Genomic DNA, 57671 nt, shown 5'->3' with positions numbered 1-57671 from the left:
CGCGGTCTTCTGTGACCAACTTCGGCGGTACTCATGAAACATCCAATCTAACGTTCCGATTACGACGCCGACACCTTTAGAAATGGCATCATCGCCACCGGTGCGCCAACTATCGAACGCGGGCAATAGGACCTTCTCAGCGCGTAGCACGGCTACGTCGTAATCGGTCCCAAGCGGTTCGTTCTCCAGAGGGCACCCCTGTTTGCGAGCCCAACTTGGCACGTTGAAAAAATAGCCCCAGCCGGTCTTAAGACGCTTGTGGAGCGTATAGCGGGGCAGGGGGAGTGCCGAACGTCTCCGTATCAAAGCAGCCTCCTTGAGACCTCCGGATCATCTTCTGGGTCTATCAAACTGCTCTCTTCCTTCTTAACTGTGACGGATATGCGCCCATCGGGCCAGATATCAACGCTCGTGACCGTACCTCCACCCTCCATGACGCCCTTCACGGCACGTTTGATGTCAGCTTCGGTGAACTTGGCTCTTGGCATGTTTGGCACGCAGTATCGCTCGGACTGAGAACGTGCCGATATGAAAGATGGAAACACCGACTATTGGAAGAAGTTATGGACAAATATGCGAGTTTCGGCGGGACTGGCGAATAGATGGCGGGATCGGTTCGGCCAACGCTGGGTTTGTCCCCAAGATGTACAGGGAGCGGGTCCCCTGGCGGCGGCAACGTCACGATCGACGGAGGGCCGCAAAAGGCGCCGCCGTTCTGGTCGAGTGGTACTCGTCGGTCAGTGATGGATCGGGTTAGAAAGCTATTGAATGTCAAATGGTTAGACGGGGGTCGTGTGTGCACTATAGCGACGACCTCTGCATCCTCGCGCTTCGCAATTCGCTCCCGAGGCGCGTGCCGGATCTGGAATTGCCCGCCGGCAACTTGGACGGTGGCGACAATTTCGAAATAGGCGAGGGGAACGAAATTACTGATTTCCAGTTCGCGCCCGCACTCGATCGCCAAAGTCGGCGCCTTCACCCGTCCGACGCCGATCAGCCTGCGCCACTGGCGGTGGGCAACCGACCGGCGCGATCCGCACGACAGCCTTTCGATTAGCGCGTCTGACATCCGCCGCGGCGACGGCATCAAGCAGGATGCCAATCGTGGTGCCGTTGTGCAGCAACGACGACAGCACCGGCGGTAACCATCCGAACGACGCGCCGGCCATGATCGCGGTGTTGACGCCGATCGCGGTCTTGAAGCCGCGCTGGATCCGCGCCACCGCGCTGCGCGACGCGGCGACTGCGTCGGGCAGCGCGTCGAGCCGATCGTCGAGCAGCACCACGTCGGCGGTGGCGCGGGCGATGTCGGCGGCCTGCGGCATCGCGATGCCGATGTCGGCGGTCATCAGCGCCGGCCCGTCATTGACGCCGTCGCCGACAAAGGCGACGCGGTGGCCGCCCTGTTTGAGATCGCGCAGCACCGCTGCCTTGCGCTCCGGATCGGCCTCGTAGATCACCTCGTCGAGGTCGAGCCCGTTGGCGACGCGTAGCGCCGCCTGCCGCTGATCGCCGGTCACCATCACCAGCCGGCGAATGCCGAGCCCGCGCAGCTTGCGTAAGGTTGCCGCGGCTTCGTCGCGCGGCCGGTCGCGCAGCGCGATGACACCGAGCGGTTTGCCGTCGAGCGCAACGTGCAGCAGCGTCTTGCCGTCCTGTTCCAATGCGGCCAGCGCGGAGTCGTAAGGCTCCAGCTGCACCTGCTCATGGTCGACCAGATAGTGCCGGCTGCCGATCCGCAGCAGTCCATCGTCGATTCGGGTGGAGAGGCCATGGCCGATGAAGAAGTCGACCTCCTCGTGGCCGATATGAGCCATGGCCTCGGCGCGGGCGAGCTTGACCACCGCCTTGGCGACCGGATGGGTGGAGTGCTCCTCGACCGAGGCGATGGTGGCGAGGAAGCGCGCGCGGGGCCAAAGCTGCGGATCGAAGGTCAGCGTATCGGTGACTTCCAGCTCGCCATGCGACAGCGTGCCAGTTTTGTCGAACACCATGGTGTCGATGTCAGCCAGCGTCTCCAGCGCGCCGCCGCCTTTGACCAGGATTCCGCGGCGCGCGCAGCCGTATAGCGCGGCTTTCACTGTGACCGCAGAGCCGAGCTTGATGGCGCAAGAATAGTCGACCAGGAACATGGATTCCAGCCGGCGGGCGTCGCGGGTCAGCGCGTAGACCGCGGCGCCGGAGCCGAGGCTGATCCAGACCCGGCGGTCGGCGAGGGTTTCCGCCAGCCGCTGCGTGGTGCCGCGCCGTGCCAGCGCCTCGCGGATGAAATGCGAAATCCGCGCCGTGGTGGTGGCGTCGCCGACGCGTTCGGCGATGAACACCAGCCGGCCTTCTTCCAGTACCGTGCCGGACAGCACCGGATCGCCGGCCTCCTTGGGGATCGGCAGGCTCTCGCCGGTGACCGAGGACTGGTTCACCGTGGCGCCGCCATCGGCGACGGTGCCGTCCGCCGGCACCAATTCGCCGGCATTGACGTGGACGCGGTCGCCGGCGAGCAATTCGGCGAACGGGATCGCGGCGACGACGCCGTTGCGTTCGACCATTGCCGATGTCGGATTCGGCCGCAGCAATTTGCCGATCAATTCGTCGGAGCGCCGCCCCGTGGAGGCTTCGATGTACTCCGAGAGTTCGATCAGGAATTGCGCGGCGCTGGCGGTAAAATACTCTCGGCGTAGCACCGCGACGCCGATCGACACCGCGTCGAGCACCTGCACCTTGACGCCGCGCGTCGCCAGCGTCCAGCCGCCCTTGGCCAGCGTCGGCGCGGTGCTGGCGAGTGTGAGGATCAGCCGCAGCGGCGCCGGCAAAACGATGGCGCCGAGCGCAGCCAGAGCGGCCAACGCGAGGCGGCCGCTCGATGGTGCATCGTCGGCGTCATGCTCGGCCGGCGGCGCCGCAGCGTCGCGGGGCTGCCATGAGGTCAGACCGTCGAGAATTTGCGCGCGCGTTGCGGCGCGCCCGTCGTAGCTCACCACCGCGCAACGGGCGCGGGTATTGATCCGTACTGAACGGACGCCCGGAAGCGCGCCGAGATCGGCGGCGAGCTGGCCGCCACCACCGTTGAGCGCGTGCGCGGAGGTTCGAAGGCGCAGACGGCGCGGCAATTCGTGAACGACCACGAATTGCCTCTGCGCCGCGTTACTCCGGCTTTGCACCGGCGCCGTCTTCCGCAGCGGCCTTTGCCGCGGTCACCTCGGCTTCCGCGTCGCGGATCCGCTCTTTGACTTCCTCAAGGCCGCCCTGGACCGTGGCCCAGAGCGAAACAGCAGTACGGATCACGGTGCTTTGTATTTTTTCGTTGCTCAGCAGATAGGCAGCGGCGGCGCCCACCACCACGCCGGCGATCAGGTCGTGATGTTGGGCGTGATGCTGATTGCTGGCCGGCCCGACCTTCAACTCGGGCGCGGCTGCCGCCGGAGGCGGCACCCACCACGGTCCAGCCACGTAGCCGGGGTGCGGGTGGCCGTAGCCGCCATGGAAATGCTGCGGATGAGGATAGGGCGGATACGGCGCGGCGCCGGCCCAGGGCGGCGGCGCCCAGGCGCCGGGGGCCGGGCCAGGCTGCGGATATCCCGTGGGCGGGTAGGGCCAGGCGGGAGCGAAGCCTGGTTGCGGCTGGCCTTGCGCCGCCGCGGCGTGTTCATTGTGGTCCGACATGGTGCGATGTCCTGATTGTCGTGGAATTGTTAGTCCTCGGCCGCCGGCTTGCGGCGCGCGGGCTTGGCACTGGCGGGCTGCGAGTTCAGCAGCAGCACCGCCCCGGCGCCGATCGCCGCGCCGACCCAGAAGCTGCGATTGCCGAGATTTGGCATGCGTAGCAGCGAGGTCTGGTCGACATTGCCGGACAGCAGGCCGCGCAGCATTGCGTCGAACGGCGGAGGAAGCACGTGATCGTCGGACATTGACTATCTCCGGGATTGCGAAAGGTTGAACGGGTCAATCGGATGCGAGGAGCTGCGCCAAAAGCGCGGCGGATGCGGGCGAGCCCTCCAGCAGCCGGTCCCAGCTGGCGGGTGGCAACGTCTTTGTGGCGTAATGCACGATCAGGCTGCAGGCCGCGAGATTGATCTCGGTGCCGGTGATGCCGCGCACCCGACGCAGCGCCGTCTCGAGCGTCGCTGTGCGGTCGTGCAGCAACGTTGCCAGAGCAGATAGATCGAAGCGTAGCCGGATCCGGCCAGGGACATGATGGACGATCCAACAATGCCGCGCAGCGGCCAGGATCAGGGCGCTATCGGGGGCAGGGATGTCGGCGCGGGCTCGATCGGCGGCGATGGGGTCAGCTGGCATGATGCAAAGTATCTACGCCGACGTGCTCATCACGCCCGCGCGCGATGCAGGTTGGCTGGAATTGCCACGCCGGAACGGCAGCCATTGAGCCTATCGCGCCGGCGGGGTCTCGATCGGCGATCGCGCCAACCGCGCGACGCTCACGTCCTGGCATTGCTAACTCCAAGCCTCTCACATGATCTCCTAGATGATCGCGTCGACCGATCCTGATCGCTGATATCAGCGCGCCGATCCCTCAATTGAGGACCAGCGATATCGCTCTGGCGCGACGCGATCAACCGAGTGCGGAGCTTCATTTGAGTTATTCTAACTCGAATTCAATCGGCTAGCCGGATGCGGATTGGTGTGTGCGGCAATGCGTCATCTGCCGCCGGCATTCTATGCGCCGGCGGCGCAAGCTGAAATGCCCGGTGCGCAGCTCGACGAGGTCAGGCGCGGCCGACAGGATGCATTGATACGAGGTCTTCTTCGCAGACCACCGCATAGGCAAGGGCAGAGCGCAGCGAATCGACATCCAACACCGGCGACGGCTGCCATCCGCAGCTGCACCGCCCCTGCTGGTGGGTGGCGGCAACATCGGCATATGTCTTGCCGAGCGCGCCGGCGATCATGCGCAACACCGCGACCGGCGGCAGGCGGGTGCTGTTCAGCGTGCGGCAGAAAGTAGCCATCACCACTCGGTTCACCTGATCTTGAGCGCTCTGCTCGATCAATCCGGTTGAATCAATTTGCTGTGCGAGCATTGACGACGCCTCTCCTAGATCGGTGGGTTGGCTGACAATCTATCAGTTATCTCTTGCTACTCAATGTGGAGAGGTCGACGACGGCTTAGAAGCTCTCGAAGCGTCGACGGGAGCTCAGAACGTGCAGCCGAAGGGAGGCGACAAGTACAAGCTGCGTGTCTGGCGCGATCCGCGTGGACTACGGGATCATGTCGCCCCTATCGGCGTCGAACAGCTCAATATCGTTGAAATCGTCCGAGGGCTTGCTTGCCCGCGGTCCGAAGAACTTCGATCGACCGTTCACCGTTGCCGGCACATTCAAGAAGTTTGGCGGCGACGTGAGTCCGGACGTTGGTCTCAGATCGTGGAATCTCTGCGCAAACGTCGTCCAGGACGGCTCGCAGCAAGTTTGTCGTTGCACTATCGAACATGCCACCTCCAAGCGACCGTCACCGCGATGCCTGCAGCCAATTGGAGAGAGAAATATGTCATAATAGGCTGGAATCAAGCGCCTTCGCACCCGATGAAAAGGTGGTTTATATCGATTATAAAAGAGTAATCGCGGCACCCGCCGCGGTTAGCGAATGCTAGTAACATCATCCGATCTATCAAGTTGCATGGTGCTGTCCGAGAGGCCCTAACAGGCAGCGAAAACTCAGCATTGAGGAATATTCCCCGATCGCAATCAATACCCGAGTTGGCGTTGCGCTCGCCGTCGAAGTGCGGTGTCCACGAGCGGCGAGGGGCGCGGCTCGGCTCATGCAAGTCACGCGTCCGGCTGGCGGTGTACAGCGAACGGTGTGTCTCGCTGCTGTTCGAGCCGATGTCGTGATCCGATTGAGCGACATCACTTCGATCGTGGCGTGAGGCGGCAACGGGCGCTTTTGGAACGAATGTAGTCTAGATCGGGCGGCGCGGCTTGCCGGGCTGCATCGGCAAAGTTAGGCTGGTCGCCGCATCGAGAGGGTCGATCGTCCCCGATGTCTCAATCTCGAGCCGGCAACGTCGAGGCTTTCGGGTCCGCCCCTGGCCAGTGCAGGAGTGGATGACAAGTCGCGCCAGCACAACGATACGGTCATCCTTGCAACGAGAGGGCGAAAGGTTTCCGCTGTTCTCCGGTGCGATGGTCGTATCGGCCGGCATCACCCAGTTCGATCAGCCGAAACGGGTGAATGCCGAATTGGTCGCCGGCGTGAAGACCGTGATGCTGCTCAGCGGGCGGTTGCGGATCCGGATCGGCGATGGCGGCGAGCGCGAGATCTGCGGCCCCGCGGTGCTGATGATCAGAAGCTGCGGCGGCGGCCAGCGCGACCAGGTGTTCGCGGCCGATGTGCCGGTGCGCTATGTCATCGTGCAGCTCGACGAGAAGCTGCTCGGCACCGAGATCGCGGCGGCGTTCGATCGCTCGCCGCTGCGGGCGACCTGCCGTGGCGCGGCCGGCGCGGTGCTGCTGTCCAGTTCGGCGGGCAACGAATTGCAGGCGCTGGCGACCCAGATCATGAATTGCCCGATTCGCGGCGTCGAGCGCGAGTTGTATATCGGCGGTAAGGCGATGCAACTGGTTGCGCTGGCGCTGTCGTCCTGCATCTCCGAAGCCGACGACGGCGACGGCCACCAGTTCTCCTCGAAGGATGTCGATCGCATCCGCCAGGCGCGGGACCTGCTGGTCGCCTCGATGCGGAATCCGCCCAGCCTCGAACTGCTGGCGCAAAAGACCGGCCTCAATGTGCGCAAGCTCAATCTCGGCTTCCGGCGGATGTATCGCGCCACCGCCTACGGCTTCCTGCAGGAATATCGACTCGAGCAAGCCTACAAGCTGATTTCGTCCGGCGAGATGAGCGTCTCGCAAGCCGCTTATCACGTCGGCTATGGCGCCGCGCATTTTGCCACCGTGTTCCGCAAGCGATTCGGCGTGTCGCCGAGCCGCCTGCGTTAGCCGGTGAATTCATCGCCCCAGTTTTTAACGCCACTAAACTGCGTCGAAAGCCAGAGTTCGGCAAACGAAAGCCTTCGCCATTGTCTTCGCGAGGCCGGTGTCACACCAAGAGACGTGGCGTTGCGAACGGTTCGCGCGACTGCGGGGAACGATTTGGTGGGGCGTGCTGACATGATGACATCCTTTCACCGGGGCCGGCTGCCCCTTCTGTCGGCGCTGTTCGTGGCGGTCGAACTGATCGATCCGACATCGATCGCAGCGGCACAGCAGCCGCCGGGCGGCTCCGATCTCCCGGCGGTGGTGATCGAGGGACGCAACGTAAAGCCGCGCGCTGCGGCGAAACGCGTGGCGCGCGCGCCAGCGGTTCGCCAGGCGCCTGTGGAGCCGGCGCCAGTCGCCGACGCGACGCCGAGGGAAACCGCGCGCGGCCCGGTTCGCGGCATCGTCGCGCAGCGCAGCAGCACCGGGTCGAAGACCGACGCCGCGATCCTGGAGACGCCGCAATCGATTTCGGTGGTGACCAAGGATCAGATCGCCGCGCAGGGCGCCCGCAGCGTCGCCGAGGCGCTGCGCTATGAGCCCGGCGTGGTGTCGGAAAGCCGGGTCGGCGATCGGTTCGACAACGTGTTCATCCGCGGCTTCGGCGGGTTCGGCGCCAACGCCAACTACCTGCATTTCTGGGATGGACTGCGACTGCCGCGCGGCGTCTCCTACGCGATGCCCTCGGTCGATCCTTATCTGCTGGAGCGGGTCGAGATTCTGCGCGGACCGGCTTCGGTGCTTTACGGTCAGAACAATCTCGGCGGCATGGTCAATCTGATCAGCAAGAACCCCACCGCCACGCCGCAGGGCGAGGTGATGGCAAGGTTTGGCGATCACAACCGCTACGAAGGCGGCTTCGACGTCTCCGGTCCGCTCACCAAGGATGGCGATTTGCTGTATCGGCTGATCGGGCTCGGCCGCAAGGCCGACACCGAGGTCAACGACACCACCACCGAACGCCAGCTGATCGCGCCGACCATCACTTGGAGGCCGTCGGTCGACACCACCTGGACGATCCGTGGCAGTTACGACCACGATCCTTCCGCCTATCAGCCGAACTGGTTGCCGGCGCTCGGCACGCTGCAGAGCAATCCCAACGGGCAGATCCCGAAGAACTTCTTCTCCGGCCATCCCGCTTATAATGAATACGACCGCACCCAGACTTCGGTCGGTTACGAGTTCGAGCATCATTTCGACGAGATGTGGAGCGTTCGACAGAATCTGCGATACATGGAGGTCTCCAGCGACTTCAAGGCGCTGTCGGTGACCGGATTCGGCACCGGTTCGAGCTGCGGCGCCGGCAGCAAGGCCAATCTCTGCCTGGCCCGCACCACCACGCATTACATCGAGCAATTGAAAGCCGCCTCGCTCGACAATCAGGTCGAGGCGAAATTCGACACTGGCTGGCTGCACCACACCGTGCTCGCCGGGCTCGACTATCAGACCTCGAGCGCCAATGCGCAGTTCGGCAGCGGTACCGCGACCAACATCAACTATCTCAATCCCAACTACGGCACACTGGCCGGGCCGGCGCTGACCAGCCGAACCGATCAGGAGCGCAACCAGCTCGGCGTCTATGCCCAGGACCAGGTTCGGCTCGGCAAGCTTGCCGTGGTGCTCGGCGTCCGCAACGACTGGGCCGACGCCAGCTCGGAAACGCGAACGCTGGCGAACGGCAAAATCACCAGCAGCGCCCGGCCGGACGATTCCGCGGCGACCTGGCGCGCTGGCGCGACCTATCTGTTCGACAACGGCTTTGCGCCCTATGCCAGCTATTCGACCTCATTCGAGCCGACCATCGGCACCGATTACACCGGCGCCGCATTCGTGCCGACCACCGGCGAGCAATACGAAGTCGGCGTGAAATATCAGCCGGTCGGCCTCAACGGCTTCTTCATGCTGTCGTATTTCGACATCACCCAGAACAACGTGCTGACGCTGGACACCGCGCATCTGGTCTCCGCCAATCCGCTGTGCACGGCGTCTGGAACCAGTTGCCAGATCCAGCAGGGCCAAGTCCGCTCCAAGGGCGTCGAACTCAGCGGCAAGGCGACGCTATCGCCCGGCCTCGACCTGGTCGCAGCCTATTCGCACACCGACATCGAGATCTCCAAGAGCACCCAGGTGGTCGGCGGCATCGCGGTGCAGGGCAAGACCCCGGTCGGCGCGCCGGCGAATACGGCCTCGCTGTGGCTGGATTATACGCTGCAGAGCGGCCCGCTGGCCGGCTTCGGCGGCGGCGGCGGCGTCCGCTATGTCGGTTCGTCATTCGGCGACAACATCAACTCGGCGGCGATGGTGGTGCCGGCCTACACATTGGCCGATCTGCAGCTGCACTACGATCTTGCCGGGCTGTCGGTGCAGCTGAAGGGCTGGAAGCTCGCCGTCAACATGAGCAACGTGTTCGACAAGACCTATGTGTCGGCCTGCGCCTCGGCGACGCAATGCTTCTATGGCAACGGCCGCACCACGCTCGGCACGGTCAAGTACCAATGGTAGCGCCGTCGGCGGTGCTGAAGCATCCGGGCATTGCGGCCGCATCGGATCACCACCCCAAGGCCCCCACGATGGCAGATGCGGTGATTCCGGGAGCGTCGGTCCGCGACATCCGCTCGCGCGCCGGGCGGGAGTATCGGATCTTTGTCTGGCAGCCCGAGCATGGGTCTGCGGCAGGGCCGCTGCCGGTGCTGTACCTGCTCGACGGCAATGGCAGCTTTCCGATCGCCGCGGCGGCCGCGGCGCTGCAGTCGCGGCGGCCGGAGCGCACCGGCGTGCATCCGGCGACCGTGGTCGGGATCGGATATCCGACGGCGTCGTGGCTCGACGCCGAACGTCGGACCTTTGACTACACTCCGTCATTGCCGCCGCGCGAGATGCCGCCGCGCCCCAACGAGCAATCCTGGCCGGCGACCGGCGGCGCCGAGGATTTTCTGGATTTCGTTGAGCACGAGCTGTGTCCGCAGATCGAGCATGAATTTTCGATCGATCGCGCCCGCAGCGCACTGTTCGGCCATTCCTTCGGCGGGCTGCTGGTGCTGCACGCGTTGTTCTCCCGCCCCGCGTTGTTTCGCAGCTCCATCGCCGCCAGCCCGTCGATCTGGTTTGCCCGCGAGCGGCTGATCGCGCAGCGCGACGCCTTGCTGGCGAGCGCGCCGCTGCCCCTGCCGCGGCGCTTGCTGCTGACGGTGGGCAGCCTTGAACAGATGGGTACGGGGCAGGGTGGCGAGCCGCACGACGCCTGGGTTCGGCGCAACAGGATGGTGGAGAACGCCGCCGAACTGGCGCGCGCGCTCGGCGCCGCCGATCCGGCGCTGCTCGCGGTGTCGTTCACCGAATTCGCCGACGAGGACCACGGCTCGGTGCTGCCGGCGGCGATCAGCCGGGCGCTGCGCTTTGCATTGGGGGCGGCATGATGCGTGTTCGCGGGCGCGATGCGGCGGCAAGATCGATCGCGGCGCTGCTGCTGGCCTTCGCCTTGGCGCTCGGCGGGCTGATCGCGCCGGCCCGCGCCGATCAGCCGATCGAGGTCACCGACGTTACCGGCCGCAGCGTGACCTTGGCTGGCCCCGCGCGAAAAATCCTGCTCGCCGAGGGTCGCCAGATCATCGCGCTGTCGCTGATCCATGCAGCGCCGGTCAGCGTGCTGGCCGGCTGGCTCGGGGATTTTCGCAAGAATGACCCGGAGACCTACGCGTTGTATCGCGAGACATTCCCGCAGATCGACGCGGTGCCGGTGCTCGGGCTCGGCAATGACGGGACGTTTTCGGTCGAGCAGGCGATCGCGATGCAGCCGGATCTCGCGGTGCTCGGCGTCAGCTTTGCGCCGGGCGGGCGCGCCAACGACGTGGCGCGGCAGTTGGAAGCGGCGGGCATCCCAGTGGTGTTCACCGATTTCTTCGTCGCGCCGTTCGAGAACACGCTGCGCAGTCTGCGGATTCTCGGCCGCGTCACCGGCCGGGGCGCGCAGGCCGAATCCTACGCCGCGTTCTATCAGGCCCATATGGATCGGATCGCCGCGCTATTGGCGCACAGCGCCGCGCCGCGGCCGAGCATTCTAGTGGAAACCCACGCCGGGATTTCCGATTGCTGCCACGCGCCGGGAGCCGGCAATATTGGGCGGTTCATTGCGTTTGCCGGCGGCGACAGCATCTCGGCCAGCGTGTCGTCGGCGCCGAGCGCGCAATTGGGACTGGAATATGTGATCGCGCAAAATCCGCAGATCTATGTCGGCACCGGCGGCGCCCATCTGAAATCCTCTGGCGGGCTGGTGATCGGTCCGGGCTTTGACGCCGCCACGATCCGCGAACGGCTGGCCGCGGTGGTGGCGCGGCCGGGCTTTGCCGAACTGCGCGCGGTGCGTGAGCGCCGGGTCCACGGGCTGTTTCACAACATGCTGTCGACGCCGCTCAATCTGCTGGTCACCGAGGCGCTCGCCAAATGGATCAATCCGGAGCTGATGCAGGAGATCGATCCCGATGCGACGATGGCGGAGATCAATGCGCGCTTTCTGGCGGTGCCGATGCGCGGAACCTATTGGATCGATCTGAAGTGAAGCATTCTCTGGATTTGCACCGGTGATGATGACCTCGCCGCTCAGCGCTGCGCCGGCGCCCCGCGAGGCCAGCAAGGCGGTGGCCCTGGCCTATCAGCGCGTCATTCGCCGCCGGATCGGCTTGCTGCTGGTGCTGGCGGTGATCAGCGTCGCCGCCTTCGCGATCGATCTCGGCACCGGCCCCTCCAGCCTCGGATGGGTCGACGTGATCCGCGGGCTGTGGCAGTCGGGGGCGTTGTCGGGCGCGCACGCCGCGATCCTGTGGGAAGTGCGGCTGCCGCAGGCGCTGCTCGCGGTGCTGGTCGGGCTCGGGCTCGCCACCGCCGGCGCCGAGATGCAGACCATCCTCGGCAATCCCTTGGCCAGCCCGTTCACGCTCGGCGTGTCCTCGGCGGCGTCGTTCGGCGCGGCATTGGCGATCGTGCTGGGGATCGGGATTCCCGGGGTGCCGCAGAACTGGGTCATCTCGGCCAATGCCTTTGCCTTCGCCTTCGTCTCTGTGCTCGTGCTGCAATCGGTGGTGCGGATGCGCGGACCCGGCACCGACATCCTGGTGCTGTGCGGCATCGCTTTGTTCTTCACTTTCAATGCCCTGGTGGCGCTGACGCAATTCCTCGCTAGCCAGCAGGCGCTGCAGCAATTGGTGTTCTGGATCATGGGCAGCCTGTCGCGGGCCTCCTGGGACAAGGTGCGGCTGCTCGCGGTTGTTCTGCTGGTGACGCTGCCGTTCTCGCAGCGCGCCGCCTGGCCGATGATGGCGCTGCGGCTCGGCGAGGATCGCGCCCGCAGCCTTGGCATCAATGTCGGCCGGCTGCGCTTCATGTCGCTGCTGCGGATAAGCCTGATGACCGCAACCGCGATGGCGTTCGTCGGCACCATCGGTTTCGTCGGTCTGGCCGGGCCGCATATCGCACGGATGCTGATCGGCGAGGACCATCGCTTCTTCCTCCCGGCAAGCGCGCTAACCGGCGCCATCATCATGTCGCTAGCGTCGGTGGCGTCCAAGAGCATCATCCCCGGCGTGCTGGTGCCGATCGGGATAGTCACCGCGCTGATCGGACTCCCGGTGTTCTTCTCGCTGATCTTCAGCCGGCGAGGCGCGCTATGACGGCTGCGCCCGATCTGCGGATCGCCAATCTCGGCGTGGGCTATGGCAAACGCCAGATCATCGCCGGGCTGTCGCTGCCGCCGATCGCGGCGGGGCAGATCACCGCGCTGGTCGGCCCGAACGGCGCCGGCAAGACCACGCTGCTGCGCGCGCTCGCGGGACTGGTGCCGGCCGGCGGCACGGCGCGTCTCGGTGCCGAGGACGTGTTGGCGATGGACGCGGTGGAGCGCTCGCGGCTGATGGCGTTCATGCCGCAATTCGTGCCGCAGCGCCTCGCGCTGACGGTGCTGGAATCGGTGATCAGTGCGTTGCGGGCGTCGCCGGCGCAATCGGCCGATCCAAGTCCCGCCGGATATCGCGACGCGGCGTTGGCGGCGCTGCAACGGCTCGGCATCGTCGAATTGGCGATGCAGCCGTTCGACCAATTGTCCGGTGGCCAGCGCCAGCTCGCCAGCCTCGCGCAGGCGTTGGTGCGGGCGCCGAAGCTGTTGTTGCTGGACGAGCCGACCAGCGCGCTGGATCTGCGGCATCAGCTGCAGGTGATGCAGATCGTACGCGAGGCCGCGGCGGCCGGCACCATCGTGATCGCGGTGCTGCACGACTTGCAGGCCGCGGCGCGCTGGTCCGACCAGATCGTCGTGCTGCGCGGCGGCGCGCTGTACTCGGCCGGCGCTCCCGCCGTCACCGTCAGCGCGCAAATGTTACGCGACGTCTACGGCGTCAACGCAACGGTCGAGACCACCAAGCTGGGCGATATTCATATTTGCGCTGAGCAACTGATACAGTGATCTCCTAAACATCAATGGCCCCGGGGATGCCAACCGCAGCTTCGGGCGGGGAGCGGCGAGACGGAGCGGCACCGGCAAGGTCGGCAAGAGATTCCAGTTGGTCGGATTCTGCGCTAGCTTTGGCGGCGATCCTGGTTGCGGAGCCGCTGCTACTCAACATGGCGATAGCGTCTTCAGATTGGAAATTTCGAGGCCGGGGAGGTCAGTGATCCTCAACGTCGTCGAGCATTATCGTGCCGACAAATCGTCCGAGCGTCGTTCAGGAGTTGCGCGGGAGTGGACCGTCCGGCCTCACCATTTGCGGCAGCAGGAAAAGCAGCCTATCATCGGCAGTCTGCACGCTCAGTTGAATGTCGAACACGCGCGTGATGAGCGCGTCGCGGATCACTTGCTCCGGCGTGCCGTCCGCGGCGAGGGTGCCTTGATGCAAGACGACGATACGGCTGGCGAAACGGGCGGCGAGGTTGAGATCATGCAGGATCGCGATCACGGTGGTGCCGTTGCGCGCACAGGCGAACCTGGAGCCCGTGCATCGCTATGCGCTCAGTCTGGCTCCGGTCGAATTGTCGGATTGCTCCGCGCAGGCGTTGAACCTCGCCCGAGGCCTCGGCATCTTTCAGCAAACACGCGTGGTGGTGTTGCATGTGTTCGACGCCGCGGCGGCGGGCATGTTGAACTATGCCGGCGTCGATCATGGAAAGGTCGATGACTACCTAGTGGACAGCCGAATTGATGCCGCGCGCAATCTGATCAGATTCCTTGATCCGCTCGAATTGCAGGAGGTCGACTACTCCACCTTGGTCAAAGAGGGCCTGGCGCCGACGACGATCGTGGAGGTTGCCTCCGAAATTCGTCCCGATCTGGTGGTGATCGGCACCCATGCCCGGCGTGGTGCGGCGAGGCTGCTGCTCGGCAGTGTCACCGAGGAGATTTTACGCCGGTTGCAGCAGGACATTCTTGTTCTGCCATTCCGCGCCGTACCGCTCGCATAGCCACGACGCCGGCCGCTCGCGCGGGGGCAGCCCCCGGGGCGTCTCTGGGGCGGGCGTGCTAATCAGGGAAGAAGCCGTGGACGCAAGCTCGAAGCTGGGGTGAGCACGAGCTTCGAAGTCGAATTAGGCCAGGGATTGGTCAGGCGATGTGTCTTCGACGGCGGCTCTCGCAGGGAACCACCCTGCGAGTCGTCGTGACGCCGCCTCCTATCCAACGAACGGATTGCAGGCAATTGTCCAGGAGACGGAGCTCTCTGAAACCGTCTTTATCGCGCCGCCGAGCAAGGGCTGCCCGCATCGTTCTGCATCGCGGTCCAGATCGCGAGGAGGCGAGAACCCGGCGCTGCTTCGAAAGTCACATGGCGTGGGCGCAATGGATGACATCGTGCGGCTGCCGCCGAACGAGCGGGGCGCTCCCGATCCTGATCGCAGTAATTTCATGCCCGCCGATTTCCACGCCCCCCTATCCGGCGGCGCGACGGCGGGACGTATCATCATGAAAGTGCGAGAGCGATTGCGCAAGATGGTCTCGAACGGCATAATGTGAGGGCAAGTGAGGCCCAAGAAGCCCGCTGCGAGGAAACATGGGTGGAGTGCCGCGCTTGGATCTGGTCGGGCCCAATTGATCTATAGACGTTCATCGTCCGGGACTTGACCTCTCTCGATCGTGCTCCGCCAGAACCAACCCCGCGCGAGCAAGACGCGGCGATCCGATGGGAGGAAGGAGCGTGGAACAACGCACGATCCGCATCGCGTGGGAGAAGTTTGTCGCCCATGGCCGGCTGTCCACGGGCGTTCCTGCGGCTGTGCTGGCGTCATGGGCGCGATCCAAGAGCTTTGGCGTCGGCGCCGGCGTCGCCGCGGCGCCACTCGCCGGCGAGCCCGAATTGTTCCGGCGCCGGACCACCAGTTCGGACCTGCTCGGCGCGGCCCGCCCAGCGCTGGAGCGATCCGCCCGTCTTCTCGCCGACGCTGGATCGATGATGATCTTGACTGACGCCAGCGGCTTTATCGTCGAGACCGGGGGGGATCCGCGGGTGGTCGATGCCGGACGCAGCAACCACCTGGAGCCGGGCGGTCGCTGGGAGGAGAATGCGATCGGTACCAATGCGATCGGCACCGCGCTCGCCGATGGGCGCCCGACGCTGATCCGTGGATCGGAACATTTCTGCGAAGACGTTCAGCGTTGGACCTGCGCCGCGGTGCCGGTGCGACATCCGATCGGCGGCGATCTGCTCGGTGTCGTCGATATCTCCGGTCCGGCGGGGACGTTCAGCGCCCAGGATTTCGCGCTGGCGGCGGCGATCGGCCAGGAAATCGAAGCTTCCTTGGGCAGCGCCGCCCGGCAGGAGCACGAGGCACTGCTCAAGCGCTTCTTGTCGAAACGCTCGATCTGGCTGAGCGAGGAGATCCTGGTCATCGACCGGCGCGGCGTGCTGGTGCATGCGACCGACCCGGCGACGAACAAACTCGATGCGGCGAACCCGAATACGCTCGCGCAGGATATTCGCCAGATGATCGCGGGGGCTTCGCAGGACGCCTGGCAGGAGAATTGCCGGCGGCGCTTTCCGAATGCCCGCCTTGAAATCGTCAGCAATGCCGACACCGCCGTTGGTTGCTTGATCGTCATGCACCGCAGCCGCCGCGCGGCGCCGGCGCCGGCGGCCGGCAAACCGAGCCAAGAATCCAATGTGGATTTCGACCAGATTATTGGCGACAGCGTCGCCATGCGGGACGCGCGCAGCCGGGCCCGCAAGCTGGCGATGAACGCCTTGCCGATCCTGGTCGAAGGCGAAACTGGGGTCGGCAAGGAGCTGTTCGCTCGCGCCATCAAGGGGGCAGGGCCGGGGGCCGACGGGCCCTTCGTGCCGCTGAATTGTGGCGGCATGCCGCGCGACCTGATCGCGAGCGAGTTGTTCGGATACGTCAAGGGCGCCTTCACGGGGGCGGACGAGGGCGGCCGGGCCGGCAAGATCGAGCGTGCTGATGGCGGCGTGCTTTGCCTTGATGAAATCGGCGAGATGCCGCTCGATCTGCAATCCTATCTGCTTCGGGTGCTGGAAGACGGCATCGTCTATCGCGTCGGCGATCATGTCGGCCGCCGGGTCAACGTCCGGATCATTTCGATGACGAACCGCGATCTCACCGCCGAGATCGAGGCCGGCCGATTCCGACGCGATCTCTACTATCGCATCGCGGCGGCGCGCATTCTGGTGCCGCCGCTGCGCGAGCGCGGCGACGACGTCATCGCTTTGGCGCAGCGCTTCGCGGCGGCCGCCGCCTTGCGGTTGCGGCAGCCCGCGCCAAGCTTTTCGCCGGAGCTACTCGCCCGTCTGCAAGCCCATGATTGGCCCGGCAACGTCCGCGAATTGCGCAATGTCATCGACGCCATGGTCGCGCTCGCGGAATCCGAGCGGCTCGACCTCGCAGACTGGCCGGCGGAGTTTCCACGCGATACGCGGCTTCGCGGGCAGGCGGCGGCTGCAATGAAGCCGACACAGCCGCCGCGCCCCAGCGAAAGCCTGCAATCGGCCGAGCGCGCGGCGATCCTGGCCCAGGTAGCGGCCTGCAACGGCAATCTGACCCAAGCGGCCAAGCGCTTGGGCATCGCGCGCTCCACGCTCTATCTGCGGCTGACTCAGTATCGCCGCGATGAGTCCTCGACCGACTGAGGCGTCCGACCGGCGTACGGACGCGTCGTCCGACTGTCCGAATCTCGGGCGCTCGCAGACGCCAGAGCCCGCTTTCGCAGATGCGGCAAGTGATTGAAATCTCCTGATCTCGACTCCGGCGTGAGGATTGGCACGCGGCCTGCTCTGGTTCGCTTCGTCCGGCCCGCAGAGGCCGGCCTCGAACCAGGAGGAAGCCCTCGTGAATATCCACGCCACCAATCACAGAAGTGTGCAGGTGCTCGGCATCGATGCCGGCGGCACCATGACGGACACCTTCTTCGTCGATTCCGACGGCGACTTCGTCGTCGGAAAGGCCCAGAGCACCCCGCAAAACGAAGCGCTCGGCCTGATCGCCTCCAGCGAAGACGGTCTTGGCAGCTGGGGACTATCGCTCGCCGAAGGTCTCAAGGGTCTGCAGACCGGGGTCTATTCGGGCACCGCCATGCTCAACCGCGTGGTGCAGCGCAAGGGCCTGAAATGCGGTCTGATCGTCAACAGCGGCATGGAAGACTTTCACCGCATGGGCCGGGCGATCCAGTGCTATCTCGGCTACGCCTACGAGGACCGCATCCACCTCAACACCCACCGCTACGATCCGCCGCTGGTGCCGCGCAATTTGACCCGCGGCGTCGTCGAGCGGATCGACATGTTCGGCACGGTGGTGATTCCGCTGCGCGAGGAAAGCGCCCGTCAGGCTGCGGCCGACCTGATCGCCGCCGACGTCGAAGGCATCGTGATCAGTCTGCTGCATTCCTACAAGAACCCGGATCATGAGCGCCGGGTGCGCGACATCGTCACCGAGGAAATCAAGAAGAGTGGCAAGAGCATTCCGATCTTCGCCTCCGCGGATTACTACCCGGTGCGCAAGGAGACCCACCGCACCAATACGACCATTCTTGAAGGTTACGCCGCCGAGCCGTCGCGGCAGACGTTGAAGAAGATCTCCGACGCCTTTAAGGAGCACGGCACCAAGTTCGACTTCCGCGTCATGGCGACCCATGGCGGCACCATTTCCTGGAAGGCCAAGGAACTGGCGCGCACCATCGTCTCCGGCCCGATCGGCGGGGTGATCGGGGCGAAATATCTTGGCGAAGTGTTGGGTTACGACAATATCGCCTGCTCCGACATCGGCGGCACCTCGTTCGACGTTGCGCTGATCACGCAAGGCGAACTGACCATCAAGAACGATCCGGACATGGCCCGGCTGGTGCTGTCGTTGCCGCTGGTGGCGATGGATTCGGTCGGCGCCGGCGCTGGTTCGTTCATCCGGCTCGATCCCTATACCAAGGCGATCAAGCTCGGGCCGGATTCGGCGGGCTACCGCGTCGGCGTATGCTGGAAAGAAAGCGGCATCGAGACCGTCACCGTTTCCGACTGCCATATGGTGCTCGGCTATCTCAACCCCGACAACTTCCTCGGCGGCGCCGTCAAGCTGGAGCGGCAGCGCTCGGTGGACGCCATCAAGACCCAGATCGCCGACCCGCTCGGCCTCTCGGTCGAGGATGCCGCGGCCGGCGTCATTGAACTGCTGGATTCCGATCTGCGCGACTACCTGCGCTCGATGATCTCGGCCAAGGGTTACAGCCCGCAGAGCTTCGTCTGCTTTTCCTATGGCGGCGCCGGGCCGGTGCATGCCTATGGTTACACCGAGGGGCTGGGATTCGAGGATGTCATCGTGCCGGCTTGGGCCGCGGGCTTCTCGGCGTTCGGCTGCGCGGCCGCGGATTTCGAATATCGCTACGACAAATCGCTCGACATCAACCTCGCCCCCGATGCCCCGAGCGGGCAGCAGCAACAGGCGGCGAACACGCTGCAGGCGGCTTGGGACGAACTGACCCGCAACGTGCTGGAAGAGTTCAAGCTGAATGGCTACGAGCCCGATCAGGTGACGCTGCAGCCGGGCTACCGCATGCAGTATCGCGGCCAGCTCAACGATCTCGAGATCGAATCGCCGCTGCCCTCGGCCGCCACCGCCGAAGATTGGGAACAGCTCGTCGCAGCGTTCAACGCCACCTATGGTCGCGTCTACGCAGCCTCGGCGCGCTCGCCCGAGCTCGGCTACTCGGTCACCGGCGCCATCATGCGCGGCTCGGTGCCGATCCAAAAGCCGAAGATCCCCAAGGAGCCGCTGGATGGCGAGGTCGCGCCGAAGGAGGCTTTCATCGGCACGCGCAAATTCTATCGCAAGAAGCGCTGGGTCGATGCCCAACTCTACCGAATGGAATCGCTGCGTCCCGGCAATCGCGTCGCCGGCCCCGCGATCATCGAATCCGATGCGACCACCTTCGTCGTCCCGGACGGTTTCGAAACCTTCCTGGACGGCCATCGCCTGTTTCATCTCAAGGAAGTCTGAGCAGCCGCTCCTCCCAACAACAACCGATGGGAACGATACCATGAACATCAATGTCTTGACCAAGGATATCGAGGGCGCAACACGCGGCATCGTGCGTGGCGGCGAAACCCTGAAGCAGCACCGCGACCGCCTGATGGAGGCGACCAAACGGACCGGGCATTACGCCGGGCTGGAGAAGATGGAGCTACGCGACAGCCAGCCGATCCATTACAACAAGCTGTTCTCGCGGCTGCGCGCCGGCGTGGTCGATGCCCGCGAGACCGCCAAGAAGATCGCCGCCTCGCCGATCGTCGAGCAGGAGGGGGAGCTTTGCTTCACCCTCTACAACGCGGCGGGCGATTCAATTCTGACCTCGACCGGCATCATCATTCACGTCGGCACGATGGGCGCGGCAATCAAATACATGATCGAGAATGGCTGGGAAACCAACCCCGGCGTTCGCGACAAGGACATTTTCTGCAATAACGACTGCCTGATAGGCAACGTCCACCCGTGCGATATTCACACCATCGTCCCGATTTTCTGGGAGGGCGAGTTGATCGGTTGGGTCGGCGGCGTCACCCATGTGATCGACACCGGCTCGGTCGGGCCGGGCTCGATGTCCACGGGCCAGGTGCAGCGCTTCGGCGACGGCTACCAGATCACCTGCCGCAAGGTCGGTGCCGACGACACCCTGTTCCGCGACTGGCTGCACGAGAGCCAGCGGATGGTGCGCACCACGCGCTACTGGATGCTCGACGAGCGCACCCGCATCGCCGGCTGCCACATGATCCGCAAACTGGTCGAGGAGGTGATTTCCGAGGAGGGCATCGAGGCGTATTGGAAGTTCGCCTACGAGGCGGTCGAGCATGGCCGGCTCGGTCTGCAGAACCGCATCAAGGCGATGACCATCCCCGGCAAGTATCGCCAGGTCGGTTTTGTCGATGTGCCCTATGACAGCCCTGATGTGCGGGTGCCGTCCGACTTCGCCAAGGTCGATACGATCATGCATGCGCCGTCGGAAATCACCATCCGCGGCGACGGCACTTGGCGGCTCGATTTCGAGGGCGCGAGCCGCTGGGGCTGGCACACTTACAATGCCCATCAGGTGAGCTTCACCTCGGGCATCTGGGTGATGATGACGCAGACGCTGATCCCCTCGGAAATGATCAATGACGGCGCCGCCTACGGCACCGAATTCCGGTTGCCGAAGGGCACCTGGATGAACCCGGACGATCGCCGGGTCGCGTTCTCCTATTCCTGGCACTTCCTGGTGTCGGCCTGGACCGCACTGTGGCGCGGGCTGTCGCGCTCCTATTACGGACGCGGCTATCTGGAGGAGGTCAATGCCGGCAATGCCAATACCTCGAATTGGCTGCAGGGCGGCGGCTTCAATCAGTATGACGAGATCCACGCCGTGAACTCGTTCGAATGCGCCGCCAACGGCACCGGCGCCACAGCCGTACAAGACGGCCTGTCGCACGCTGCCGCGATCTGGAATCCGGAAGGCGATATGGGCGATATGGAGATCTGGGAATTGGCCGAGCCGCTGGTCTATCTCGGCCGCCAGATCAAGGCGTCGTCCGGGGGCGCCGGCAAGTATCGCGGCGGTTGCGGCTTCGAGAGCCTGCGCATGGTGTGGAACGCCAAGGACTGGACCATGTTCTTCATGGGCAACGGCCACATCTCGTCCGACTGGGGGCTGATGGGCGGCTATCCGGCGGCCTCCGGCTATCGCTTTGCCGCGCACCAGACCGGCTTGAAGGAGCTGATCGCCAGCGGCAAGCCGATTCCGCTCGGCGGCGATACCGACCCGGAAAACCCGACGTGGGACGGTCTCATCAAGGATGCCGTGATCAAGCGCGACAAACAGGCCATCACCACCGAGGAGATGTTCTCCGACTACGACCTCTACCTCAACTACATGCGCGGCGGGCCTGGCTTCGGCGATCCGCTCGATCGCGAGCCGCAAAGCGTGGTCGATGACCTCAATGGCGGCTACGTGCTGGAGCGCTTCGCGGCGCAAGTCTACGGCGTCGTCGTCTCCGGCGACAAGGGCGCCTTCGCGGTGGATCGGGCGGCTACCACGGCGCTCCGCGCGACGATCCGCAAGCAACGTCTTGCCAAATCGGTGCCGACCCGCGAGTGGATGAAGCAGGAGCGCGCCAAGATCCTGGCCAAGGATGCCGGCACCCAAGTCCAGCAGATGTTCGCGGCGTCGTTCAAGCTCGGCCCGCGCTTCCACGACGAGTTCAAGGCGTTCTGGGATCTGCCGGCTGACTGGACGTTGAACGAGGAGGATATCGGCGTGCCGCATTACGGTTCGCACTATTCCATGGACGTGTCCGAACTCCCCGACGTCAGGACGGTCCAGCTCGTCGAGCAATGACCGCCGCCATCATCGCTGCTGATATCATCAACAAGGAACATCCTCATGGCCTACACGCGCGCCAAGATCGCCGATCTCATCGACGGCAAGATCGACCACGACACGCTGCACCAGATGCTTTCGACGCCGAAGGATCCCGGGCGCTTCGCCACCTATCTCGAGATCTTGCAGGACCGGGTTTCGTGGCAGGACCGGATCGTGCTGCCACTCGGACCGAAGCTGTTTATCGTGCAGGTGAAGTCCAGCAAGCAATGGAAGATCCGCTGCGACTGCGGTCACGATTTTTGCGGTTGGAAGGAGAACTGGAAATTGCACGCCAACATCCATGTGCGGGATTCCGCGGAGAAGTTGGAGGAGATCTATCCCCGACTGATGGCGCCGACCTCGTCATGGCAGGTGCTGCGTGAGTATTACTGTCCCGAATGCGGTGCGCTTCACGACGTCGAAGCGCCAACGCCGTGGTATCCGGTGATTCACGATTTCGAGCCGGATATCGATACGTTCTACAGGGACTGGCTCGGCCTGCCGGTCCCGGAACGAACCGGTCACTGACCATCGCAGCGCCCGGTGCCGGCCCCGCCGGGCCGGGCGGCCTGCAGGCTGTGCCATGACCACGAACCAGCGGAAGTCATTCCGTACCCCGCGGCGGGCGGCGAACAAGCCGATCTCGATGACCTCACGTAGCTGTCCGGTCGGAAGTTGCGTCTTGGTCCTGCCTCCGATCGTCTTCGCGAAATTCAGCCTCACAGGAGCGGCAGTACCGTTCAAACGAGCAGTCGGCGTGAAAGCCTTCTCCTCGCCGCAGCAGAGGTGTTCTTCGAGCAGGGCGACGCCGCGACGAGCATCGTGCGATCATCGAGCAGGCCGGGGGATCCAAGCGGACAATTTACAATGAGTTCGGAAGCAAAGAGGGGCCGATGGCGGGATCGGTTCGGCCAAGGCGCGCCTGATGCAGGCGGTCAACGATCTCTCAAAGGGATTTGTCCTCGCGGTGCCGCATCCCGAGGCGACCCGGATTCGCGACGACGTCGGGTTCTTCCAGGCGGTCCGCGCCGTGCTCGCCAAGAACGAACCTGGCGAGCGCAAGAGCAACGAGGAGCTCGACCGCGCCATCCGCCAGATCATCTCCAAGGCGATGGTTTCCGATGAGGTCGTGGACATTTTTGCCGCCGCCGGTCTGAAGAAACCGGATATCTCGATTTTGTCTGACGAGTTTTTGGCCGAGGTCCGCGGCATGCCGCAGCGAAACCTGGCGGTCGAATTGTTGCAGAAGCTGCTGAAGGGCGAGATCAAGATGTTATTCGGCGTGCAATGTGGGGGACGATCGAGCCATGCGACGTAGTGGTCCGATCGCTTCGGCCGAACGATATAGACGATGCCTGCCGCCGTCCGGACAGGCACCTTTTCGCCGCGGCGGACTCCTCTCGCTGGGCGCCTCAAATGTCCCCTAACCAAAGCGCCTGCTCAAGTCGCGACCCATCATGCCGCAAACCGGCTCGCGAGTGTGGAGGCTGGAAGGCGTTTCGCCTTCCAGCCTATGGGTGATGATGGCCATGCCCCCGTGTCTCCAGCGGCGGGTTTGCTCTTCTTATCGTTGTCGGCCACCCATCACCTTCCGCTGCACCAGCGGCTTGTTGGCTCTTTTCTCATTCCGAGATTAGGTGAAACTCCTTGAGCAGTTCCGCGATCTCTGTCCCTTCGAGCTTCTTCATCAGCAGTTTGTGCAGGAAGGACGGCCCGGGAAGATCGATGCCCTTGCCGTCCCTGAGCGGTCCGATCGCCGCCAGCAGCGTGCGGATGTCGTACGTCGAGTTGAACACTTCCGGCACGCCGCGTTCGACATTCATGAGCGTGTAGACCGCCTCCATCGGCGTGCGCACCGAGTATTCCGTCGTGAAGATGCAGTCGCGTTGCTTCGACTCGGCGAACTGGCCGATGAAGGCGAAGTTGACGGCGCCCTCAGGAACCACGTCCGGCCGGTCGCCCGCCTGGCGCGGCATGAAGAAGGCGGTGATATAAGGCATCATCACCGGCACGGTGTTCGCGCCCGCCGCGGCGAGTTCAGGGATATCCTCGACCGGCACGCCGAGGTGATAGAGCCACTCCTGGGTGATCTCCTCTCCGGTGCAGTCCAGCATCGGCTTCTTAACATAGTCACCGGGCCGGTCGACGAATAGCGCATAGAGCCAGGCAATCATCTGGTCCTTCGGCTGCTTCTTAAAATGCGGCTGGCGATGGACCGCCCAACTCATGAGCCAGCTCGAGTCCTTCACCGTGACGATACCGCCGGTGACGATCTTGCCCGTAAACGGATTGCGTTTCGCAATTTTCTCGACGTACTGCGGAATGCGCTGGTCGAGTGCGGTGATGGTCGCAGACGCCCATTTGGTTTCGGTGACATGGGCGCCGAACACATCGGGGCGGCCGAAGGCGGGATCCTTGGCGGCGATGCGGCGCCACAGATCCCAGGCCGGCGCGGGGCCCTCCCTGAGTTTTGCCGGGGTATGGTGATCGCCATTGTCAGAATTCTCGGTCAGCGACCCGATGGTGATGAGGACGAGATCGTCGGGGCCAAGATCGACGCCGCCCTCGACGCCCTTTTCGGTCCAGTGAATCCGCGTCGCTTGTTTACCCTCCGCGTGGATGTCGAAATCGACATCGGTAACCTCGATGCCGTAGCGGAACCGGACGCCGTGATCCTGCAACCACTTCACCAGCGGCAGGACCATTGATTCATACTGGTTGTAGCGATTGAACTTGAGGGAGGAGAAGTCGGCGAGATTTCCGATATGATGGATGAAGCGGTGGAGATAGAGCTTCATCTCTAGCGCGGAGTGCCACTCCTCGAAGGCGAACATGGTTCGCCAGTAGAGCCAGAAATTGCTCTTGAGAAAGTCCTCGCTGAAGACCTCGTTGATCCGCTTGTTCTCCATCTCCTCACGAGTGGCAAGAAAGACGGAGAGAAGGTCCTTTTGCGCCCTGTCGTTCAGCGTCAACAGCGCCTTATCCGGTGTGTCCTGACCCTGGTTCTGGGTCGCGCGTTGCAGTGAGAAATTCGGATCGTCCTTGTTGAGCCGGTAGAATTCGTCCAGCACACTCGCATCCTCGACCTCGAGCGAGGGGATCGATCGATAGAGATCCCAGAGGCATTCGAAATGCTCCTCCATCTCGCGACCGCCGCGGATAACGAAACCCTTTTCGGGCACATCGAGGCCATCGAGCGCGCCGCCGGGAACGTCCAGCTCTTCGAGGATTGTGATGCGTTCACCGGCCACTCCACCGTCGCGGATGAGGAAGGCCGCGCCAGCCAGTCCCGCAAGACCCGAGCCGACGAGCCACGCAGTCTTCTTGTCCGCGCTCTCCGATTTTCGGGGGCGGACGAATGCTTCATAGTTTCCGCTGCTATAGTGCATGGCGAACTCTTTCATTGTTGAGTTGAGATGGGGCAGTCGATGTGCCTGTAGCTGTAGAAGCCTTCGCCGGAGGCGATGCCTGGCTAGCCATTGTCGCTGGAGCTTGCCTTCTGCCGGGCCGGGAGCGTGGCCAGTCGCGCCTTTGCGAGAGCTTCTCGTCGCTGATGTCGCACGCGATGACAGCGAAACCACTATAGGCGGTCTGGCTCGGAGGGCCTCGGACCTCACGGACTCTTTGACTGCCCAATCGCGGTGGCTTCGGCTCCGTGGTGCGTAGCTTCTGAGCGGTGACATCGGAGGCGAATTTCACGACCTTAATCGACTTGCCGCCGTGATCTAACATCGGATTATATGATGCCTGAAGCGGACCTCATTGCCTCCCTTACTGATCCTCCCATATTCGGCGGATTGAAACTCCCCCCAGTTCAGCGCAGCCCGGAACTCGCGGTAGCCGCGCCGTCTCAAACGGTCGGTTCGACAAACATGCTGTGTGGCGTTCCAACGATTTCGGAGAGGGGCGCGCCCGCGAGTCGAAAAGCGGCGGAGGTTGCCGCGATTATTTTGACTTCGGTTTATCCTCATCAAAGATCGCGCGGCAGGCGGGGGTGAGTTGTGGGATTCGTCTTTGCATGCATAGCGTGATCTTGTCTCGATCCGGAACGAACTCGGAGCAAAGCCTCATGGCGTCGTCTTTGCAGGCAATCTCTTTCTCCGCTTCGGTGGAGCCGGCGTGGGCCCAGGTCGGTACGATCAGACAGATCATCAGGATGCAGCGTGTCGCAATTGCCATCGCAATCTCCAATAAGAAACGGTACGGTATCGTATCAAAAATGCGCGAGGCGTTGAATCGTTCCTTTGGGAGTGAGCCCACCAGTTTGCTTCACGTGCATGGAGAGGAACGCGTCAAGCTGACGTCAGCTCGCGCGCTAATCGGGGGCTGGACTAGTCGGAGCGCGAGCGAACGCCGTTGAGAAATAGATCGATCGACTGTCGCAATCGCTTGAGCCGGCCGCCTGACAGGCGGCGGCCTTCTACGCCGAGCGCCACCATGCGCATCGGCCCGACGATCACCGCGTAGAGAAAATGCTCGGCTGCATGATGCGTATCGATCCGGTCGAGCGTGCCGTCCGCGCAGGCTTGATTGAGAATTTTCTCTATCGTGCCGACCGCGCGTGGCACCGCGAAATCATACAGAATGCGGCCAAGTTCCGGAAATCGCTCAACTTCGGCGGTGACGATCCGGTCGAGGGCGATGGCGTCCGGTTCGCAAGCGATCCGAAGTATCTCACAGGCGATCGCTTCGAGTTGATGCCGCAGCGGGCCCACCACGGCGGAAATGGCGTCCATCTTGGCCATGCGTTTTTCGACAAAGCGAACGACCACGGCCGTGAACAAATCTGGCTTGCCGCTGAACCGGGTATAAAACGTCCGCTTTGAAATCGCCGCTTCGGCTGCGATGGTGTCGATGCTGACCGCCTCGAAGCCGGCGCGAAGAAAAAGCGCGGTGGCCTTGTCGACGATGTGCTCGGTGAGACGGGCAGATGCTTGGAGGGAGGGGCGTCCACCGTGACTCTTCCGAACTGGAAGGGGCGATTTCGGCGGATGGCTCATTGAGGTCCTTCCATGGACAATTATTGATCTGGAACTTTCGATGACGCGACTTCGGGCGCGGGGGCGTCCGACCATCCCAATCCCAAGCTCTTTTGCAGCGCAATGTAGTCGTTCATGAGCTGCGCCTGAGCTTGAGCCAGACTTTGAACTGTCTGGAGCCGTTGCCGTTCGACGTCAAGCAGATCGATGACGCTGACGGTACCGGCTCGGTTCCGCTGTCGCATCAGCTCGGCGGCTTTGTCGGCCGACGCGCTGGCACGCGCCAGTTTTGCAACTTGGCTGCGCTGGTGACTAAACCGTGACAACGACGATTCAGCGTCCTGCAGCGCGGTGAGGACCGTGTTTTGATACTGCGCGATAGCAGCGTCGGAGCCAGCTTCGGCCTGCCGAATACGCGCGAGCGTCCGTCCGAAGTCGAGCACATTCCACTGCAGCGTCGGTCCGACATTGCCGATCAAGGAGCCCGCAGTCCCAAACACGGCGGTGGAGGTCGATACTGAGCCGACATTTCCGAGCAGCGTGACGCGAGGGAAATAGCCGGCTACCGCCTGTCCGATCTGGGCATTGGTGGCGGCAAGATTTCGTTCGGCTTCACGGATATCGGGTCGCCGCCGCAGCATCCCGGCGGGGTCGCCAATGCGGAGGGGCCGTGGCGGGACTGGAACGGGCCTGGGCTGGCGCAGCTGGGAGTCGAGCGTGCCTGGCTCCAGCCCAACCAGCACGGCTAGCTGCCCGCGGTTCCGGTCGATAGTTGCGCGCAGCGGGTCCGCCATCGCCTCCGTACTGGCCAACTGCGTGCGCAGGCGCTCCAGATCAAGGTCGGAGGTGGTGCCGCCGCCCAGGCGCTGAGCGGTCAGATCGATGGCTTCCTGTTGCAGCTTGACCGACTGCAAGGTCAGATCAAGCCGATGCTGCGCGTCGCGCAAACCGACATAGCTCTGGGCCACCTGCGCCGCGAGTTGGACTTGGGCATCGGCAAACCGCGCGACCGCGGCGTCGGCCTGCGCGACGGCCTGTTCGGCAGCCCGTTGGCGACCGCCGAAGATATCGATCTCCCAGCTTGCATCGAAATTCGTATCGTAGAGATCAAGGTTGGTGCCATCGGGAATCTGGCTGGCGATGGCTTGGCCACCGGCAACATTTTCGAGACCGCGGCGGGCGTCTCCGAGCGGAATCCGATTATGCAGATAGGCGCCCGCCACCGACCCGCTCGGCAGCAGATTGGCGTATTGTTCCCTGGCACTCGCCCGTGCCTGACGCACCCTGGCCTCGACGATCTGGATCGAGGGGCTGTCCGCAAGGGCGCGTTCGATCAGTTCGGTCAGCATGGGATCGCGGATCGCCCGCCACCAGTCCGCCGACGGCTCCAGGGCGCGGGCGCTGGAGCCGAGACGTCGAAAGCCCTGGCCGGTCTCGGCCAGAGGCGCAGCAAGCGGCGGCCCGGCATAGTCAGGACCGACCAGGCATCCGCCGAGCGAGGCGGCCAGCGGGAGAAACGCAATGCTGCGAACAAAAGCATTGACCATACTTACCTCACCCTACCGAAACGCCGGCATCCTTCGGCAACGGCCGCAGCAACACGACCAGCGGAATGGTCACAAGCAGGATGACGCCCAAGACGAAGAACTGATCGGAGAATGTGATGACCGTTGCCTGCAGGCGGATCGCCTGGCCGAGGGCCTGCATGCCGCGTTGCACGTCCTCGACGCGCGCGCCGAAGCCGGCGATCAGCTCCTGCACTCTGACGGAATTGCCGCTCAGCGCTTCGGAAATCCGATCGACATGCAGGGTGGTCCGGCGCTCCTGCAGGGTCGAGATCATCGCCAGCGCCATCGAACCGCCGAGGTTGCGCGCTGCATTGAACAGGCCCGACGCGTCTTCGACCTTGTCCTGGCTGACGGAGCTGGTCGCCGCTTGATTGAGGAAGACCAGCGTAAAGAACTGCGCAAAGCCGCGGAGGATCTGCGCAAACAGGAAGTCGATTCCCGAGGATTCAGGTGACAGGCCGGCGTTTAACAGGCAGCTGATGCCGTAGAGAAAAAGCCCGAATCCAATCGCGATCCGCACGTCCAGCCGCCGCACCAGAAATGGAAATAGCGGCATCATCAATAGCGTCGGAATGCCGCTGAGCAGCGCGACGTAGCCGGCCTGTTCGGCGTTGTACCCGGCGATTTTGCTAAGGAATTGCGGGATCAGATACAGGATGCCGTAGAGCGCTCCGCCGACCACGAGGCTCATCAGGAACACCCCGCCGAAGCTTCGCTGGAAAATGATGCGAAGGTCGATGACCGGCTTGCGACTCACCAATTGACCCGCCGTCAACAGACCGAAGCCGAGCAGGGAGGCCAGACTTAACAGTATGATGAAGTTCGATTCGAACCAACGCTCGCGCTGGCCTTCCTCGAGCACAACGGTGAGGCAGCCCAAGCCGATGGCCATGCCGATGATGCCAAGCCAATCCGCTTGCGCGACCTCGCGCCAATGCATGCGTTCGGAGGGAAGCCCCAACAACAGCAGTCCAACCAGTCCGATGCCGACCGGCAGGTTGAGGAAGAATGCGTAGTGCCAGCTGACGTTTTCCGTCAGCCAGCCGCCGATGATCGGACCTAGCACCGGACCGAGCACCGCGGTCAATCCGAACAAGGCGATGCCGATCGGGCGCTGGTCCGGCGGCAGACGTTTTGCCACGATGGTGAGCGCCGTGGGGATCATCGCGCCGCCGGCAAACCCCTGGCCGATGCGGCCGGTGATCATCGAAACGAGTGTTGTCGAGGTCCCGCACAGCATCGAGGACAGCACGAAACCCACCGTGACGACGAGCAGGAAGATCCGCAGCGAGAGCAGACGCTCGAACCAGCCCGCCAGCGGAATCATGATGATTTCGGCGACCAGATATGCGGTCGAGATCCAAGTGCCTTCGGATTCGCTGGCCCCGACCTCACCCTGGATTTGTGGTAGCGACGCGTTGACGATCGAGATGTCGAGCGTCGCCATCAGCGCGCCGATCGTCCCGGCTCCGACGGCCAGCCATGCGGTGAGATCGGCGCGCTGAGGCGTTGAACTGGCTTCGGCCGGATCGCTCATTGCCCGCTGATCCGGCTGTCTTGCTGTTCTCGTCTTTGGCGGTTGATCTCGGCCTTGGCGTTACGGGTATCGACATCCACCACGATCGACAGTCCGGGCACCAGCACCTTGCGCGCCTCCGGGCCGGCATCAATCCGGATTCGCACGGGAACGCGCTGCACTACCTTGGTGAAATTGCCGGTCGCATTCTGCGGCGGCAGCAACGAGAATTCCGAGCCGGTGCCGGGTGAGAAGCTCAGCACTTCGCCGTGCAGCTTCTCATTCGGCAGGGCGTCGACTTCGATGGTCGCCGGCTGGCCGACCCGCATCAGTCCGATCTGGGTCTCCTTATAATTTGCCTCCAGGTAAAGATCATGGACCGGGACGACGGTCATCATCCGCATGCCGGGCTGAACGAATTGGCCGACCCGCGCGGTCAGGTCGCCGACGCGGCCCGCGATCGGGCTGACCACCACCGTGTTGTCCAGATCGATTTGCGCTTGATGAAGTTGGGCCTCGGCCTGCTCAATCGCGGCTTGCGCTTCGGCAATTTGCGCTTCGATTGAGGGGACCATCCGACGCGCCGACTCGACCTGCGCGTTGTTTAGGGCGACCTGGGCGCGTGCCTGATCGCGCTGGTTTCGGATCTGGTCGTAACGCTCGGTCGCTTCGGCGCCGCTCGCTGCCAACGGCCGATAACGCGCGACCTGGTTCTCGGCAAAAGCCAGGCTCACCTCCGATTGCCCAAGCTGAGCATTCGCCTGTTCGATCTGGGCGTATTGTCGGTTCAACTCGGCTTCCGCGCGAGCTTTGCCGGCCCTTGCCTGATCGAGTTGGGCCTTGGCCTGCTCAACTCGAACCCGGTAGGAACGGTCGTCGATCTTCGCCAGTTGATCGCCAGCCGCGATCGTCTGGTTTTGGACCACCGGTACCCCAACTAGATAGCCCGAGACGTTCGGCGCAATCGAGACCTGATCCGCCTTGAGATACGCGTCATTGGTGCTTTGAAAATAGCTACCCGTGGTCCACCAATACCAGCCATAGCCGGTGCCACCAAGTAGCAGCAGGATCGCAGCGGTGATCAATCCCCAACGTAACCAGGGATTCGACAGCATCGAGGGGGCCAACTTACCCTGCGTATCGTCGTGGTCGGTTGGTGGGGGAGCCTGCTCCTGGTCGTGGGAGGCAGATTCCCTGGAGCGTTTGTTCCCGTCAGCCGGCTCCGACGCCATTTCCAACCTTTCATAAAAACGGTACTGTATCGTTTACATAATACCGCATCGATTTCAAGCGAGGCCTTTATGACGCGCTCGGCCGTTGATCGTTCCAATAATCGAACGGAGCCGACGTTGCCATTTGTCTGGGACACCGGACAAATTGCCGGGTGTTGTGATGCGGGGCTTGGTCCGAGCTATCGCCGTTTCCCAGCTTCGCGTTCGGTTAGCCTCGCCGCCGCGTTGGCCCAAATTTTCCGATTGCGCCTTGACTCGAATTCGTAGGGAACCATATTATTCAACGATGGTTGATTAACCGGCTGGGCCACGCTTTGGTGGCCCGCGGCGCCTGGCATCGGCCAAACCGTCGAGATCATGTCATGAAAACGACCGGCCAATTCCTGCTCATCTTGATGCTTGCGCTGGGACCAATTTCGGCGAACGCACATAGCGTCGGTGAGAATGCAAGCTCGCCATCGCAGCCCGAACAACGCCAGCCATTGTCGGTTCAGAGCGAACTCGAAACCTTCGGTCGGGCGATCGTTTCGGCACGGGAAGGGATTGCGGCGGTCGAACAGCAGCTGGCAGGTGCGAAGGTGGTCGATATCAGCTTCGATGGCCAGGTGGAGACACCCGTCTATCACGTCAAGGCCTATCGGAACGGAGAGATATGGAACGGTTCGATCGATGCCGCGACCCGGGCTATTGTCCGCGACAGCTGGATGCCAGCTTCGCAGCTGGACGCCGAGGATAAGAGCAACATCGCCGATCTAAAGCGCGCCGGGTTTGATTTGGCCGAGGCGGTGGCTGTTGCGGAAAAATACGGCGCGGGAAAAGCGGTTGGGGCTGGATTGAGCCGCGCCGACGGTCGGCTGATCTTCCTCGTGGTCGTCGTCTCCGACGGCGCTTTGAAGGAGATATCGGTCGATCCAGCTGAGAAAAGCCGGCGCTCGCCTCCCTCGTCGAGAGCTTTCTAGCCAAAGCGCAAGAGCGTCCTCGGAGCTCCTGCGTTTCGAAGCCAGCCAGCGTGCCAATATAGCATTGAACGCTCGGTCGTTTAGCCGAGCGTTTTCTCGTGCGCGTCAACTTCACATTGTGCCGCCGGGATCGATCAACTCAGCATCGGCGAGAGCTCGGGATCTCCCTTTGTCATCGCACGTTGATACGCCGGACGTCCACCGATGCGTGCAAGATAGCCGCGGATATTGGGATAATCGTCAAGACGGCGTCCGGTGAACGCACGCATCGTCGTCAAGGCAAACAACATGATGATGTCAGCCGCAGAGAAGTCCGCGCCAGCCAAATAGGGCACCTTGCCGAGCCGCTGTTCGATCATCGCAAAGCCGCGGTCGGTCCGCGCGGTGTAGACCGCGACAAACGGATGGTCCGAACCGATTCCGACTCCGAGCTGATCGGCGCCGCTGATACCGGCTCCCAGCATCTCGATCGACTCGCTGGGCATCAATGTGCCGTTGGCGAAATGGAACCAGAACAGATAGTCGGCAAATGCCGGATCGTCCGGGGCAACCTTCAGCCGCCCGTGTCCGTATTTGGCCAGGATGTATTCGATGATCGCGCCGGATTCCGCCAGCACGAGATCGCCGTCGGCGATGACCGGCGAGATCTGCATCGGATGCAGCGCCTTGTATTCGGGGGGCGCCATCCGGGTTTGCGGATCGCGTTGATAGACTTCAAGGCGATAGGGAATGTCCAGTTCTTCGCACAGCCAGACGATGCGCTCGGATTGCGATAGTCCGAGATGGTGGACGGTCAGCATCAGTCATTTCTCCAGGGAGGGCGGACGGTTTGCCAGCATTGCGATGATGTCCTGCAGGGTTTTCCGAAGCGTCTCGACAGCGCCGGGGTCGAAATCCAGGCCCTGGGCGAGCGCCTGCGGCACCACGCTGGCACGCTTGCGTAGCGCGCGGCCGGCATCGGTCAGTTCAACGAGAACCCGGCGTTCATCTTCCGCATCGCGCCGCCGGGTCAGCAGTCCGGCGGTTTCCATCCGCTTCAGCAACGGCGTCAACGTGCCGCTGTCGAGATACAGCTTCGCCCCGAGGTCACCGACGCTCTGCGACGGTGAGTCCCAGAGCACCAGCATGACGAGATATTGTGGATAGCTCAGGCCGAGTTTGGCGAGTACCCGTCGGTACAGGCGGGTCACCAGGTTGGATGAGGCATAGAGCAGAAAGCAGACCTGGCGGTCGAGGCGCAGCGGATGGTCCGACTGTTTTGCCATCGGTACTCCTTCAGAGGGCGGGTGAAGCGACGGGTTGCATTCAGCGTGTCGTCACCGCGATCACGACGTCGATATTGCCGCGCACCGCATTCGAATATGGGCACGTCGCATGCGCCGCCGCCACGATCGCTTCGGCGACCGATTGTTCGAGGCCTGCGATGGTGACGTTCAGCGCCACGGACAGCACGAATCCGCCGCTGCCGTTCGGCGCGAGGCCGACCTCGGCCACGACTTCGATATCGGCGTCGGCGACCTTGACGCTCTTGGCGCGTGCCACGTGGATGACGGCGTTTTCGAAACAGGCGGCGTAGCCGGCGGCGAACAGCTGCTCGGGGTTGGTCGCATCGCCCTTGCCGCCCAGCGCCTTCGGAAGAGCCAGTGAAAGCGACAGCAAACCATCGTCGCTGCGAACGCTGCCGGCGCGACCGCCGATCGCCGTGACCTTCGTGGAATAGAGTGCACTCATGATCGCCTCCCGTTTTTGAATTTCCGCTGTTAAATAGCGCACAATAAGATTGTGTGCAATATAATAAGTCGTGCCATTTGGTTGCCGCCGCATCCGGTGCGGCCGACGTCGCGGCAGCACCGGCACGGTTGCGGTTCAGCCGGTGATGGCGATCCTCTTGATCCGCTTGTTGAGGGCCTCGGCGAGACCGATTGCGCCGACGCCTGCCACAACGTGGAGCACGCGCAGCAACCAGGATGTTTCCCCGAGCGGCAGATGCACCTGCAACAAGCCGAGCACCGGAACGATAGCGGCCCATAGCGCGGCGATCAGCGCCAGCTGCGTGGCCTGTTCACGCGCGAGCACGGCAAGCCCCCACACCGCGATAACCAGCAGGACGCCGAGCCCCATATGCAATTCCAGCGGAACGTCGTAGCCCAGCCAATAGGCGATGCCGACGCATAGCGCGAGAATTCCAAATAGGCGGCTGGTGAAGATGAAGGCTTTGGTGGTGTTCATGGTCGTCCTTTCTCTAAAGCTTCAGATGTTGTCTATGTCGGCGTGTCGCAGATAGCCGTGGCCGTTGTGGTCCTCGGCCAGCATGTCGATTGCGGCCTGCCGCGGGGCTATGCCATTCGTGAAGGCCACGGCGTAGCGCCAGTCGGCGAAGTCGTTACGGGTCAGGCCGATGCCGCCGGTGATCTTGTCGAGCTCGATATCCAAGCGGCGGAGCCAGCGCGTGAAGTTGAATTGGTGGATGGCCACACTGTCAGCATCGAACATCTTGGGTTCTCCTGATTGACGGATTGAACGGTCCGCGTCGGTGATCACGTCGCGTCCTCCGCCAGCCATTGCCGCAACGACTTGGTTGCCCGGTTCTTGCGCGACAGCAGCGTGCCGATCGGTTCATTCCATTGCGCGGCGAGTTCGCGGAACGGCACGCCCTCGATCTCGACGGCGATCCAAACCGCCCGTTGCGCTGGCGGCAGCCGGTCCAGCGCGGCGCGCAGCCGGCGTCGAAGCTGCGTCTGTTCCAGCGTCTGTTCCGGCCCGAGCGCGGGATCTTCAACCTCTTCGGGCAACGGTGTCAGCTCGCGACGGCGGCGAATCCGGTCGATCACGCCATTCGCCAGCGCCCGGAACAGATAGGCCGTCACATTCTCCACCTCGGTGAGCAGATCGGCCCGCTCGATCAACCGCAGCACGGTGTCCGCAACGACATCCTCGGCATCCAGATCGGAGGCGCCAGACAGCTTCGCATGCACGAAGCGGAGCAGGCGGCCGCGATCGCGGCGCACGACGTCCGCGACCTGATGCCGAATCCTGGCGACGTCGGGCGCAGCGTCGGTGAGGCGATTGTCACTCGGCGTCACCCGCGCCCCCATCGCCGGCGAGGTGGCGAGCCGCGTGTGCTTCGAACGCGGGCTTACCCTCTTTTTCCCACCACGCGGCATACAGCGTCGCATCGGAAGCGGATGAAGACCGCGACGGCGCGCACGGTCGCGTCTTGTGGCCATGCGATCCATGGTTGAAGCTGCCGACCAGAACGCGGGTCAACACCAGCATCGCGAACGCTTGCCAGTAGGTGAGGGCAGGCATCGCCAGCAGGTCTGGAACGACGGCGTTCCACGCCACCATCACCACCCAGCCGAACAGCAGGCCGAATACGACGGCGACAGCCAGTCCCAACGCGACATGTTGGATGATCAGAAGAAGCCGGCCAAGCGACATCACGAAATCCCTTTCAAATGCGCGCCGCCGACGCAGCGGCGAGCGGTGCCGCATGCAGGCGGTTCGGCGCGCGATGCGCAACGCCGCTGTGTGGCAATGCAGTTGGTTGGATGACGCAAGGATCGGCGATTTATTGCATCCGCCGAATTCGGCTTCTGATGTCCCTAAGCTCCTGGTCTTTTTGGATCGTCGGGCTGCGCCCGCAGCGAGGACGAAAAAGCCCGCACAGCCGCGGTGACGTCATTGCGCATGTCGAACTCGGTCTCGCCGTTCAGCCATTGATTGATCAGGCCCATCACCATGCCGCAGAAGGCTAGCGCGGCGATCTCCGGCCGCCAGTGCGGCGCCAGCCGGCCGCGTTTCTCGGCCAAACGAAAAATGATGGTGACCGAGGATCTGAATTTGCGGTCGAAGTTGCGCTGGCGCTCCGGCGCTTCGACCGCTGCGAAATTGACCAGGTAGGTGGAGAGCCGCTTGCGTTTCGGATCCATCTCCAGCTCGCAGAGCCGCCCGGTCATGTCGCGGACCAGTTCGTCCATCGGGTCGAGGGTATCGTCGATCTCGAGCTGACCGGCGAGTTGTTCGAGCGGAAGGCCCATCCGGTCCAGCAACGCTAGCAGCAGCCCCTGCTTGTTCTGGAAATGCCAATGCACCGCCCCCCGGGTGAACCCGGCCGCCACGGCGATCTGCTCCAGCGACACCTCGGTGACGCCGCGTTCGAGGAACAGCCGCTCAGCCACCGCGAGTATGGTCTCGCGCGTTGTTTCTGCTTCCAGTTTCGTCCGCCGCATGGCGACTTTACCTCATCCATTGACATACATACTAAACGTATGTAAATCCCGTTCAAGTCATTTCCGCTGCCTGCAGCGGGGATCGAGAGGCCATATGAATATCGCATTGCGCCCGGCTCTGGTGTGGGCTGCTTTAGTTCTGGTTGTCGGGGCTGCCCCGATGGTTGCGTCGGCGCAAATGGGGCCATCCGGGCCGCCAGCGGTCGGCGTTGCGCCCGCAGCGTTACGCCCGGTGGCACAAAAGGAGCAGATCACGGGGCGGGTCGAAGCGGCTGAGCGCGTCGAGATCGTGGCTCGGGTCTCGGGCTTCCTTGAACAGCGACTGTTCACCGAAGGGGCCGAGGTCAAGGCCGGTCAGCTGTTGTACCGGCTCGAGCGCGGCTCCTACGAAGCCGCGGTTGAGACCGCCCACGCCGCGATCGATCAGGCCAAAGCCCAGCTGGAAAACGCCGGCATCACGCTGGCCCGTTCGCAGAAGCTGCTGGAGGGGCCGGCCGGGATGCAAAGCTCGGTCGATACCGCGCGGGCCAACAAGCTCACCGCCGCCGGGCAGTTACGCGCCGCCGAAGCGCAATTGCGCCAGGCCGAGATCAACCTCGACTACACCGAAATCCGCTCGCCGATCGACGGTCGGATCGGCCGCGCCGTGACCAAGGTCGGCAATCTGGTCGGCCCCACCAGCGGGCCGCTGACGACGATCGTCAGCCAGGATCCGATGTATGTCGTGTTTCCGGTTGCGACGCGGCGGGTGATGACGCTTCGCTCAAAGCTGATCAAGGACGGCTTCGCCGCCTTGAAGGTCCGGCTGAGGCTGCCGGACGGACGACTCTACGACCGCGACGGTGAAGTCACCTTCATCGACATCAATGTTGCGCAGGACACCGACACCATCCTGCTCCGGGCGACGATTCCCAATCCGCCGCTCGGCGAGCAGAAGGACGGTCAATTTCCCCGCGAACTGATCAACGGCGCATTGGTCACCGTCTTGCTGGAGGACGCCGAGCCGGTGCAAGTCGTCGCGGTGCCTCGGCAAGCGGTGCTGTCGGACCAGCGTGGCAGCTACGCCTATGTGATCGATGCAGGCAACGTGGCGCGGCGCCGCGATCTGCAGCTCGGTCCTTCGACGCCGGAATGGGCGTCGGTCGAGCAGGGGCTGAGCGCGGGCGAGCAGGTAGTCGTCGAAGGCGTGCAACGGGTTCGCGCCGACACGCCGGTGAAGCCGGATCCAGTCTCATCCGGCGATGCCGGCGCGCACCAGAACCCGGGTTAGGTCGATGTTTTCCGCTATTTTCGTCGATCGACCGCGCTTTGCCATCGTCATCGCCATCCTGATGACGATCGTCGGACTGTTGGCGCTGACCCGCATCCCGGTCGCCCAGCTTCCCGACATCGTGCCGCCGCAGGTCCAGGTCACCACGCTGTATCCCGGCGCCTCGGCGGAGGTGCTGGAGTCGACCGTGGCGCAGCCGCTCGAAGCGCAGATCATCGGCGTCGACAAGATGATCTACATGAAGTCGTCGAGCGGCAACGACGGCAGCTACACGCTGACGGTCTCGTTCGAACTCGGCAGCAACCCCGACATCAACACGGTCAACGTCAACAACCGCGTGCAGACCTCGCTGTCGCAGTTGCCCGCCGAGGTGCAGCTGCAGGGCGTCACCGTCAAGAAGAAGTCGTCGTCGATTCTGCAGGTCGTGATGCTGTCCAGCGACGGCAAGTACGATCCACTGTTCATGACCAACTTCGCCACCATCAACGTGCTCGACGAACTGGCGCGGACCCCGGGCGTCGGATCGGCGTCGCTGTTCGGCCGTCTGAATTATTCGATGCGGATCTGGTTCGACACCATCCGGCTCACCAGCCTCGGGCTGGTGCCGTCAGACGTGGTCAAGGCGATCCAGAGCCAGAACATTCAAGCGCCGGTCGGCCGCATCGGCGCCCGCCCGGTGAGCTCGGATCAGCAGCTTCAGATTAATGTGCAGACCCAGGGCCGGCTGTCCTCGCCCGAGCAGTTCAAGAACGTCGTGATCCGCGCCAATCCGGACGGCTCGGTGTTGCGGGTCGGCGACGTCGCCCGGGTCGAGATGGGGGCGCAGAACGAGGACGTCGAGGCCCGCCTCAACACTTCGCCGTCGGTCGCGATCGGCATCTACCTGGCGCCGGGGGCCAATGCGCTCAACGCGTCGACCGCGGTCAATGCCACGCTCGACAAAATCCGCGGCCGGGTTCCGGCGGGATTGAAGGTTCGGTCGATCTACGACGCCACTACCATCGTCAACGAGACCGTGGATGAGGTGTTGAAGACGCTGGTCGAGGCGTTCGTCCTGGTCGCGATCGTGGTGTTCGTCTTCCTCGGCAATTTGCGCGCCACCATCGTGCCGGTGATCGCGGTGCCGGTCAGCATCATTGCCTCCTACGCCGTGCTGCTGGTGCTCGGCTATTCGATCAATACGATTTCGCTGCTGGCGCTGGTTCTCGCCATCGGCATCGTCGTCGACGACGCCATCGTGGTGGTGGAAAACGTCGAGCGAATCATGGAGGAGGAGCCGGAGATTTCCGCCGCCGACGCCACCAAGAAGGCGATGCGGCAGGTCACCGGGCCGATCATCGCGATTACCATGGTGCTGTTCTCGGTGTTCGTGCCGATTGGATTCATCCCAGGGATTTCCGGCGAATTATTCCGGCAGTTCGCCGTGACGATCAGCGCGGCGATGTTTGTTTCCGCAATCAACGCGCTGACGCTGTCGCCGGCGCTGTGCGCGGTGTTCCTGAGGCATTCGCCGCATCGCGGCGCGCTGGCGCGGATCGGTCACGGAATCGACAAGGTGCGCAACGGCTACGCCTTCGTGGTGCACAAGTCGCTGCGGATGGCGGCGATCTCGCTGCTTTTGGTCGGCGGCTGCGCGCTCGGGTCCGGCTTGTTGTCGCGCATCACTCCGACCGGCTTCCTGCCCGAGGAAGACCAGGGCGCTTTCTTCATCAACATCCAGCTTCCGGAAAGCGCCTCGGTGGAACGCACCAGCAGGGCGGTGGCGCAGCTCGAGGATATTCTGGGCAAGATGCCCCAGGTCAAGGATACCATCGCGGTGGTGGGATTCTCCATTCTCGACCAATACGGCGCGTCCAACAGTGCCCTGGTGATCGTCACCCTGAAGCCGTTCGAGAATCGCCGAGGCGCGATGGACTCGGCGCAGGCGCTGATCGCCAAGACCTTCGGTGCGGCGACGCAGATCAAGGCCGCGACCGTCATCCCGTTCAATCTGCCGCCGGTGATCGGACTTTCGACCAGCGGCGGATTCGAAATACAGCTCGAGAATCTTGCGGGCGGCGACTTCGCCACCATGGGCAATGTCACGCTGGGACTGCTGGCCGCCGCCAATCAGGATCCGAAGCTCGCGCGGGTGTTCTCGACCTACGCGGCGAGTTCGCCGTCGATCTATCTCGATATCGATCGGGAAAAGGCCGAGGCGCTCGGGCTCGGTATCAACGACATCTTCACGTCGCTACAGGCGACGCTCGGCGGCTACTACGTCAACAACTTCAATCTCTATGGTCGGACCTGGCAGGTCAACATCCAGGCGGAGTCCGAGGACCGACGCGATCTGTCGGCGCTGTGGAGCATCTATGTCCGCAACGCCAAGGGCACCATGGTCCCCTTGCAAGCGGTGGCCTCGGTACGGACCGTGGTCGGGCCGGCGGTGATCACGCGCTACAACAATTATCGCTCGGTCACCGTGATGGGATCCACCGCGCCAGGAGTTTCGTCCGGCGACGCGATGGCGGCGATGGAGAAGGTCGCAGCCAATACGCTGCCGTCCGGATACGCCTTCGAATGGACCGGGACCTCTTTCCAGGAGCAGAAGGTGGGCGGCCAGACCCCGGTGATTTTGGCGCTTGCGGTGCTGTTCGCCTACCTGTTTCTGGTCGCGCTGTACGAAAGCTGGGTCATTCCGATCCCGGTGCTGCTGTCGGTCACGGTCGGCGTGCTTGGCGCGTTTTTCGGTCTTCTGGTCAGTGGGCTGGCGCTCGATCTCTATGCCCAGATCGGGCTGGTGGTGCTGATCGCGATGGCCGCGAAAAACGGCATCCTGATCGTCGAATTCGCCAAGGAGCAGCGCGAAGCCGGAGCCAGCATCATCGAGGCGGCCGAGACCGGGGCGAAGCTGCGGTTTCGCGCGGTGATGATGACGTCGATCGCCTTCATCGCCGGTCTTGCGCCGCTGGTCTGGGCCGACGGTGCCGCAAAGATCGCGCGTCGTAGCGTCTCGACGCCGGTGTTCGCCGGGATGCTGGCGGCGAGCCTGCTCGGCATCTTCGTCATTCCGATGCTCTACGTGACCTTTCAGACGCTGCGCGAACGGGCAGCGCGCTTCCGGCGCAAGCCGGGCGAGACCACCGCGGTCGCGCCGCATCCGCCCAACCGGTAACCGAACGACGTGGATAGAGGAACTGTCGATGGGGCTTAAGAACATTGTGGTCTTCGTGGAGCCATCGAACGCCGGTGCCACGCGGGCCCGCTACGCTGTCGAGTTGGCGCGGCGTCATGGCGCGCATCTGATCGGCATTTTCGTGGCGTCCTCCGATGGGCCGATCCCGGCAAATGCCTATGTCCGCGGCCGCGACGCGATGCGTCGGCTGATCGAACTGCACGACGCCAACGCCATTGAGACCACCAGTGTCGCGAGCCGAAACTTCAACACCGCGACCAATAGCGCTGACATCACCTACGAGTTCAGGATCATCCGCGAGATCGAGTCCGACGATACCAAGTTGCATTGCCTGCACGCCGATCTGGTGATCGTCGGTCATCCTCGGCCCGGCGGGCTGCCGCTCAATTCGTCGGCCGAAGGCCTGTTGCTCGCCACCGGCATTCCGTTCCTGATCGTGCCCGACGGTTGGCCGTCGGGAGCCGTTGCGCAGCGGGTGCTGTTGGCATGGAACGCCAGCCGTGAGGCGAGGCGCGCGATTGCGGATTCGTTGCCCCTGCTGTCGGCGGCGCAGTCGGTTTCGATTGTCGTGATCGATGCTGCCAAGAATCGTCTGCATGGCGAGAATCCCGGCGCCGACGTTGCGGTCTATCTCAGCAGACATGGTGCGCATGTCACGACCGAGCCAATCGATTCCAACGGATCCCCGATCGCCGACGTGATCTTGCAACACGCCGTGCATGGCGGCTTCGATCTCATTGTACTTGGTGCCTACAGTCATGCCCGGGTTCGCGAGGCGGTGTTCGGCGGCGTGACGCGATCGCTACTCAAGTTGGCGACCATTCCGATGCTGATCGCCCACTGATTGATCACACTGCGGTGTTGCTGCGGTTGGCAATTCAGAGCGGCTGCCAAGGCAGCGAATGCCGACAATGATAATGGGGGGAGAAACGGCAGCATGACGATTTCGCGGACGAAGGCCTCAGCCGAAGCGGGCATCAAGCAAGCCTTGGAAGAGCGCTTCGCAATGGGCGACCGGGTTTGTATGAGTCCGCTTGGAGCCGAGCGGCATCCAAGATACGCGGAGCAACGCGGCACCGTAGTGGGACTAAGCCGCTATCCCAGTGTGGTGCGCATTCAACTCGATCGTTCGCGCACGCCGGTCGCACTCCACAAAGACTATCTGATGTTGGTTGAGGCGTCCTCACGACGGTCATGAGATCGCGGTAGAATGGCAACGGTAAAATTGACGAGGTTCTGCAACGGCTCCGCGCTGAGGGCGCTGATATACCTTTCCGTCTTTCTTTTTGAAGGTCGACGTTCGCCCTCTTGATTGCGGAACTAGCTGTCACATCTAATCAACATATGATGAATAATATCCGACCCGCCCCTGGAGGATTAATGGCATGTTGAAAACCAGCCTTGCCCATGAGCAATTGGAGTGGACCAAGCAGAAGCTCGACGAGATCGATGCGACGCTTGCTTCGCTCGAAGAATCCGCAAAGAGCCTGAGCAGCGCCGCCCGCATCGAGGCGGAGCGCGCGTTGGCACGGATCGCGACGGCGCGAAACGAGTTCAGCAGGAACGCCGATGTGCTGCGTGCGCAGACAGCGGACGCCGGCGAAGGAACCTACGCAGCGCTGTTGGCCAAGTGGACCGAGGTGGAGCTTGGGCTTCAGACCTATTTGGCCGCCGCGGCGTCGCAGGCCGACACCGTGAAGAACGCCTTTGCGGCCCGTGCCGCTGCGCAACGTGTGACATGGCAGAAATCGCTCGCCACGATCCAGGCTGCCGCATCTGAAACGGTCGAGCGGGCCCGGATCGAAGCCGACGCCGCCGCCGCTCGGCTGAGTGAAGCGGCCGCGAAGGTGGAGGCCAAATTCGGGCAGGCCTCCAACGCGGGAGACGAATCCTGGAAGGCTATCCAAAGCGCGATCGCCGAGGCGCATGCGGTCCAGCAGCGCACCTGGAAAGCGATCACGGACAGCTTTGCCAAGCTCGGCTAGGCAGCAGAGCTGCTCGCGGCCGCGCAATCAGTCGGTGACTGATGACGCAAGCTCATCGAAGGTCAAGGCCCGGCGGGGCTTTGACCTGTTCTGCTGGATTGCGGACCCGGGCGTAGGGGGCCTTAAGCGAACCCGACCGCCAACAACGCCCGTTTCAACTCGCGACGAAACGCTTGTTCCTTTTTCGCATGACTGGAAAACCGGGCTATGAACGGGCGCATCACGACCGTCATGGAGATGGCGGCCGTGAACGTGGCAAAGAAAAAGTCGGGGTTGACGTCCTTGATGGCACCGGAGGCGTGAGCCGCGCGAATCGGCGGCAAGAGTAGATCATGCATGGGCCGCACCAGGCGGTCATACACATATTCGAACCGTTCACCTTGTTCGCCGACTTCGTTCACCACGAACATCGCCAACTGTGGCGTATCGCAGAGATGATCGATCATCCGCGCCATCGCCAGTTGAAGCGTTTCGCCGGCGGATGTTTCCGGGGAACCCCGTTCGATGATCGAGCGGAAATCGGGTAGGGTGCGCTCGGCGATGTCGTCGACGACCGCACGCCACAACCCCAGCTTTGAGCCGAACTGATGCGGGATGAGCGCCACATCGATCTCGGCCTCCGTCGCAATCTGCCGAAGGTTGGTGCCATCGAAGCCGTGGCCCGCGAACGCCGCGAGCGCAGCTTGCAGGATCGCCACCGATTTCGGCTGTTCCGTTTTTCGTGGGCGTCCCCGACGCTTCACAGCCACCTTCGCCGCCATTCTGTGAATCTCCTCGGCCGATGCGGCAAGGGCCGCCACATTGACATTTTCACGCATTGCTTTTAATCAACGATAGTTGAATTGGTGCTGATGTTTGTCTCACACCTTTTCGCCCCGTGGTCGACAATCCGCAACTCGCATCTGTCCCGGGGAGGGACCTCGATGAGCAAGTTTGCCGTTATCATTTTCGGGGACCAAGCGAAGGCCAATGAAGCGTTGCGCGTTCTCACCGAGCTGCAAGCCGACAACAGCTTGGTGCTGTTCAGCCAAGCTGTCATTGCCAAGGATCTTGCTGGAACTGTCTCCCTGATGGCCCCTGTATCGGGCGGCGCCGTTGGATCTGCGGTCAGCGGTTTGGCGAGCCGTTTGATTGCGGTCCCGGTGGGCGGCCATGGCGGTCTGTCGGATGCGGGCGTCTTGGACAGTTTTTGCCAAGAGGCCGCCGACGCGCTCAAGCCCGGCGCGACCGCCATCGTGGCTGAGATTTCTGAAGATCGGTTGGGCCCTCTTAACACTCAGATGCACGCGCTCGGCGGCCAAGTGCTGCGGAGCTGCAACGGCTACTCCGAGGGCGACGAGATTGCCAAGCTGACCGGTCGCCAGATCGCGAACATCGAGCGGCTCAACGCCGAATACGTCCGGGCGCCGCAAGACGCCGACAAGCCAAGCGAAACGCCTGTCGATGCTGTAACGCTTACTCCCGACGAGCGTGCAAGCAATCAGAGTATCGTCAAAGCCAACGCCGAGGCACGCTCCGCCAAGCTCAGTCAGGCCTGCGGTCTGACGAAAGACGCTCTGAGTTGAAGTCAGGCGAGCCTTGCCATGCGCAGTGACCGTCGACCGCAGGCCGACGACGCAATGTCATATCGGAGCATCGTTAAATCCGGCAAACAACGGAGTTTGCGCCACTGCGTGGCGTCGTAGCACGCCGTCCTGCCCTGAAGCGGTTAACAAAAAAGGCCCGCCATGCATCATCCTCGTCTTCGATCCACCGTCCTGCCGGTCCTCGTTGTGACGCTCGGCCTTCTCGTCGCCGGATGCTCGTCTCTGCCCAGGACGCCATATAGCGTCGGGGATGCTTCCTCTGCGCGGGTCCTCGATCTTGTCGACCTGCGTCGCTACGCCGACCAACCGGCCGGCACATTCATGCAGGCCAATCACCAACTGATGTGGCGGGGGGCGCGGACCTACCTGGCGCTGTCGGGCGGCGGGGCGGATGGTGCCTATGGCGCCGGTGTGCTCAATGGCTGGTCGGAGGCGGGCGCGCGGCCGTCATTCTCAATCGTGTCTGGCGTCAGCACCGGCGCATTGATCGCGCCATTCGCGTTTCTCGGTTCTGACTACGACACGACGCTGCGCGAAATCTACACCAGCGGCATTGCCGCAAGTCTCCTCGAAGACCCCAACCCGTTGAAAGCTATTTTCGGTTCGGGTCTGTTCGGAAACGCGAAAATGCGCGAGCTGGCAGCCAAATACTATGATGCCAATGTCGTCGCTGCAGTCGCCGTTGAATACGCCAGAGGCCGGCAACTTGCGATCGTGACGACGAATATCGACTCCCAGCGCACCGTGATCTGGGACATGGGGCGTATCGCTTCGCTTGGGACGCCGGAGTCGTTGCGTCTGTTCCAGGACGTCGTCGCCGCTTCGGCAAGTGTGCCAGTGGTGTTTGAGCCGATGCTCATCACTGCCGCAGCGAACGGCAAGCAATTTCAGGAGATGCATATCGATGGTGGCGTGACGGCGCCCGTCCTGACCCTCCCCGAGGCTTTCCTGCTCCGTAACGCGGCTCCGGCCAAACCGGAAAATTTGCAACTGTTCATCCTGATCAACAACAAGGTTGAACGGGAATTCCAGCTCGTCACCAACAGCACCGTCGAGATTGCAGCACGATCGTCCTCGACCATGTTGAAGACGCAGACGCGATCGATCCTTTACAACACTTACGCCTTCGCGCGGCGTAATAAATTCGGCTTCAACCTGACCTATATCGAAGGCGACAGACCGTTGTCGCCTGCCGGATTCGATACCGCCTACATGCGCGAACTATTCCAGTATGGCTACGACAGAGCCCGAAGCGGCCACGTCTGGTCGCAATCTCCTCCTGCCGATAACAACGAGGCGCCCTCCGCGTCTCGAATTGCAGCCGCACGGTGAGTGCAATAGCAACGACCGAAAACCGTGACATAGAGGCCGATCGATGACGATGAAGGATTTCAAAAGGCCGTGGATCGCCGCGTTGCTGGTCGTGCTGGTCGGCGGCGTTGGCTATTTTGTCTGGAAAGAGTTCGGCAGGAGCAGTCTTCCGCAAGGCATTGCCAGCGGCAATGGCCGTATCGAAGCGACGGAGATCGACATCGCCACCAAGACGCCGGGGCGGATCCGGGAAATCCTGGTCAACGAAGGTGATTTCGTGACGGCCGGCCAGGTGCTCGCCCGCATGGACACCGATCAACTGGAAGCGCAGCGCCGACAGGCGATCGCCCAGCATCATCGGGCGATCGTCAGTGTTGACACGGCCAAGAGCCTCGTCGCGCAAAGAGCTGCCGAACGCACCGCCGCCATCGCAGTCATCGCCCAGCGTGAGGCGCAGCTCGATTCGATCCAGAGAAAGCTCGGGCGCTCGGAGCGGCTGATCACCACCAGTGCAGTGTCGCAGCAGGTTCTCGATGACGATCGGGCGAACGCCGAGGGCGCGAAGGCTGCCGTCGCAGCGGCTCAGGCGCAACTCGCGGCGGCCGAGGCCGCCATCAGCGCCGCCAATGCGCAGGTGATCGATGCCGGAGCATCCGTCGATGCGACCCAGGCGGCGGTCGAAAGCATCACCGTCGACATCAACGATGCGATTCTGAAATCGCCTCGCGACGGTCGCGTGCAATACCGGGTCGTGCAGCCGGGTGAAGTGCTGTCCGCCGGCGGGCGGGTGCTCAATCTGGTTGATCTCGGCGATGTCTACATGACGTTCTTCCTGCCGACCGCGCAGGTCGGACGGATACCGATCGGAGCCGAGGTCCGGCTCGTGCTTGATGCCGTCCCGCAAGTCGTCATTCCTGCCAAGGCGACCTTCGTGGCGGACGTCGCCCAGTTCACGCCGAAGACCGTCGAGACCGAAGAAGAGCGGCAGAAGCTGATGTTCAGGGTGAAGGCGCACATCTCGCCGGCGCTGTTGAAGAAGTACATCCAGCAGGTCAAAACTGGTCTTCCCGGCATGGCCTATGTCAAGTTTGATCCGAAGGCGGAATGGCCGGCCAATCTCAACGGAACGCTGGCCCAATGACCGTTCAAACGTCCGCCGCCGGGCTGGTCGGATCGACTCAACCCGTCGTGCGTCTTGCCGCGGTCGATCTTGCCTATGGCGGCAACCACGCGCTTCAGGGCATCACGCTCGACGTGCCCGCCGGTTGCATGGTCGGCTTGATTGGCCCCGATGGCGTGGGAAAGTCCAGCCTGTTGTCGCTGATCGCAGGCGCGCGCGCCATCCAGACTGGAACCGTGGCGGTGCTCGGCGGCGATATGGCCGATACCGCCCATCGTCGCTCGGTTTGTCCGCGGATCGCCTACATGCCGCAGGGGCTCGGCAAGAACCTCTATCCGACGCTGTCGGTATTCGACAATGTCGATTTCTTCGGACGGTTGTTCGGCCAGGGCAAGCAGGAGCGGGAGCGTCGAATTCGTGAACTCCTGCAAAGCACCGGTCTGGCGGCTTTTGCAGACCGCCCGGCGGGCAAGCTTTCGGGCGGCATGAAGCAGAAGCTGGGCCTGTGTTGCGCCTTGATCCACGATCCCGATCTTCTGATCCTGGACGAGCCCACCACCGGCGTTGACCCGCTGTCACGCCGCCAGTTCTGGGAACTCATCGACAGAATTCGCGCCGAACGCGCCGGCATGAGCGTCATCGTTGCGACGGCCTACATGGAAGAGGCCGCGCGCTTCGATTGGCTGGCGGCGATGGATGCTGGCCGGGTTCTCGCCACCGGCGCTCCGGCCGAACTGCTGAGGCAGACCGGCGCCGCCACGCTCGACGGCGCCTTCATCGCGCTGCTTCCGGAGCAGCAGCGCCGCGGCTACGCCGAGGTCGTGATTCCGCCGCGTCCCGTTGGCGTCGACGACGACATTGCCATCGAAGCCGAGCACCTCACCATGCGGTTCGATGATTTCACCGCCGTCGATGACGTGAGTTTTCGGATCGGCCGTGGCGAGATCTTCGGATTTCTCGGCTCGAACGGTTGCGGCAAGAGCACGACCATGAAGATGCTGACCGGACTGCTGCCCGCCAGTGAAGGCACGGCCAAGCTATTTGGACAGGAAGTCGACCCGAACGACATGGCGGTGCGGCACCGCGTCGGTTACATGTCGCAAGCGTTCTCGCTGTATTCCGAACTCACCGTCCGCCAGAATCTCGATCTTCATGCGCGGCTGTTCGGCATGCCTGTCGAAAAGATTGCGTCCCGCATCGACGAGATGGCGCAACGTTTCGATCTCGCAAACTATATTGACTCGTTGCCGGATCCCCTGCCTTTGGGAATCCGCCAACGGCTTTCCCTCGCCGTCGCGGTGATTCATTCTCCTGCCATCCTGATTCTCGACGAGCCCACCTCCGGCGTCGACCCGATCGCACGCGACGGCTTCTGGCGAATCCTGTCCGACCTGTCGCGCACGGACAACGTCACCATCTTCATCTCGACCCACTTCATGAACGAGGCCGAGCGCTGCGACCGGATCTCGCTGATGCATGCCGGCAAGGTGCTGGTCAGCGATTCGCCGAAAAACATTGTCGAAAGCCGTTCCGCCGATTCGCTGGAAGCGGCCTTCATTGCCTGCCTGGAAGCCGCGATCGGTCAAACTGCAAGCGTTGCACCGGATATCGGGCCGATTGCCGCCGCCGCCGAGAAGAAAGCCGAAGCAGGCATGTCCGCAAAGCCAGGTGCGTGGCAGCGGTTGTTCGATCCGCGGCGCATGTTTGCCTACACCCGCCGCGAAGCCCTTGAACTGCGCCGCGATCCGATTCGCGCCACGCTGGCCACCATCGGCAGTGTCATTCTGATGTTCGTGCTAGGTTATGGCATCAACATGGATATCGAGAATCTGACATTCGCAGCGCTGGACCGCGACGACACCACGATCAGCCGCGACTATATCCTGCAAATCGCCGGGTCGCGCTACTTCAAGGAAAAGGCTCCGATCACGGATTATGCCGATCTCGATCGACGCATGCGCAGCGGTGAGCTGAGCCTGGCGATCGAAATTCCGCCGGGCTTCGGCCGCGACGTGGCGCGCGGGAAGAACGTCGAGATCGGAGGCTGGATCGACGGCGCGATGCCCACGCGGGCGGAAACCGCGCGCGGTTATGTTCAGGCGATGCACGCAAGCTGGCTGACTCAGAAGGCGACAGAGCAGTATGGCGCCGCCGCCGTCGCCGGCAGCTACAACCTGGAGATCCGTTACCGCTATAATCCGGACGTCAAGAGTCTGGTGGCGATGGCGCCGGCGGTGATCCCGCTGCTGCTGCTGTTGATACCGGCCATGCTCGCTGTGCTCAGCGTGGTTCGCGAGAAGGAACTCGGATCAATCGTCAATTTCTACACCACGCCGGTGACGCGGCTCGAATTCTTGATCGGCAAGCAATTGCCCTATATCGCGCTCGGCATGCTGAACTTCGTGTTGTTGACGGCCTTCGCCATTTTCGTGTTCCGCGTTCCGTTCACCGGCAGCCTGCTGGCCCTTGCGAGCGGCGCACTGCTCTACGTCACGACGACGACCGCAATGGGGTTGATGATCTCGATTTTCATGAGCAGCCAGATCGCCGCGATTTTTGGAACCGCTATCATTACTTTGATTCCTGCGATGCAATATTCAGGGCTGATGGACCCGGTGTCCTCGCTGCAGGGCGCCGGCGCGTTGATCGGGCGAATCTATCCCACGACCTATTTCGTCAACATCACGCGCGGCACTTTCTCAAAGGCTCTGGATTTCGGCGACCTGTCCGGTTCGTTTGTGCCGCTGCTGATCATGATCCCTGTGCTGCTGGGACTGGGTTCGATGCTCCTCAAGAAGCAGGCGAATTGAGCATGCGCTCGGCCAACATCGTTCAGCTTGGCATCAAGGAATTTCGGGGGTTGGTCAGCGATCCGATGATGCTGATCCTGATCCTCTACGCTTTCACATTTCAGATCTACACGGCATCGACCGCGCTGCGCGAGACGCTGAACCGCGCGGCGATTTCGGTGGTTGACGAGGATCAGTCGCCGGTGTCGTCGCGGATCATTGCGGCATTCAATCCGCCGTATTTTGCAATCCCGATGCTGATCACACAGCCCGAAATGGACGCGCGCATGGACTCGGGTTTCGACACCTTCGCGCTCGATATTCCGCCAAATTTTCAGCGCGATCTGATGCGCGCCAAGTCACCCACGCTGCAGCTCAACGTCGATGCGACCCGCATGTCCCAGGCCTTTACCGGCGGCGCCTATATTCAGTCCATCGTCTCGAGCGAGGTCGCCGAATTCCTGAAGCACTATCGGGGCACGGCCACCGTTCCCATCGACCTTGCGCTGCGGGCCCGTTTCAATCCTGAACTTAACAAGGGCTGGTTCGGCGCGATCAACGAGGTCATAAATTCCATTACCATGCTGTCCATCATCCTGACCGGCGCTGCGCTGATCCGAGAGCGCGAGCACGGCACCCTCGAGCATCTGCTGGTGATGCCGGTGACGCCGGTCGAGATCATGGCCAGCAAGATCTGGTCGATGGGCGTAATCGTTTTGCTTGCGTCTACGGTGTCGCTGCTGGTGATCGTGCAGGGGATCCTTGCGGTGCCGATCGGAGGTTCGGTGACGCTGTTCCTGTTCGGCGCGGCCCTTCACCTGTTCGCCACCACCTGCATGGGGATCTTTCTGGCGACCATGGCCGGCACCATGCCGCAATTCGGGCTGCTGCTGATGCTGATCCTGATGCCGCTGCAGGCCCTGTCAGGCAGCCTCACGCCGCGCGAGAGCATGCCCGAAATCATTCAGACCCTGATGCTTGCTGCTCCGAACACCCATTTCGTGATCCTCGCGCAGTCCATTCTGTTTCGGGGCGCCGGACTGGACGTTGTGTGGCCGCAATTGTTCGCGCTGACCTTGATCGGGGGCACCCTCTTTCTGGTCTCATGGGTGCGCTTCAGGCAGTTTCTGCGCTAATTCATTATTGACGGTCACTCACATTGACGCAGGCGAATGCGAGCGGTCGAACGGCACGGATGCCGCATTGGCGGGGAAAACGGCCGCAGTTTTCCGATGACGTAATATCAGTGGGATGGATCGCCGTTGCTAGACTGTTGCCGGGGATAGTTTAGTTACTGGCCTTCAGGAGCCGACCGCAGATATGCGCCGGATCACATCCGCGGCGAGATGGGGCTTGGGAGGTCATGCCGGTTCTGGGTGGCGTCGAGCCGGGTCCAGCGATGCGGCGAGGATGTCGAAACCGGCGAGAATGTTGGCACTCTCGCGATTCAGCAGATATTGCATGGCGATGCCGAACGACGAGGCGAGGATCATCCGCGCCAGAGCGTCATTTTCGCTGCGCCTGGACGTCGCCGCATCGGCGAGATCGGCTGAGAGATGGACGCTGATCGCAGCAGCAATGTCTTCGATGAATTGATTCACGTCGCAGCCGAATTCGTCCGATCGCATTGCGATATTGAAGAACTCCAGAAAGTTCCGATAAAGATCGGTCTGGTTGCGTAGCAGTTCGCGATTGTAGTCGATGATGTCGCGAATCTTCGCAGCCCGCGTCGCCGACTTCGACAGTTTGGCGGCGAGGCCGTCGCTGTAACGCTCGCGCATCCCTTTCAGGACTTCGTTAAATAGCCCGTCCTTGTTCTTGTAATAGTAGTGCAACTGGCTGAGGGCGACTCCCGCCTCGTCGGCGATCTCGCGCAAGGTGACGTTGTTGCAGCCGCGCAGGGCGATACACTTGAACGCCGACTCGAGGATCTTCTGCGAACTCTTGCCACCCTTAGGGGTCATGGCGGGTCTCTCCGTGCGCGGCATTCGGTCCGCGGCAATCTAGAGCTATACGGTTGGATAGGAAACCGCCACTTTGCGGCGGCTCCGCCCTCGTCAAGCGACGGCATCGAGCTTCGATGCGCCCTCCGGTGTTGCCGTGCGCCAATCCGCCAGCGCCGCATCGAAGTCGCCTCCGGTGATCGCGAAGGGTGCGAAATCGGCGCCCGGCTCGGCGATGATCGAGGCGCGAATGGCCGCCATAGCGGCCCGCCGGCACAACGCCTCGAGATCGGCGCCGCTCATGCCGGCGCAAGCCTTCGCCAGCGCGGCCAAATCCACGTCGCTGCCCAGCGCACGGCCGCGGCAGTGGATCGCCAGGATCGCGGCGCGGGCGGCCCGATCGGGCAGTGCCAGAGTCGCGATATGATCGAAACGCCCCGGGCGCAGCAGAGCCCGGTCGATCAGGTCGGGGCGATTGGTTGCCGCAATCACGACGACGCCGTCGAGACCAGCTAGTCCATCCATCTCGAGCAAGAACTGCCCCACCATGCGATCGCCGATCCGGGCGCCGCCATCGTCACCGCCGCGCGACGCGACGATGGCATCGACCTCGTCGAAGAAGATGATCGATGGCGCCGACTGGCGGGCCTTGCGGAACACGTCGCGGATAGCCCTTTCGGTCTCGCCGACCCATTTGGACAGCAGTTCCGGCCCGTTGACGGCGATGAAATTGACGTCGCTCTGGGTGGCGAGCGCTCGCACGATCAGGGTCTTGCCGGTTCCGGTCGGCCCGGTGAGCAAGATTCCGCGCGGTGCCGTCGTCTTGACGAAGGCCAAACGCTGCGGATATTTCAGCGGCCATTCGACCGTCTCACGCAGCAGCGCCTTGATGTCGTCGAGGCCGCCGACCTCGTCCCAGTGCGACGCCGCCACTTCGGTGATGAGCGATCGTGTCGAGGCGAGCGGCACCTCGCGTAGAGCGCGATGGAAATGATCCATGCGGACCTGGAGGTCGCCATCGAGCGCCGCGGCGGCGCCCGGATCGCCGGCGACCAGGCGTGGGCCGAGATCGCGGGTGCAACCCATCGCCGCCTCGCGGCACAGCGCGGCGAGATCGGCGCCGAGATAGCCATGCGCCGCCGCCGCGATCTGCGCCAGATCGACGTCGTCCGCGAGCGGCATCCGCCGAGTGTGGATGCGCAGGATCTCGAGCCGGCCGGCCCGATCCGGCGGAGCGATGCCAATTTCCCGATCGAAGCGACCGGGGCGGCGCAGCGCCGGATCGAGACTGTTGGGAAGATTGGTTGCGGCGATGACGACGATGTTGCCGCGCGCCGTCAACCCGTCCATCAGCGCCAGCAACTGGGCGACGACGCGCTTTTCGACGTCGCCGAGCACGGTTTCCCGGTTCGGCGCGATGGCATCGATCTCGTCGAAAAAGATAATTGCGGCCGGTTGCTTCCGGGCGTCGGCGAAGATCCGGCGAAGCATTTCCTCCGACTCGCCGTAGTGTTTCTGAATGATCTCCGGGCCGTTGACGTGGAGGAAGTAGACACCGGCTTCGCAAGCGACGGTGCGGGCGATCAGGGTCTTGCCGCACCCCGGTGGTCCGTAGAGCAGAACGCCCTTCGGGGCCTCGACCCCGAGGCGGGCGAATACGTGCGGGAAGCGCAACGGCAATTCGACCATCTCGCGCACCCGGGCGACCTCACGAGCGAGGCCGCCGACGTCGTCGTAATGGGACGTCGCGGCGTCTGCCATCGCCCGATGGTCGATCGTCACTTCGGTCGCCCGACCGATGACGCCGCTGCCGTCCGGGATTACGTCGACCACCATGTAGCGTCGGCGCTGGCCTTTCGACCCGATCTCTACGCGGTCGCCACGCGCGACGCGGTGATCATCGAAGCTGCGACGCGGCGGGTTGCCATCATCGTCGGGCGCCGACCGCCCGAGGCGTGGTAGCGAGCGGCACAGCCCCGCCCACCAACCGTTGCCGACGGCGGCGCCGAATTTGGCGCCCCCGTCGGCAAGACGGGCGAGACGAACCAGCCGTGCCACGACGACCTCAGGCACCGAACTGCACCCGCGCGATCGCCTGGGCGACACCGGGAACGGTGGGAACCTTCAAACGCTTCAGATCCTGGACCATGTACCAACCGATGATGGCCGTGAACAATCCATAGCTGATGAAGGCGACGTGGAACGACCAGTAGCCGTTCAAGGCGAACGGACCGGACTTGATGTAGGGCAGGAAGGTCAGCGGCAGGAACGATAGGCCAGAGAACAGTGCCAGCACCGCCGACCAGCGCGGCATCAGCGCCGGACGTTCCTTGTCGAAGAAGGCGAACAGACAGATCGCGATCACTTCGACGGTGGTGATCATGTAGGTCATATCGTAAGTGTACCAAGCGAGAAAATGCACGGCCTTGATCAGCGCGGGATCGACGGTGCCGGCGTTTTCGGCGCACCATGCCCACATTACCGGACCAAACATCAGCACCCAGCCGGTCAGCACACCGCCGGTGAGCTGGATCAACGACAGGATCGGCGTGGACTCGCGCCGCCACATCTGGACGGTCAACTGGCAGGCCCAAATTAGATAGAGAATACCAAGTGCCGTCGACAGCGACTGGCCAAGCAGGATGTCCGACCGGTACTTCACATAGAAATTGTCGACCAATTCTTGTGCGGAGAACAGCGGATCGGGCGGCGGATAATTGTGGCCGAGCACCACCCAACTCAGCCCGTAGAAAACCACGAAAGCCGGACCGCACCAGGCGGCGGCGACTTGAATTTTGCGGGATAAGGTCTCGTCCATCAGAACCTCTTGCCAACTTGAAGCCGGACACGCTCGCGTGGGAGCGTTCCATAAAATCGGACGGATGTCCGACCGAAATTACGTTTCTACCAAACACCAGCGGTTGTCAACCCCGCCGGCGCCGGCGGGGAGCCCTCCGAAGTGACTCGGGTTCTTCCGTACGATTGTGATGTTGAGACAAACGGTCGAGCGGCCCTATCGATGGAAAGCGAGCGCGGTCTCGTACCCTTGAAGTTTCCCGCACGACGCAGGCGCTGCGCTGGCACGACCGAAACCCATGCGGCTGCATCTCAACGAGGTATCGGTCAGTCGCCGGGCGCGTGGGCAGTGCAGTTGATGGACCGCGCTGGGCCACACTGCGGCGAGCCCCGGCATACCGAACAACATCAAGCTGACCTTGCTGCCGTCGCGTCGGCCCGAACTGCACCCGCTAGAGAAGATCTGCCAATCGAACATAATGAGGTAGTAGGCGCATGTCGGTCGATTCTAGGGAAACTTAGATATAATTCGACCAGCGTTTCGAAATATCAGAACATCGTGCAGCGCATCACCTCGCAGGTGGCAAATTGACTCACGCCGCTCGTACGTTATCCAGGAACATGCCGACTTCGACCTTCAGCCGGCTGTCGCGGGACAGCGACTGCGCTGCGGCGTGGACTTGCGCCGAGGCCGACCCGGTCTCGCTGGCGCCGCGCTGCCCATCGGCGATGTTGGCGCTCATCTGCTGGGTGCCTTGAGCGGCCTGCTGCACGTTGCGGGAGATTTCCTGGGTCGCCGCACCCTGTTCTTCGACCGCTGAGGCGATGGTCGATGAGATCTCCGACATCCGTCCGATAGTGGAGCTAATCTCCTTGATCGCCGACACCGAGCCCTGCGTTGCCGCTTGAATCCCGCTGATCTGTTGGCTGATCTCCCCGGTCGCCTTCGCCGTCTGCTCGGCAGCGCCTTGACTTCGGAGGCCACCACGGCAAAGCCGCGGCCAGCTTCGCCGGCGCGGGCGGCTTCGATGGTGTGCATGGTGAATTTGGATAGCTATGGCGTAATATTCGGATGGTCCGAAAAAGCTTCATCGAAACGATCAACGAAAACATGACGGATTGTGCATCCGAAACGCATGAATAGAACCTGACCGGTTGGCTGGCGTAGCGTGCACTTGAGCTGTTGTTCCGAGTGGATGAGCGCTTCCATCTCGCCAATGCTCGCGAGTATTTCGCGCAGCTTCTGTTTGGCTTCGATAAATTTCTTCGCTGCGATCAAATTTGTTCGTGCAGAAAGGAGTAGCACTGAACCGCCCCGGCTCTGGCTTCTTCAGCTTCGATCACAATAAGCGCGAAAGGCTCGATCCGATCTGGCAATGAGATCCGCGACTCTCTCGGTGGCCACAGGAACTCCACGCGAGCGCACGATCAGGCGGATAGGCATGCCTGATCCGCAGAAGCTCTCAGCTGTGGCGTGAAAGATCAATCAGGGGTGCGCAGCATTTCTTGTACTTTTTTCCGCTGTTGCAAAAGCACCGATCGTTGACCTTGGTGTTGGATGCGAGATCGACGAGGACGGCCCCTTGGGCATTCCGGGCTGTGTTCCAAAGTTCCTTGAGCCGCTCGCGGTTGATCCGAATCTCGTCGCCGACCGAATGTGCTTCCATCGTGCGTTGGAGCGTATCGTTTGCGGCGATCCAACGATCAGCGCTGGCAAACACGCCGAGACTTCGCTTCACATTGATAATGCGTTGCTTTCCCTCATAGTCGTAGATGCGGCCCGGATCGGGAAGAAACAACACCTTTAGTTCGTCGTTGACATGTGGCGTGATGTCGGTGAGTGAGTCGTGTTGCTGCCAGACTGCATGGTGCTCCGCCTCAATGAATACCCGGGGCCATTCCCAAATCAGCCAGCCGTTGACGATTGCGCCACCATCGCTCGCGACCTTTGCCAAGACATTGTTGAAGCATTCGTTGACGATCGCAACAGGATCGGGGCGCACCGGAACCCAGGCCGGCGTTTGGTCGGGATTGAGTTCGCCGCATAGCGAAACGATCGGTGCTGATACAGCCTGTGGAGCCGTTGTGAAAGTCTTTGCGAAAATCTCGGTCTTGATGGTGGGCAATTGATGTTGATCCAACTAGCCTACGTGCGAGCGTGCGCCCTTACAGTTGCGTATGATAACCACACTTCGAAGGCCTTTGTCCTGCGCGGTACGCTTTGCGCGCTCAATTACTTCGTCTAGCCGCATATCGAAGGGGCCGCTCCCACCCCAATCGGGTTCGTCGCTTACGAAGAAATAGCCCTTGTCTGCTGGTGGTGTGCCGGTTTGATGGGAGTGGACGATGATGTGCCGCTCGGTCGGCATCTCCTTCGGTGCCCAGATCACATCTACCATCGATTACTCCTGTGTCTTCGCCAATTGAGTATGATAGGTCCGTCGATAAACGCATCGGCCAGGTTCAAATATTACTCCGTCGCCCGAACGTTTGAATCGGGTGGGCCCGCAAGTAGCTGCTCTTACGGCGACATGATTCGAAGGATTTGTCTAGATCAGATCAAGAACATTCGACGGCGAGCGTCTTGATCACGACTTGCCGTCCAGTCGCTTTCGGTCCGAATCTGCTCCATTCAGCGTGATTTCCTCGTCTGCGTTGCCATTGCGGCTCTTCGATTGGAAAAAAGTAAATCTATGAAAATCAGCAACTCAAGGCATTTCCGCTGGTGGCAAACGGTTTTGCCGCCCTGGAATAAGCGGGCTTCTATGGCGTAGCCCTGCGGGCCGGGCTGTCGGCTGCGCTGAAGCCCCGCAAGCGCGGTTCTTCCCCCTTCGGGCTTCCATCCCTGACGCAAGAAGTGCCAACGGGAATGCCATATCATTAGCGCTGCGTATTTCGTTGCGATCGAGAGTGAAAGTGCGGGCCGGTTTGGCCGTGACGGGTTGAAGACTGGAGGAGAGGCTTCCGGCGCCCGTCGCGGAGAACCGCGATGTCCAGAACCGCCATAAGAGACCGCACCGGCACAGGCCGCGTCAACCTCTATACCGAAATCACCGACAAGACCATCGCCGAGCTGGAGGCCGGCCGCGTGCCCTGGGTGCAGCCCTGGGGGACGGCGGCGGCAAACGCGGCGATCGCGATGCCACTCAATGCCGCGACCCGGCGCCGATATTCCGGAATCAACGTGCTGATCCTGTGGGGCGCTGTGATCGAGGCTGGCTTTTCAGGGCAGAGCTGGCTCACCTTCCGGCAGGCGCTCAGCCTCGGCGGTCACGTCCGGAAGGGCGAACACGGCACGACGGTCGTCTATGCCGATCGCTTCACCCCGGAGGATGAACGGCGGCGCGCCGCTGAGGG

Annotated in this window: 52 protein-coding genes and 3 pseudogenes (1 of these 55 cut by a window edge); 25 read left to right on the top strand and 30 right to left on the bottom strand. The window is 62.9% G+C overall.

The window, feature by feature from the left end:
* Positions 1–442: 442 nt before the first annotated feature.
* The 6 genes from RPC_RS26890 to RPC_RS18120 form a co-directional block, all read right to left on the bottom strand.
* Positions 443–979, bottom strand: a complete 537-nt coding sequence (locus RPC_RS26890) for a hypothetical protein (protein ID WP_415914739.1) — start codon at positions 977–979, stop codon at positions 443–445.
* Complete coding sequence (locus RPC_RS18140; RefSeq protein ID WP_011474038.1) at positions 927–3122, bottom strand: heavy metal translocating P-type ATPase; 2196 nt, start codon at positions 3120–3122, stop codon at positions 927–929. Before RPC_RS18140 ends, RPC_RS26890 begins: the two co-directional genes overlap by 53 nt.
* A 19-nt stretch (positions 3123–3141) precedes the next feature.
* Complete coding sequence (locus RPC_RS18135; protein ID WP_011474037.1) at positions 3142–3660, bottom strand: hypothetical protein; 519 nt, start codon at positions 3658–3660, stop codon at positions 3142–3144.
* A gap of 29 nt (positions 3661–3689) precedes the next feature.
* The gene (locus RPC_RS18130) at positions 3690–3905 is read right to left on the bottom strand and encodes a hypothetical protein (RefSeq protein ID WP_011474036.1); all 216 of its coding nucleotides are present in this window, start codon (positions 3903–3905) and stop codon (positions 3690–3692) included.
* Positions 3906–3939: 34 nt separating this feature from the next.
* Entirely contained in the window at positions 3940–4293 is a 354-nt protein-coding gene (locus RPC_RS26320) for a hypothetical protein (protein WP_011474035.1), read from the bottom strand.
* A gap of 428 nt (positions 4294–4721) precedes the next feature.
* Positions 4722–5036 (bottom strand): hypothetical protein, encoded by a 315-nt coding sequence (locus RPC_RS18120; RefSeq protein WP_011474034.1) that lies wholly within the window; start codon positions 5034–5036, stop codon positions 4722–4724.
* Positions 5037–6138: 1102 nt separating this feature from the next.
* Between RPC_RS18120 and RPC_RS18115 the strand changes: the two genes are divergently transcribed.
* The 6 genes from RPC_RS18115 to RPC_RS18090 all read left to right on the top strand — a co-directional run bounded on the left by RPC_RS18115 (position 6139) and on the right by RPC_RS18090 (position 13441).
* On the top strand, positions 6139–6951 hold the full coding sequence (locus RPC_RS18115; protein WP_049766128.1) for an AraC family transcriptional regulator: 813 nt from the start codon (positions 6139–6141) through the stop codon (positions 6949–6951).
* A gap of 171 nt (positions 6952–7122) precedes the next feature.
* Entirely contained in the window at positions 7123–9492 is a 2370-nt protein-coding gene (locus tag RPC_RS18110; protein ID WP_011474031.1) for a TonB-dependent siderophore receptor, read from the top strand.
* Between the two features lie 68 nt (positions 9493–9560).
* The gene (locus tag RPC_RS18105; RefSeq protein WP_041802042.1) at positions 9561–10406 is read left to right on the top strand and encodes an alpha/beta hydrolase; all 846 of its coding nucleotides are present in this window, start codon (positions 9561–9563) and stop codon (positions 10404–10406) included.
* A complete protein-coding gene (locus RPC_RS18100) occupies positions 10403–11545 on the top strand; it encodes an ABC transporter substrate-binding protein (protein ID WP_011474029.1) in 1143 nt (380 codons plus the stop codon). The genes RPC_RS18105 and RPC_RS18100 overlap by 4 nt, the downstream gene beginning before the upstream one ends.
* 25 nt (positions 11546–11570) lie before the next feature.
* Positions 11571–12653, top strand: coding sequence for a FecCD family ABC transporter permease (locus RPC_RS18095; RefSeq protein ID WP_011474028.1), 1083 nt, complete (start codon positions 11571–11573; stop codon positions 12651–12653).
* Complete coding sequence (locus RPC_RS18090) at positions 12650–13441, top strand: ABC transporter ATP-binding protein (protein ID WP_011474027.1); 792 nt, start codon at positions 12650–12652, stop codon at positions 13439–13441. Before RPC_RS18095 ends, RPC_RS18090 begins: the two co-directional genes overlap by 4 nt.
* 259 nt (positions 13442–13700) lie before the next feature.
* Here RPC_RS18090 and RPC_RS25150 read toward each other — a convergent pair.
* Positions 13701–13952, bottom strand: a pseudogene (locus RPC_RS25150) (heme ABC transporter ATP-binding protein); the annotation flags it as partial.
* On the opposite strand from RPC_RS25150, the gene RPC_RS18085 reads away from it, so the two are divergent.
* The 7 genes from RPC_RS18085 (at position 13933) to RPC_RS18060 (ending at position 23168) form a co-directional block, all read left to right on the top strand.
* Positions 13933–14433 (top strand): universal stress protein, encoded by a 501-nt coding sequence (locus RPC_RS18085; protein ID WP_011474026.1) that lies wholly within the window; start codon positions 13933–13935, stop codon positions 14431–14433. The pseudogene RPC_RS25150 and the gene RPC_RS18085 sit on opposite strands and share 20 nt — an antisense overlap.
* Positions 14434–14806: 373 nt before the next feature.
* Positions 14807–14980, top strand: a complete 174-nt coding sequence (locus tag RPC_RS26540) for a hypothetical protein (protein WP_167532045.1) — start codon at positions 14807–14809, stop codon at positions 14978–14980.
* A 181-nt stretch (positions 14981–15161) separates the two neighbouring features.
* Entirely contained in the window at positions 15162–17105 is a 1944-nt protein-coding gene (locus RPC_RS18080; protein ID WP_011474025.1) for a sigma-54-dependent Fis family transcriptional regulator, read from the top strand.
* A gap of 199 nt (positions 17106–17304) precedes the next feature.
* Positions 17305–19458, top strand: coding sequence for a hydantoinase/oxoprolinase family protein (locus tag RPC_RS18075; protein ID WP_011474024.1), 2154 nt, complete (start codon positions 17305–17307; stop codon positions 19456–19458).
* 40 nt (positions 19459–19498) lie between these two features.
* Positions 19499–21826, top strand: coding sequence for a hydantoinase B/oxoprolinase family protein (locus RPC_RS18070; protein ID WP_011474023.1), 2328 nt, complete (start codon positions 19499–19501; stop codon positions 21824–21826).
* A 45-nt stretch (positions 21827–21871) separates the two neighbouring features.
* Positions 21872–22378 (top strand): acetone carboxylase subunit gamma, encoded by a 507-nt coding sequence (locus tag RPC_RS18065; protein WP_011474022.1) that lies wholly within the window; start codon positions 21872–21874, stop codon positions 22376–22378.
* A gap of 373 nt (positions 22379–22751) precedes the next feature.
* Complete coding sequence (locus tag RPC_RS18060) at positions 22752–23168, top strand: type I restriction enzyme endonuclease domain-containing protein (protein ID WP_415914847.1); 417 nt, start codon at positions 22752–22754, stop codon at positions 23166–23168.
* A 304-nt stretch (positions 23169–23472) separates the two neighbouring features.
* On the opposite strand, the gene RPC_RS18055 is transcribed toward RPC_RS18060, so the two are convergent.
* From RPC_RS18055 to RPC_RS18030, 6 genes are all read right to left on the bottom strand, one after another.
* Positions 23473–25239, bottom strand: coding sequence for an oleate hydratase (locus RPC_RS18055; RefSeq protein ID WP_011474021.1), 1767 nt, complete (start codon positions 25237–25239; stop codon positions 23473–23475).
* 556 nt (positions 25240–25795) lie between these two features.
* On the bottom strand, positions 25796–26029 hold the full coding sequence (locus RPC_RS18050) for a hypothetical protein (protein ID WP_011474020.1): 234 nt from the start codon (positions 26027–26029) through the stop codon (positions 25796–25798).
* A 152-nt stretch (positions 26030–26181) separates the two neighbouring features.
* Positions 26182–26850, bottom strand: a complete 669-nt coding sequence (locus RPC_RS18045; protein ID WP_011474019.1) for a TetR/AcrR family transcriptional regulator — start codon at positions 26848–26850, stop codon at positions 26182–26184.
* A gap of 20 nt (positions 26851–26870) precedes the next feature.
* On the bottom strand, positions 26871–28376 hold the full coding sequence (locus RPC_RS18040; protein ID WP_011474018.1) for an efflux transporter outer membrane subunit: 1506 nt from the start codon (positions 28374–28376) through the stop codon (positions 26871–26873).
* A 7-nt stretch (positions 28377–28383) separates the two neighbouring features.
* Positions 28384–29934 (bottom strand): MDR family MFS transporter, encoded by a 1551-nt coding sequence (locus tag RPC_RS18035; RefSeq protein ID WP_011474017.1) that lies wholly within the window; start codon positions 29932–29934, stop codon positions 28384–28386.
* Positions 29931–31028, bottom strand: a complete 1098-nt coding sequence (locus RPC_RS18030; RefSeq protein WP_415914738.1) for an HlyD family secretion protein — start codon at positions 31026–31028, stop codon at positions 29931–29933. Before RPC_RS18030 ends, RPC_RS18035 begins: the two co-directional genes overlap by 4 nt.
* A 479-nt stretch (positions 31029–31507) precedes the next feature.
* Between RPC_RS18030 and RPC_RS18025 the strand changes: the two genes are divergently transcribed.
* Positions 31508–32104, top strand: a complete 597-nt coding sequence (locus tag RPC_RS18025; RefSeq protein WP_011474015.1) for a PepSY domain-containing protein — start codon at positions 31508–31510, stop codon at positions 32102–32104.
* 134 nt (positions 32105–32238) lie between these two features.
* Here the strand turns inward: RPC_RS18025 and RPC_RS18020 are convergent, their stop codons facing one another.
* The 8 genes from RPC_RS18020 to RPC_RS17985 all read right to left on the bottom strand — a co-directional run bounded on the left by RPC_RS18020 (position 32239) and on the right by RPC_RS17985 (position 36336).
* Entirely contained in the window at positions 32239–32904 is a 666-nt protein-coding gene (locus RPC_RS18020) for a glutathione S-transferase family protein (RefSeq protein ID WP_011474014.1), read from the bottom strand.
* A 3-nt stretch (positions 32905–32907) separates the two neighbouring features.
* A complete protein-coding gene (locus RPC_RS18015; protein WP_011159637.1) occupies positions 32908–33369 on the bottom strand; it encodes a MarR family winged helix-turn-helix transcriptional regulator in 462 nt (153 codons plus the stop codon).
* Positions 33370–33409: 40 nt separating this feature from the next.
* On the bottom strand, positions 33410–33835 hold the full coding sequence (locus tag RPC_RS18010) for an organic hydroperoxide resistance protein (RefSeq protein WP_011159636.1): 426 nt from the start codon (positions 33833–33835) through the stop codon (positions 33410–33412).
* A 135-nt stretch (positions 33836–33970) separates the two neighbouring features.
* Positions 33971–34333 (bottom strand): hypothetical protein, encoded by a 363-nt coding sequence (locus RPC_RS18005; RefSeq protein WP_011159635.1) that lies wholly within the window; start codon positions 34331–34333, stop codon positions 33971–33973.
* Between the two features lie 21 nt (positions 34334–34354).
* Positions 34355–34645 (bottom strand): DUF5419 family protein, encoded by a 291-nt coding sequence (locus RPC_RS18000; RefSeq protein ID WP_234803329.1) that lies wholly within the window; start codon positions 34643–34645, stop codon positions 34355–34357.
* Positions 34642–35199, bottom strand: coding sequence for an RNA polymerase sigma factor (locus tag RPC_RS17995; RefSeq protein ID WP_011474013.1), 558 nt, complete (start codon positions 35197–35199; stop codon positions 34642–34644). Before RPC_RS17995 ends, RPC_RS18000 begins: the two co-directional genes overlap by 4 nt.
* Complete coding sequence (locus RPC_RS26885; RefSeq protein WP_167532082.1) at positions 35174–35599, bottom strand: hypothetical protein; 426 nt, start codon at positions 35597–35599, stop codon at positions 35174–35176. The genes RPC_RS17995 and RPC_RS26885 overlap by 26 nt, the downstream gene beginning before the upstream one ends.
* Before the next feature lie 110 nt (positions 35600–35709).
* Positions 35710–36336, bottom strand: coding sequence for a TetR family transcriptional regulator (locus tag RPC_RS17985; protein ID WP_011474012.1), 627 nt, complete (start codon positions 36334–36336; stop codon positions 35710–35712).
* Here RPC_RS17985 and RPC_RS17980 point away from each other — a divergent pair.
* From RPC_RS17980 to RPC_RS17965, 5 genes are all read left to right on the top strand, one after another.
* A complete protein-coding gene (locus RPC_RS17980; protein WP_415914737.1) occupies positions 36335–37606 on the top strand; it encodes an efflux RND transporter periplasmic adaptor subunit in 1272 nt (423 codons plus the stop codon). The two genes, RPC_RS17985 and RPC_RS17980, sit on opposite strands and share 2 nt — an antisense overlap.
* Before the next feature lie 4 nt (positions 37607–37610).
* Complete coding sequence (locus RPC_RS17975) at positions 37611–40763, top strand: efflux RND transporter permease subunit (protein WP_011474010.1); 3153 nt, start codon at positions 37611–37613, stop codon at positions 40761–40763.
* Between the two features lie 28 nt (positions 40764–40791).
* A complete protein-coding gene (locus RPC_RS17970) occupies positions 40792–41628 on the top strand; it encodes a universal stress protein (RefSeq protein WP_011474009.1) in 837 nt (278 codons plus the stop codon).
* 93 nt (positions 41629–41721) lie between these two features.
* Entirely contained in the window at positions 41722–41982 is a 261-nt protein-coding gene (locus RPC_RS25600; protein WP_011474008.1) for a hypothetical protein, read from the top strand.
* Positions 41983–42169: 187 nt separating this feature from the next.
* Complete coding sequence (locus RPC_RS17965) at positions 42170–42769, top strand: hypothetical protein (RefSeq protein WP_011474007.1); 600 nt, start codon at positions 42170–42172, stop codon at positions 42767–42769.
* A 122-nt stretch (positions 42770–42891) separates the two neighbouring features.
* On the opposite strand, the gene RPC_RS17960 is transcribed toward RPC_RS17965, so the two are convergent.
* Entirely contained in the window at positions 42892–43587 is a 696-nt protein-coding gene (locus RPC_RS17960) for a TetR/AcrR family transcriptional regulator (RefSeq protein ID WP_041802034.1), read from the bottom strand.
* Between the two features lie 105 nt (positions 43588–43692).
* On the opposite strand from RPC_RS17960, the gene RPC_RS17955 reads away from it, so the two are divergent.
* From RPC_RS17955 to RPC_RS17935, 5 genes are all read left to right on the top strand, one after another.
* A complete protein-coding gene (locus tag RPC_RS17955) occupies positions 43693–44334 on the top strand; it encodes a hypothetical protein (RefSeq protein WP_011474005.1) in 642 nt (213 codons plus the stop codon).
* A 162-nt stretch (positions 44335–44496) separates the two neighbouring features.
* Complete coding sequence (locus tag RPC_RS17950) at positions 44497–45687, top strand: patatin-like phospholipase family protein (RefSeq protein WP_011474004.1); 1191 nt, start codon at positions 44497–44499, stop codon at positions 45685–45687.
* 43 nt (positions 45688–45730) lie between these two features.
* Positions 45731–46807 carry an HlyD family secretion protein gene (locus tag RPC_RS17945; RefSeq protein WP_011474003.1) on the top strand — a complete coding sequence of 359 codons (1077 nt, stop codon included), beginning with the start codon at positions 45731–45733 and terminating at the stop codon, positions 46805–46807.
* Complete coding sequence (gene rbbA, locus RPC_RS17940; RefSeq protein WP_011474002.1) at positions 46804–49596, top strand: ribosome-associated ATPase/putative transporter RbbA; 2793 nt, start codon at positions 46804–46806, stop codon at positions 49594–49596. The genes RPC_RS17945 and rbbA overlap by 4 nt, the downstream gene beginning before the upstream one ends.
* Before the next feature lie 2 nt (positions 49597–49598).
* Positions 49599–50711, top strand: coding sequence for an ABC transporter permease (locus RPC_RS17935; protein ID WP_011474001.1), 1113 nt, complete (start codon positions 49599–49601; stop codon positions 50709–50711).
* 225 nt (positions 50712–50936) lie between these two features.
* Here RPC_RS17935 and RPC_RS17930 read toward each other — a convergent pair whose 3' ends face one another.
* From RPC_RS17930 to RPC_RS26305, 8 genes and pseudogenes are all read right to left on the bottom strand, one after another.
* Positions 50937–51563, bottom strand: coding sequence for a TetR/AcrR family transcriptional regulator (locus RPC_RS17930; RefSeq protein WP_041802031.1), 627 nt, complete (start codon positions 51561–51563; stop codon positions 50937–50939).
* A gap of 69 nt (positions 51564–51632) precedes the next feature.
* The gene (locus RPC_RS26880) at positions 51633–52487 is read right to left on the bottom strand and encodes an ATP-binding protein (protein WP_415914846.1); all 855 of its coding nucleotides are present in this window, start codon (positions 52485–52487) and stop codon (positions 51633–51635) included.
* Between the two features lie 144 nt (positions 52488–52631).
* Positions 52632–53207 (bottom strand): annotated as a pseudogene (locus RPC_RS26875) (ATP-binding protein); the annotation flags it as partial.
* 376 nt (positions 53208–53583) lie between these two features.
* Positions 53584–54336, bottom strand: a complete 753-nt coding sequence (locus RPC_RS17920) for a hypothetical protein (RefSeq protein WP_011473998.1) — start codon at positions 54334–54336, stop codon at positions 53584–53586.
* Between the two features lie 571 nt (positions 54337–54907).
* A pseudogene (locus RPC_RS25595) lies at positions 54908–55347 on the bottom strand (methyl-accepting chemotaxis protein); the annotation flags it as partial.
* Between the two features lie 21 nt (positions 55348–55368).
* The gene (locus tag RPC_RS26310; protein ID WP_157043244.1) at positions 55369–55593 is read right to left on the bottom strand and encodes a hypothetical protein; all 225 of its coding nucleotides are present in this window, start codon (positions 55591–55593) and stop codon (positions 55369–55371) included.
* A gap of 184 nt (positions 55594–55777) precedes the next feature.
* Positions 55778–56440: an SEC-C metal-binding domain-containing protein gene (locus RPC_RS17910; RefSeq protein ID WP_041802028.1), complete on the bottom strand. Its 663-nt coding sequence runs from the start codon at positions 56438–56440 to the stop codon at positions 55778–55780.
* Between the two features lie 15 nt (positions 56441–56455).
* A complete protein-coding gene (locus tag RPC_RS26305; protein ID WP_157043243.1) occupies positions 56456–56713 on the bottom strand; it encodes a hypothetical protein in 258 nt (85 codons plus the stop codon).
* A 590-nt stretch (positions 56714–57303) separates the two neighbouring features.
* On the opposite strand from RPC_RS26305, the gene RPC_RS17905 reads away from it, so the two are divergent.
* Positions 57304–57671, top strand: partial view of an ArdC family protein gene (locus tag RPC_RS17905; protein ID WP_011473994.1) — the start only. It continues 583 nt past the right edge of the window; only the first 368 of its 951 coding nucleotides appear in the window; the start codon lies at positions 57304–57306; its stop codon lies off the right edge, out of view.

The sequence above is a fragment of the Rhodopseudomonas palustris BisB18 genome (assembly GCF_000013745.1).
Lineage (GTDB): Bacteria > Pseudomonadota > Alphaproteobacteria > Rhizobiales > Xanthobacteraceae > Rhodopseudomonas_A > Rhodopseudomonas_A palustris_F.
Note: the sequence above shows the minus strand (reverse complement) of the source record. Positions and strands in the feature narration are given on the sequence as shown.

Bases quoted from the DNA above. Each gene is read 5' to 3' on its own strand.
- RPC_RS18065 (WP_011474022.1), top strand. From the start codon at position 21,872: ATGGCCTACACGCGCGCCAAGATCGCCGATCTCATCGACGGCAAGATC.
- RPC_RS25600 (WP_011474008.1), top strand. From the start codon at position 41,722: ATGACGATTTCGCGGACGAAGGCCTCAGCCGAAGCGGGCATCAAGCAA.
- RPC_RS17985 (WP_011474012.1), bottom strand. From the start codon at position 36,336: ATGCGGCGGACGAAACTGGAAGCAGAAACAACGCGCGAGACCATACTC.
- RPC_RS26540 (WP_167532045.1), top strand. From the start codon at position 14,807: ATGGATGACATCGTGCGGCTGCCGCCGAACGAGCGGGGCGCTCCCGAT.
- RPC_RS18055 (WP_011474021.1), bottom strand. From the start codon at position 25,239: ATGCACTATAGCAGCGGAAACTATGAAGCATTCGTCCGCCCCCGAAAA.
- RPC_RS17980 (WP_415914737.1), top strand. From the start codon at position 36,335: ATGGCGACTTTACCTCATCCATTGACATACATACTAAACGTATGTAAA.
- RPC_RS18105 (WP_041802042.1), top strand. From the start codon at position 9,561: ATGGCAGATGCGGTGATTCCGGGAGCGTCGGTCCGCGACATCCGCTCG.
- RPC_RS17975 (WP_011474010.1), top strand. From the start codon at position 37,611: ATGTTTTCCGCTATTTTCGTCGATCGACCGCGCTTTGCCATCGTCATC.
- RPC_RS18045 (WP_011474019.1), bottom strand. From the start codon at position 26,850: ATGAGCCATCCGCCGAAATCGCCCCTTCCAGTTCGGAAGAGTCACGGT.
- RPC_RS18110 (WP_011474031.1), top strand. From the start codon at position 7,123: ATGATGACATCCTTTCACCGGGGCCGGCTGCCCCTTCTGTCGGCGCTG.
- RPC_RS18095 (WP_011474028.1), top strand. From the start codon at position 11,571: ATGATGACCTCGCCGCTCAGCGCTGCGCCGGCGCCCCGCGAGGCCAGC.
- RPC_RS18100 (WP_011474029.1), top strand. From the start codon at position 10,403: ATGATGCGTGTTCGCGGGCGCGATGCGGCGGCAAGATCGATCGCGGCG.
- RPC_RS26885 (WP_167532082.1), bottom strand. From the start codon at position 35,599: ATGCGGCACCGCTCGCCGCTGCGTCGGCGGCGCGCATTTGAAAGGGAT.
- RPC_RS17920 (WP_011473998.1), bottom strand. From the start codon at position 54,336: ATGGACGAGACCTTATCCCGCAAAATTCAAGTCGCCGCCGCCTGGTGC.
- RPC_RS18025 (WP_011474015.1), top strand. From the start codon at position 31,508: ATGAAAACGACCGGCCAATTCCTGCTCATCTTGATGCTTGCGCTGGGA.
- RPC_RS18130 (WP_011474036.1), bottom strand. From the start codon at position 3,905: ATGTCCGACGATCACGTGCTTCCTCCGCCGTTCGACGCAATGCTGCGC.
- RPC_RS17930 (WP_041802031.1), bottom strand. From the start codon at position 51,563: ATGCCGCGCACGGAGAGACCCGCCATGACCCCTAAGGGTGGCAAGAGT.
- rbbA (WP_011474002.1), top strand. From the start codon at position 46,804: ATGACCGTTCAAACGTCCGCCGCCGGGCTGGTCGGATCGACTCAACCC.
- RPC_RS17950 (WP_011474004.1), top strand. From the start codon at position 44,497: ATGCATCATCCTCGTCTTCGATCCACCGTCCTGCCGGTCCTCGTTGTG.
- RPC_RS18010 (WP_011159636.1), bottom strand. From the start codon at position 33,835: ATGAGTGCACTCTATTCCACGAAGGTCACGGCGATCGGCGGTCGCGCC.
- RPC_RS17965 (WP_011474007.1), top strand. From the start codon at position 42,170: ATGTTGAAAACCAGCCTTGCCCATGAGCAATTGGAGTGGACCAAGCAG.
- RPC_RS17935 (WP_011474001.1), top strand. From the start codon at position 49,599: ATGCGCTCGGCCAACATCGTTCAGCTTGGCATCAAGGAATTTCGGGGG.
- RPC_RS18040 (WP_011474018.1), bottom strand. From the start codon at position 28,376: ATGGTCAATGCTTTTGTTCGCAGCATTGCGTTTCTCCCGCTGGCCGCC.
- RPC_RS18070 (WP_011474023.1), top strand. From the start codon at position 19,499: ATGAACATCAATGTCTTGACCAAGGATATCGAGGGCGCAACACGCGGC.
- RPC_RS18050 (WP_011474020.1), bottom strand. From the start codon at position 26,029: ATGGCAATTGCGACACGCTGCATCCTGATGATCTGTCTGATCGTACCG.
- RPC_RS18020 (WP_011474014.1), bottom strand. From the start codon at position 32,904: ATGCTGACCGTCCACCATCTCGGACTATCGCAATCCGAGCGCATCGTC.
- RPC_RS17955 (WP_011474005.1), top strand. From the start codon at position 43,693: ATGAGCAAGTTTGCCGTTATCATTTTCGGGGACCAAGCGAAGGCCAAT.
- RPC_RS18015 (WP_011159637.1), bottom strand. From the start codon at position 33,369: ATGGCAAAACAGTCGGACCATCCGCTGCGCCTCGACCGCCAGGTCTGC.
- RPC_RS26305 (WP_157043243.1), bottom strand. From the start codon at position 56,713: ATGGTAGATGTGATCTGGGCACCGAAGGAGATGCCGACCGAGCGGCAC.
- RPC_RS18120 (WP_011474034.1), bottom strand. From the start codon at position 5,036: ATGCTCGCACAGCAAATTGATTCAACCGGATTGATCGAGCAGAGCGCT.
- RPC_RS18115 (WP_049766128.1), top strand. From the start codon at position 6,139: ATGGTCGTATCGGCCGGCATCACCCAGTTCGATCAGCCGAAACGGGTG.
- RPC_RS17995 (WP_011474013.1), bottom strand. From the start codon at position 35,199: ATGGGGGCGCGGGTGACGCCGAGTGACAATCGCCTCACCGACGCTGCG.
- RPC_RS18135 (WP_011474037.1), bottom strand. From the start codon at position 3,660: ATGTCGGACCACAATGAACACGCCGCGGCGGCGCAAGGCCAGCCGCAA.
- RPC_RS18035 (WP_011474017.1), bottom strand. From the start codon at position 29,934: ATGAGCGATCCGGCCGAAGCCAGTTCAACGCCTCAGCGCGCCGATCTC.
- RPC_RS26320 (WP_011474035.1), bottom strand. From the start codon at position 4,293: ATGCCAGCTGACCCCATCGCCGCCGATCGAGCCCGCGCCGACATCCCT.
- RPC_RS18005 (WP_011159635.1), bottom strand. From the start codon at position 34,333: ATGAACACCACCAAAGCCTTCATCTTCACCAGCCGCCTATTTGGAATT.
- RPC_RS17970 (WP_011474009.1), top strand. From the start codon at position 40,792: ATGGGGCTTAAGAACATTGTGGTCTTCGTGGAGCCATCGAACGCCGGT.
- RPC_RS18090 (WP_011474027.1), top strand. From the start codon at position 12,650: ATGACGGCTGCGCCCGATCTGCGGATCGCCAATCTCGGCGTGGGCTAT.
- RPC_RS18030 (WP_415914738.1), bottom strand. From the start codon at position 31,028: ATGCTGTCGAATCCCTGGTTACGTTGGGGATTGATCACCGCTGCGATC.
- RPC_RS17960 (WP_041802034.1), bottom strand. From the start codon at position 43,587: ATGCGTGAAAATGTCAATGTGGCGGCCCTTGCCGCATCGGCCGAGGAG.
- RPC_RS17945 (WP_011474003.1), top strand. From the start codon at position 45,731: ATGACGATGAAGGATTTCAAAAGGCCGTGGATCGCCGCGTTGCTGGTC.